Raw genomic sequence first — 57224 nt, forward strand, 5'->3', positions numbered from 1 at the left:
GTAGTAGCGAATAGTTTCGACGTTTATCTCTGCGGCCTTGGCCAGACTGCCGATGGTCATGGATGTGTTTTGAGAACCGGACACGTTGCTTGACTCCGTAGTCGACTACGGAGATAAGCTTGCCACAGTGGTGAATAAAACAACAGGAGGTTTGCCCATGCCTGAATCCAAACCGGGACGCGGTTCGTTGCTTGCCGGGGGTGTCGCAGCCTTGCTGGCCTCTGCCTGTTGCCTGGTACCGTTGGTGTTGGTGGTGCTGGGGTTTTCCGGCGCCTGGATCGGTAATTTAACCGCATTGGAACCCTATCGTCCCTGGTTTCTGGGCGCTGCCCTGGTGGCCATGGTGTTGGCCTGGCGCCAGATATACCGGCCCACCAGGGCTTGTGAACCCGGCGATGTGTGCGCTGCACCCAGGGTGCATGGCGTTTACAAAGCCGCCTTCTGGTTCGTAGCGTTACTGATCGCCATCGCTGCGGTGTTCCCCTATGTCCTACCCCTGTTTTACTGAGAGGTCCGCAACATGAAAAAGTCCTTACTTGTAAGTTCACTGTTTGCCCTGTTCAGTCTACCCCTCTGGGGCGCGGAGCAGACCGTCACGCTGGATGTGCCCGGTATGACCTGCGCCGCCTGCCCGATCACCGTAATGACTGCGCTCAAGCGGGTTGACGGTGTCAGGCAGGTCGATGTCAGCTTCGAGCAGCGCGAAGCCAGGGTCACCTTCGAGGACACGCAAACCTCCGTTACAGAGTTGACGGAGGCCACGGCCAATGCCGGTTATCCATCTACCCTCAAACAAAGCTCGGCAGATCAGAAGTAATGAGATTGTAGGGTAATTTTCGGATAGGAAACCGTCATGAGTGAAGCGCAAGCGATTCACATTGCTGTCATCGGTACCGGCGGTGCCGCCATGGCCGCGGCACTGAAAGCGACGGAACGCGGCGCCCGGGTAACCGTGATCGAGCGAGCCACCCTTGGTGGCACCTGCGTGAATACCGGTTGCGTGCCATCCAAGACGATGATCCGAGCGGCGAAGATCGCGCACTTGCGACGCCAAAGTCCCTTTGACGAGGGCATTGATGTCTGGGCGCCAACTGTGGATCGTGGCAAATTGCTGGAACAACAGCAGGGATTGGTGGAAGCACTGCGCGAGGCCAAGTATGCCAGTATTCTACGTGACAACCCGGCCATTACCCTGATCCAGGGAACAGCGCAATTCGTGACGGCCAATGCGCTCGACGTCACCACCACGGAGGGCGAAGTGCGGCGGATCAAATTTGATCGGGCATTTATCGGCACGGGTGCGCGGCCGGCGATCCCACCCATTGCGGGGTTGGCCGATACGCCGTACCTGACTTCCACCTCCGCCTTGTCGCTATCCATCATCCCAGAGCGCCTGCTGGTGATCGGGGGATCAGCGGTGGCATTGGAGCTTGCCCAGGCCTTTGCGCGGCTGGGCAGTCATGTAACCATCCTGGCGCGTAGCCGGTTGCTATCCCGTGACGATCCGGCTGTAGGCGATGTTATTCGGAAGGCCTTTGAGCAGGAAGGCATTCGGGTATTGCTGCGGACCCAGGCCAGCCGGGTCGATTACGCCGATGGAGAGTTCATACTGGATACCAATGCCGGGGAATTGCGAGCAGAGCAGTTGTTGATCGCCACCGGACGCACACCCAATACCGAACGGTTGGGTCTGGAACAGATTGGCGTGAAGACAGTGCGTGGCGCGATTCAGGTGGATGGGCGAATGCAAACCAACGTGCCAGGCATCTATGCGGCGGGCGATTGCACCGATCACCCCCAGTTCGTCTATGTGGCCGCCGCCGGGGGCAGCCGGGCCGGGGTCAACATGAGCGGCGGCGACGCTCTGCTTGACCTCAGCGCCATGCCGGCGGTGATTTTTACCGATCCACAGGTGGCGACCGTTGGCTTGACGGAAGAACAGGCGACCACGCAGGGGTTGCAGGTCGATACTCGCGTGCTCAGTTTGGACAGCGTGCCGCGCGCCTTGGTGAATTTCGACACCCAAGGCTTTATCAAAATGGTGGCCGAACAGGATTCAGGCCGCTTGCTGGGAGTGCAGGCAGTTGCCGCCGAGGCTGGAGAACTGATCCAGACGGCAGTAATGGTGATGCGGGCCAATATGACCGTGCAGGAAATGGCTGAAGAGCTGTTTCCCTACCTGACCATGGTGGAAGGGCTCAAGCTCTGCGCCCAGACTTTTACCACGGATGTGACTCAATTGTCCTGTTGCGCCGGGTAAGGCTGCGTTCCCGGCTCAGTCGGCATTCCTGATCAGGCGCGGCAGCCAGCGCAGATATGCGACCATGCCGAACAACTCGACCAGGGATTGGAAGACGATGACAACGATGGCGGCACGCCAGGGCTCCGGCAGTGACAGCGCCAGCGGCAGCATGACGAAGGAGTTGCGGGTACCAAAGCTGAAGGTGAGGGTGCGGCCGATAGTGGGCGTGAACCCGAATAGCTCACTGAGCCCCTTGCCGATGGTAGCGGCGGCAACCAGATAAAGTACAAAAACCACAAGCGCCGACCACAGCAGGGCGCCATTGTCGATCACCAGGCTGACCTGGGAGCCGGCAATCAGAAACACCACCAGTGCCAGCAACGGCACGGGCAGCCACCCAAGCCAGTCCACCAGTGTTTGCGCGCGCGGGTGCTTTTCCGTCAACCGTTCGGTAATCCAGGCCAGGATCAGCGGGGTGACAATCAATCCGAAGAATGCCGGCAGCAAGTGGCTGCCAACCGCCAGTTCAATGGCGATATTGCCCATGAAGAGCCAGATATAAATGGGTAGCAAAATGAGCTGGACCAGCAGAAGGATCGGCGCGGCCGCTATGGCCCTGGCACCGTCCCCACCACCGAGATGGGTAAAACTGATAAACCAGTCCGTACAGGGCACCAGCAGTACCAGCAGTACGCCGAGACGAATAGCGGGATCATCCGGTAACAGCCACAACAGAAGACCAACGACCACCGGTATCAGGATAAAATTGCCCGTCAGCAAAGCGGCCAGAAAGCGGCGATCACGAAATGCCGACCTGAGATGTATCAGTGGTACCTGAGTGAAAGTAGTGTACAGGAGAACACCCAGGGCCGGCCAAAGCAGCGCTTCCCAATGACGAGTCTGCTCTGGTGACATCCAGCCGATGGCCATGCCGGCCAGGATGGCAACCAGATAAAACCAGACCTGATATTGTTCTAGGCTGTTACGCATTTGGCTTCTTCCACGATGATACCCGGACTCGGCACCTGTTTGTGTGGGCCGGATAGTACCATGGGAGTCCTGTGAGTCACGGTGTTGTCAGCCAACGTGTCTGTGGGAGTTCCTTCCAACCCCAGCAAAGTACTACTGCATACGCTGAGATATGCCCCAAGTTACCGGCCGATTTCTTAGGGAAAATCTGGGGCAATTTGATCGCCAAACTATGCCATTTCAGGCCATATTGCGTAGTACGGTGTAGGCTTCCTACGATGGTGATAATAAAAGAAAATACGTATTTTTAGCCGTTTGGCGTTCAGTCTGTCCCCACTCTTGGAGAATGGTCATTAGGGTTCCGCCTTATTTGATTTCAGCCTGGTGATAATCTGGCGTCGATTTGCCACCAGTTCGGCTGCTTCCCGCACCGGATCGTCCTCGACATGAACGTATCGCATGAACATGGTCACGGTTTTGTGGGCAGTCAACGCCATACCCACTTTGATCGGGACACCTGAATTGGCAATGTCGGTGGCAGCGCGATGCCGTATGCCATGTGTGCCAACAAGGGGGATGCCGGCCCTTTTCAGTATGCGGCGCCAGGCGCCATAGTAGGCATTTTGGGTCAACGGCTTGTTGGGATCTTCCAGAGCAGGGCAGACGTACGGCGATTTGCTGTGGATTGCGGCATCAGAGAGCAGTTCGTAGGCTTCCGAGCTGATAGGTTTGGACATGTCACCGGTTTTGCTGTCGGGCCAGACGACTCGGCGACCGACCAGGTCTACCCACTCCCATTGTAGCGCCAGGATTTCTGACATCCTGGCGGCAAAGGCAAACTGGAGTCGGATGCCGAGAATTGGGGAAGGATGCTCAAGCTCCTCTTTTTCCGCTTTATCCAGCTGCCTGAATAGCTGGATCATCTCCTTGTCGGTAAGCAGTCGGGTTTTGCCTTTCTCGGGGAACTTGGTCACGTGTCGGCAAGGATTGGTGCCATCCGGGCGGTACCCCCAAAGTTCAGCCAGGTTGAACATTTTGCGAACACAAGCCAGTATCCGGTTAGCCTGGGTGGGTGTTTTTTCCAGGCGCTTCATGAGCGCCAAAATATCTGCCCGTTCCACCTCGTGGACTTTCAGGGTGCCCATAGAGGGGAGAAGATATTTATCGATATGGTACTGGTTTTTCTTTTGGGTAAGTGGTTTGTTGTGCGGTATACAGTGATCTTCCATAAAACGTTTGCATAGATCCTTAACTGTCGGGGCTTGCCGATCCCTGGCTTTTTGGCCTGAAGGGTCATTGCCCCGGCGTACATCCGCCAGCAAATCCTGAGCGAGGGTGCGGGCCTGTTCGACAGTCAGCTCGCCAAACAGGCCAAGTGACGGCTTGCGTCGCTTGCCACTGTTTGTGCGATACTGGAGCATGAAAACCTTGCGTCCAGTTGGGGTGACTTTGCAGAAAAATCCGGGGACGAGGGTATCCCTCAATTCAATGTCGGTCTCTCCCGGTTGGGCACTGGCAACGATGGTTTTTGTGAGCTTTACTCGCGGCATTTCTGGACTCCTGAAACCTCCGGTTCCAGGTCTTATCCAAGGAGCAAATAGGAGCCTCGGGAGAGCGAACCAGAGCGATTAGCATCAAACTCCGGCATATGATCCCTTTTTTTAAGTCTTTGAAAAACCAGCTGAATCGCGCCGTATACAAGCAGGGAGTACCCCGGAGTGGAAGCCAGACTACCGCTTAAAATCTCCCGACTATTGCAGTCGTGCCGGTTCGATTCCGGCCTCGGGCACCAATAAAATCAATGAGTTATCGTATTTTTCCTCTTTGTGCGAACTGTCGGCATTTTTCGATAGTAGACGCATAGTAGACGGCTCTGGTTTTTCCTTTGCACCTATCAAGCTGGAGGCTCTGTATGTCTCCTGAATTTGGTATGCCTCCTGAACTGGAACTCCCGCTGGCGGAGAACGTGTTCTTCGTAAAATCTCGCGTCTTGGCTAAATTGCTAAACGTGCCAACCGCCAAGCTCCGTTCATGGGAAAAGAGCACGGATATCCTCAAACGATCTCGCAACCCTCGTCGGGCATGCTACACCAGAGGATCGGCACTTGAGCTTATTCGTTATTACAGGATGTCCGTCGAAAGCGGAGAGCCCTTGCCGAAGGTTTGGCGCCGAGAGAATGGGGTTCCTTTGCGTAGAACGTCTGCCAAGCCTAAGCCCAAGCCGGAAACTGGAACGGCACCGTTAGGGTCCACAGGGGCCCTGAGTGCTCGGAAAATCTCCGAGATTGCAGGTGTGAGTAGATGTACAGCTAGGCGGTATAGGAGGCGTAATAGCGCTCCACAGGCAGTTGTTAAGCTACTGAGCTTGTATATGCGTGGGCGTGTCCTACCCGAAAGTTGGAGTCACACCTTCATAAATGCCAGCGGAAATCTTGAGTTCTATGGAGTGGGTGAGGTCAACGAGAACGATGCCATTAATTTTGCCTGGCATGAAGATCTGTTGCGACAGCAAGTTTGTGCCCTTGAGCACGATCTGGCTGCGGCCAAAAAGCGTATCGCCGTGCTTGAGCAGGAGCTGATCGATACCCGTGAAGGCGTTGGAGGCCCGAATTCGGCCAATGAAAGGGAATTTTTTGGGAGGACAGGACTATGAGCGCCATGACATTGCGGCAGATCAGAGAAGAACTGGAGGTAGTGACTGACGCCTGTCGACGCCTGGAGAACTTGGCTGCGCAGAGCGAAGGGCATTCAACGGATGTGGCAATCATACTCCGCCCGCTGAATGAACAATTCCGTAAGCTGCTGGACGCCATCCAGCCGTACATTGATGCTCAGATGGAAAAAGTCCGGCAAGGTAAGATTTTTGGGCCTTCGACTAAGGGTAAGTCGGTGTACTCGATTCATCGCTATCTTGAGATTGGCATTGAAGCACTGGAAGGCATACAGGCTACGGCGGCAGAGGCCGATGTGAAGGCGAAGCCGGTCAGTTTTCCAATGGTAACGGCAATACTTCACATTGAAGGGGCGCTGTTTGACCTGGATGAACTGATTGAAATTGAGTCAAAGCGCAAAGGAGGCGGGCTGGTCGGCCCGCTGGGTGTGGTCAGTTGATGATGTATTAAGCGGGGGTTGCGGCGTCGTTAAGGTCGTGGAACTGCTTTATCGACACCGAGCCCTCGGGGAACTTGGCTTGAATCTCCAGCTCTCCGCCCATGGCCTGAATGGCTTCGCGTAGCGTTGACACATACATGTCAGTACGGCGCTCCATTTTGGAAATGGCCGCTTGGTTGACATGCATTCGCTCTGCAAGTTGAGCCTGAGACAGTTTGCGTGCCTGCCGAAGCTCCGACAGCGGCATTTCAGCCAGTAGCATGTCGGCTTTGGCTTTAGCTGCCGCCTGAGACTCTGGCGACATCTTGTCCCGCAGGTTTTTAAATGATTTCGCCATGGTTCATTCCCTCCACTCAACGACTGGATTCATTGGCAATTTCCAGCAGGTGCTGGTCATACAGGCTATCTGCAACTGGTATGTACTCGTCGTAGAATCGCTTGTTACCTGTTTTATCACCGCCGATCAGCAAAATTGCCACCCGGCGCGGGTCGAATGCGTAAAAGACCCGATACGGTCGCCCCTGGTGTTGCACCCTCAGTTCCCGCATATGACTATGCTTGGAACCGTTGATGCCTGAGCTGTAGGGGTGGGGTAATTGTGGTCCCCGCTTTTCCAACAACTCGACATAGGCGGCGATGTCCTCCTGCTCAGCAGTGGTGAGTGATTCCCACCACAGGCCAAATTCATCCGTATATTCGACTTCGCATTCCATTGATGGAATATAACCTCCGTGGAATAAATGTCAAGCGGCGATAATACCGACAGCAAGGGCCGGTATTATCGATCAGTAGCTAGAGTCAGGCGATTTCCGCATCAAGTAATGCGGTCTCATCTTCTTCTTGATCAAGCTCCTTCAGGCCCAACGCCCCAGCAATCAGGGAGCCGGTGTACTGGCCAGTGGTTTCCATGTCGTGATACGGCATCGTATTGCAGATGGCAACCACATCCTGGCCCCGAAGTTGGCGAACAATACCGTCCTGCTGAGCTGTCAGGCAGAGCAGTTTGAAGGCGAGTTTTAGTGCCTTCTCTTTGGCGACACTTTGGAAAATGGAGCCGCGAGGCACCTCTGATGCGGCCAGCTCCTCAATTTGCAGTTGATTGTCATAGTAGGCATCCAGCAGTTGCTCCACCTGGCTGTCGTCCAGTGCCGCAGAAATCTGGAAGCCATCGCGCATTCGGATGCCGATCGATTGCTGTTCGGCGGGCACCGAGTCGCCGGCCTCCGGGCTCCAGCCGTGTTCGCGGTAGTAGCTGTTGAGCGCTGTCAGCCAGCGATCTTCAAGAATTCGCTTGCCACTCTCAAATTGCGAGAGATAAGCGCGGCTGATGCCGGTGTCTTTGGCGACACGGGATTGTGAAAGGTTGACAGCCGCGCGTGCTGCAACCGCCTGAGTATTGCTCAGAATAGTCATCGTTCTTTCCTCGTTTAGGTTTTAAGTCCACCAGCCGCCGTGATTGGTGCTGGCTTCGATCTGATCCGGGAGACTCCCGGCCTCAAATGCTTCATTGCCTCGTACTCGTCTCGCTCGGCGTACAGTTATTGACACAAGTCCAAGGGGGCGGGCTTCGCTCCGCCAAATTCAAAGCGCAGGGCTGCGCCCCGCGCGGAACAATCATCCACTCGGTAAAACGAGTGCGAATAGCAATTTCACGGGCGGCCTGGCGAAGCGCCACGCCAACGATATGGGTAATGTCTTCACCGTATTGCCCCGGTTTTTCTTTGATAAACAACAAGGCCCGCATGGCTTGCTGATTGCGACTGGCGAAGGGGCCATGCTCGCCACCCATAAGCTCAACGAACTCAGCCCAATGCCCATGGTCGGCGGCACTGCGGAGCTGTTCTGCCAGTGCTTGATCGACGCCATCCAGCGGCTCAGAAAGTTTCCTCAGCTCGCGCCAGACCGTTACGGAGCAGGAGCCAATCTGCTGGAACTGCCGAATACCCCAGAGCGAGGCCCAGGCTCGGATGCGGCCTGCATTTTGGTCCGGTGGGATGCCGCTTTCATCGCCCAGTTCGTCGGTACTGAAACCGTAGCCATCAATATTTTTGGAGATGTACTTGGCGATATAGCCCGTGGCGCTCCCCTTGGTGGGATCAGCATCTACGCGAACAGCCCGGTGTTTGTGTGCTCCATGCTCGTTACCGTCTTCGGTCAGGGCATGTTTTTGGAAAATTTCCCATGCTGGCTCTATGTGTTCCGGGGAGAAAAACAGCACGAAGTGAAAGTGCGGTGTACCGTCATGATGCGGTTCGCAAACGCGAAGCCCGAAGCTTTTTATACCCGCTCGCTTCCACGCCGCCCGGATTCTCGCCCATACGCCGCACAGGTATTGCTGAGCCTCGGCAGGTGTTGAACCGTTGTAATTCGGGTTAACCTGGCCGCTTTGACTTAGAATCGCGTGGTAAGCACTGGGGCAGGTGAGGGTGAGAAACAGGCCTTTAAGATCCATTGCGTTGGCCAGCGCCTCCCAACCGCCGATACGTGTCATCAGCTCATGTCTGCGGTTTACTGGGTTTGAAACACTGGCCTCCACACATTGCTCTAGTGGAACAATGTCGCCATCCTGATTAACCGCATCGAGATTGGCGAGCAGTCCGGCATTACGGGTTTGGGAACAAAGCCAGCGCCGGTGCGCCCAGTCTGAAAGGTAGGGCGCGCGACGGCTGCAAACCGCCCCGGAATCTCGTAGTACTGCCTCGACTTTTCGCCCGCAAACGACCCGCAGCTTCCGTCGCCACCATGTTGGCGTTTGGGCGCGAGCGGCGGCCGCTGCCTGTTTTCCTCTAGCGGTTTCGGGTGAATCACCCTGTTTAACGTCAGCGGGCCACTCAATACCCTGTGCTTCAACCTCAATTTTTGCGGCTTCAATGGCGCCGTCGAAGTCGCCACGTATTGCTCGCTTCGAGTAGGCGCGCTCACATTTCCGGGCAAACTGGTCTGATAGCTGGCGTATATCCTCGTCATCCATTGTTGCCGAGAAGCGGTACTCCGTGACGGCCAGCGCCCTGGAGTATTCCCGAAGCTGGCTGTTGGCGCGCTGATAGCCGGAGTTGCGGCAGGTGCTCAGGTAGGCTGACAGCAGCTCCCGCTCAATGGGGAAATGGCGTCGGATATGCTCCCCCCGAAACAGTCTGCATTCGCGGGTTCCATATTTGTTTACCGCGTCCCAAAGCTTGGAGAACGGGGCGGGAGGGGTTGGGGCTTCGGTAAGCCGGCGCTGGTAGCAGGTCATGGTCGAGTACTCCCCAAAATTTGGAAACTGCTATTTCCAAAAAATGAAGGGGAAGTCGGTGTAACCCATTGTTTTACATGGGGTGTTTTGGGGGGTTCCTCTGGTTTAACATGGTGAGAAACCTTGAGACATTTCCCAAAATTGGGATGGGGAAAACCGCAGCATTGCGGTTTAACACCTTGCTGAATGTCGGCCATTTCGCTAATCTTCCTGTGCTGATTGAAAGCAATACCCAAAAGCCCGCAGAGCTACGCCAATAGCTGCGGGCTTTTTTTATGCTGTAGCGGTTTGCTGACGCTGTGTGTAGTCAGAGGTGGATGAGCAGACGCTTGCCGTTAAATACCGTTCCAGGTCACTTCGACGGTAGCGGACGGTGCGGTGGCCCAACTTGAGGAATGGGATTCTTCCTGTGGTGTGCCGGTCGTTTCTGAGGAAGCCTTCAGAGACGCCCAATACCTGAGCGGCTTCTACTGCGGTGAGGATTTCTGTGTTGGCTGATTCGCTGGTCTTCATCTCAATGTCCCTTCCATGTTCTGGTACGGGCATTCAATCAGCGAGGAGGTTTCAGAGAAATCGGGTTAGCGGCGCTAACCCTAGATGATGTATTTATATCAGGGTTTAGCGACGCTAACCCCTGATAAATTACTAGTTGAATTTCTTTGATCTCGTTTTGAATGGGAATGGTCGATGCTCGCTGAGGCACTTTTCCTCAAGGTGTTCCCGCAGCGTGGCGTAAGTATTCTCTACGATAGAGCGGTGTTTTCTTCTGCCATTCCGCACTTTCGGCCTTAGGGATGATAGTTCTCCGTTACTTTCTTTGAGAATGGACTCGATTTCTTCTTGTCTTAAGAGCCATGGTTTAAACCCGCGATCAATAGCGTCATTAGTACTTCTAAACCCTTTCTCTGGATTTATGTGAGGCTTGCACTCTCCAGAGTCAAAAATCCATATCCAAAACGCTTCGTCGAGCTCCTTGATTCTCTCCGGAGATACCCCTCCGGCATTGGTGCTTTGAAACTTCTTTTTGTAAGCCTCGTTGATTAACTGACTGGCTACTGGCATTGCTCTTAGTTGGCAATAGAGATCTACGATTTGTGCGAGTTGGTCTCCAAGTAATTCGGAAACCTCCTTATAGGTGGATAGCCCACTCTGCGTAGACAAGACTTTAGTCTCTTGCATTTTTAAGCCAAGAATTGACACGAAAATAATGCATGCAAGGGGTATTGCCCCATTAACCCCGGCCGCTGCTGCAAGAAGATCTGTTACGTTATTAGACTGCTTTGATAATTTATCTTTGATTTCGTTGAATAGACTATCTCCGGCTTTCGATTTTAAAAATTCCAGAGAAACTTGGTCAATGCTGGTTGGTGCACCGTAAGATTTCAGCATCTCAACAAATTTCAGCTCACTTTGTTGCCGCGTTCCTGGCTCAAAAATTTCCTTTCCTAGCATAAGTGGCCAGAACATGGTTTGTTCAAATGTCTTCGAAACTTCACCGGATTTGATGCTGGATAACAGCATTTTCGGGAATTCGGTTTCACTCAGTTTTCGGACGGCATACTCCACAATATCCATGAGTACGGATCTGCCGGTAACTGGAAATATTTTGTCGATATCCTCGTCCGAAATTCCATATTTTTCATAAAACTTGTTCATGCCTCTTCCTCTGAGCGATGAGTGTCCTTGCTGTTTTTTAGTATGAATTCCGCGACTTTTTCCATAGGCTGCCTCAGCCGGTTGGTGTCGGCGACTATATAACCAGCAGTGACATCATTGGCGTTTCGGTGGTTAAGCATCTGTTTTAGCGCGTATGCCGGTATGTCTAGGCTCTCCGCGATGGTGATGAATGTTCGTCTCAAATCATGGAGTCTCAGCGGTTTTCCCATGCTCACGGAGACTTGCGTCACGGCATTTCTTGGCTCTTTTAGGGGGCCATCGTGTAATGGGCTGGGGAACACCCACTTACCGCAGTTGAACCTCTTTCTGTGCTTGAGCATGTTGAGCAGGTAGTCGGGCAAGGGAAGGGTATGCGGCTCCCCGTTTTTGGTGTCTGGTATCGAAAATGTACGATCATCAAAGCAAACATGGCTCCACTGGAGATTGGCCGCTTCGGTCTTGCGTAGGCCGGTAAAGAGCAGGAATCTGAGGTAGTCCCGCGTCACATCATATGTCAGCGCCTCTGTGGCAGCGAAAAAGGCAGATAGCTCATGCGGTTTTAGCAGCGTGCGGCGACGCTCAGATGGATACCAAGCGCGACTTTTGCTTAGGCGGTCAACGGGGTTAACGGAAATAATGGGCTGTCCTTTTTCATCCTCGTATTTTGCCATTGAGTGATTAAATATTGCCCGGAGAACACGCATAGCGTTATTCGCACGAGCTGGCGCCCTGGAGCCGATCTCCGAATGGCGCTTCTCTACCATGTCTTTGCTGATGTCTATCAGTCGCTTGGGCTTCCAATCAGCAAAACAACCATCAACACATTTTCTATAGTTCCCGATAGTGCCTGGTTTCAGATCCTTTCGTACGGCTAAGTAATCCTCAAACGCGTCGCTGAAGCTGATGGATTTAGCATGAGCGGCTCGCTTTTCCGTCATAGGGTCTTTGCCTACAGCAATGGTGCCAAGCATCTCTTGGGCTCGGATTCGCGCCTGAGTAGGGGTTAGATGGCCATACCGGCCTATCGACATCCGTTTAACCCGGCCATTGACCCTGCGTTCCACGAAGAATGACTTCGTGCCGCCACTGCCCACGAGCAGGCCAAACCCCAGTAGTGAATCATCGCGGTATATAACTTGAGCGGCTTTCCCGTCTGCCTTTCTGGGTGGAATCGGTAGGCGGTCGATATAGGATTTTGTTAGCTTGGCCAATAGTCTTTGGACTCCGTAATAGACCCGAAATAGACATGGCCTCCGAAAATGCCACTTTTTGAGATGAATATCTCCAAATTCGTCTATTTCAGAAAATAGTAGACGTATAGTAGACAGTTTTTGATGATTTATACATACTATCCTGACGAATGGCGCGTAACAAAAAACGCTAAAAATCTTTTAACATGCTGAAATAAGAGGATTTAATATGGAATGGGTAAGTAATGAGATTTTACATTCGAAATCCTTAAAATCTCCCGACTATTGCAGTCGTGCCGGTTCGATTCCGGCCTCGGGCACCATTGATACCGCTGCTAAAAAGCCTTGTTGCGTCTGTTTGGTACGATGTGACTCATTACGTGTCTGTCGTAACGACGTGTGCGATCACGTCGTCTAATCCTGCGCGATGAGGCAGGTGAGTTTAGTTAGCCTATCCTTTTAGCCCGGCGGTGGTCGACACCCTACGATACTGACGCCACGATGCTGTCGTGCCCTGAAGACTGACTCTACATATCGCTTTAGCATGATCATTACGTTTTACATCCAGTCGATATCAATTCAGTCCCGATTCAGTCTTTGCACTCAATACTGCAAGCCTGTTTCTTTCAGGAGCTTTGCCATGAAATATTCTGTGTTGTCGGCGTCTGCCTTGGTTCTGGCCTTATCCGTTCCCACCGCACAGGCGTCGCCTTATCGCAGTTCGTCACCCAGCATGTATGTGTTTGGCGGCGTGGGAATGTCGGATTTCAGCTGGCAGGAACGAGACGTTCGCTATAGCTTTGGCGACGGCAGCTTGAGTGATGTTGAGGTCGATGAACAGTCGAGTGCCGCGCGGATTGGTTTTGGCTTGCCGGTGGGCGAAAGCCTCGCCTTTGAAATGGGCTATGTAAACCTGGGTGATCTGACTGCGTCTGGGTTTTCTGATGGTAGTCAGGTGCTAAATAACGGTTACAGTGCGGGCCGGGTTGATATAGACGGGAGCCTCGATGCGCTGTTTATCGGTCTGCGGCTGCAGACGCCAGCCAAAGAGCCGATTGGCCTGTACGCAAGAATGGGTATTGCTGCCTGGGAGTTTGATGGACGGGTTGAGGACAGCAGTCGACGCGGTGAGTTTCTGGTCGAGGGCAGTGATCCTTATCTGGGGGCCGGGATGCGTCTGGCGGTCGCTCGCAACGCCGATATTCAGGTGGGATATGACTACTACGTGTTCGACGATGATCGCAGTATCGATATGTCCGCAGATGTCGTCTCGGTGGATTTCGTTCTGCGATTCTAAGCGCGCTTCCGCCGGGAAAGTCTACAGCAGGCGCTTTTTATAGCTCTCAGCGTGCATGTCGATGATTTCCACGCTGAGGCTGTAAACCTCCGGGAGGTGCTCGACCAGCACGGCACGAAGGGTTTCGGCCAGCTGCCGTTTTTGCGGGTCGCTGCGTCCTTCCAGCAGGCGCACACTCAGGTGCACAAACTGCTGGCCGGGGACGGCAAGTTGATACTGTGTGTAGGGCAGAGCGCGTAATTTAAGGTCTTCGGCCCGCACGATGCCGGTGCTTGCCGCAGCGTCGGCGGCGCTCGACATCAATGCGGGCAAGCGGGCCTCCAGTGCCGCAGAGTGTTCAAAAATAAGATGGGGCATGAGGCCTCCGTGACGGTTTAGAACATTTCAAAATATTCTTTCTGCTCCCAGTCCGTCACTTCGCTGAGGAAGCGATCCAGTTCAGCCTGTTTGATCGTGGCGTAATAATTCACGAAGTTGTCGCCAAACTGCTCTCGATAAAAAGCACTTTCCTGAAAGTACAGCAGCGCCTGAAACAGGCTGCGAGGCAGTCGCTGTGCCGTGGAGTTATAGGGTTCCTCAACCGGTGCGGGCAGGGGATAACGCTGGTGAATTCCTGCCAGCCCCGACAATACCTGTGAGGCAATATAGAGATAGGGGTTTGCCGCGGGTTCGCCGACACGGTTTTCGATGCGCGTTGCCGGGTCGCCCATGCCGCCGAGTACCCGCAACATGGCGCCCTTGTTGTCGCGGCCCCATTGAATGCGATCGGGTGCGAGAGTCTGGGGGCGATAACGCTTGTAGGCGTTGATAGTGGGTGCGGCCAGAATGCAGGAGGCGGAGGCGTGCTCAAGGAGACCGGATAAATAGGCCTTGCCGATGTCAGACAGGCAGTCGTCCGGGGTGTCGGGAATAAAGGCATTTTTGCCCGTTTTGCTGTCGATCAGGCTTTGGTGCAAATGCCAGCCGCTGGCAAAGGTGTTGGGAATATGCGGTCGACACATAAAGGTGGCGTGGTAGCCCAGTCGGGCGCAGACCTGCTTGATGGCACTGCGCGCCAGCACCGCACTGTCGGCGGTGGCCAAGCCCCGCTGTGGGCTGAACGTCAGCTCAAGCTGACTGGGACCAAATTCGATTTCCTCTGAGCGCAGCGGCAGTTTCAGTGCCAGCAATGCCCGGCGAATTTCCCGGAATAGAGGTTCCAGCTCGTCGTAGCGAATTTCCGTGAGGTATTGATAACCCCGTTGCAGGGGAACCACCGACGGTGGAGTGCCGGGTTGCGTGCAGTCGTGAGCGGTCAGCGCGGTGTCCACGTTGCGAAACAGGTGGAATTCCATTTCCAGACCGCTCATCAGCTCAAGGCCCTCGCCAGCCAGCTTACTCAGCGCACTGCGCAGACAGCGGCGAGTATCGTATTCCACTGGCTGGCCGTCGGGATAATACAGGTCGCAAAGAATCCAACCGGTATCGGGGGCCCAGGGCAGGCGACGAAATGTGCTGGGGTCGGCCACCATGATCAGGTCGGCAGCGCCGGCCAGCTTCTGGGTACCCATACCCGCGCCCGATTGCCACACTGGCATGGCGGTGCGGTGCGAGGTGTCCTTCAGAATCAGCGTGGAGGTCATGGTGCAGCCATTGACCAGTGTGCTGCCGATGGCATCGCCAATAATGGTTTTGCCACGGGTCAGACCGTGTTGATCGGCAAAAACAAAGCGCAGGACTTCAATATTGTCGGCCTGAATTCGGGCAACGACATCTTCCGCCTGGGCGATCTGGTCGCTGTTCCAGAGTCCGTGCCGGTCTACAAAACTGCCTGAGAGGGGAAGCATAGTGGTGCTCCTCATTCTTGCCAGGGATCGTCAGCCCAGCCGGATTGCTGGCGGCGTTTCAAATCGCGTTCTTTCCAACAGTTCTGCCAGTCGTCGGCGGGGCCAATTTCATCAATGGCAACGGGGCCGCGAATCCGGGTCACATCGCTGCTCATCGGCAGGGCATCCTGGCTGTCGGCCTCGGCGGCGTCCATCGCTTTGAAGAGCATTCGCCGGTAGCGCATGATGCCGATATCTGAGCGCATCAACTGGTGCTTGCTGCGATCGGCGATGGGGCCGGGGGATTCCACCGCCCACTGGTCGTGAACATTGATGTCGTCACCCATGCCGGTATAGGTTTTATCGCGCTGTTCATCAGGGTTGTAGCCCCACTGGTTTTGCGGGCCGTATTTTGGCTTGTAATCGGGTGGGGGGTTCATATCGATACGCTGGGCGCGCATCAGCTCCTTGTTCACCGGTTTGCCAAAACTGATAAACATCGAATACCAATAGCAGGATTCGTCATCGACCGGCACATGCCATTGGGCAATGACCATCTCGTTGCTCATTGGAATGACGATTGCATTCGGAAACAGCAGATTAGTGACCCGTACATGGGTGCTTTCCTCGGAGATTTCCCTGAGGGTTAGCAGACGAATCCCGAAGTCGGTTTCTTCTGCCCGGATTTCGGGGCAGTCAAACTCGCGCAGTACCTTGGTCAGCGGCATGCTGCTGTCGGCAGCTTCGTCGCGGAACTGGCGGCCGTAGGCCTCGTCCAGTGAGTCGTCGGCCAAAAAACGGTGCAAGAACGAGGCGTGAACGGGGTCGATGCCCACTTCCAGCGCCTGCAACCAGTTGCAGTACCACAGACCTTTGTAGGCAAAGACATGGCTGTCGGGGGCGGTGAAACAGTCCAGTGCGGGAAACGCGGGGGGCTCACCGTCGCCCAGATACGCGAAAATCACGCCGTTGCGCTCTTCGCAGGGGTAGGAGGGGTGTTTGACCAGTGTGTGCGTGTTTGAACCGGCGGGTTGTGCCGGTTGCTCAAGGCAGTGACCCTTGCCGTCGAACAGCCAGCCGTGGAAGGGACAGCGCAGGCCATCTGCTTCCAGTCGGCCGTAAGACAGGTCGACACCGCGATGGGGGCAGAAACGCCCGGAGAGCCGGTATTCGCCGTCGGCGGCCTTGAACAGTACCAGTTGCTCGTTCATCAGGGTGACCGCTTTTACGGGGCGTTCGCTGTCGAGTTCTTCGGTGAGCGCCACGGGCTGCCAGTAACTGCGCAGCACCTTACCGGCAGCGGTTTCGGGGCCGGTTTCGGTAAGGCGGATATTCTCTTCGGGAGTCAGCATGTCATTAATCCGAACATAAGTTTGAAATACGAACATTGCCGAGTATAGGGACTGCCGCGCCGCGGCGCAACAAGCAAGTTAGCGCTATCTGCCATATAGGATGTTTCGGGGCTTTGATGTAGTATGCGGACAATTGTTTAAATAGCGCATGAGGGAACAAGCCTTGCCAGCCAATAAAAACGGAGATAACGAAAAGTCCAAGGACTTGGTGGGATCCTTGATTCACGGCCTGGGCGTGATCATGGCCTTTGATGCTGAAGACCCCGAGATGACCCTGTCGCAAGTGGCAGAGAAAACCGGCATGAACCGGGCGGGAGCGCGGCGTTATCTGCTCACCCTGGCGCATTTGGGGTTCATTCATCAGGACGACCGGATTTTTCGCCTGACACCCAAGGTGATGGAGCTCGGTTATTCCTATCTGTCCACTGTGCCGATCAGTTCCATTGCTCAGCCGTACCTCGACACCATTCGCGATATCACCGGTGAAGCGGTTGCTGTCGGCATTATCGACGGTGAGGATGTGGTTCATATTGCCAAGGCCAACTCCAAACGACTGATGGCGCCAACGCTGACGATCGGCAAACGCTTTCCCGTGATTTATGCCTCGGCCGGACGTGCCATGTTGGCGTTGAAACCCGACGCGGAGCGCGACGCGATTCTCGACAAGGCGGACTTTACGCCGCTGACCGACAAAAGCATTACCTCCCGTGAGGAGCTGGACAAAGAACTGGCCAAAATCCGCCGTCAGGGCTATGCACTGGTCGAGCAGGAAATCGAGCTGGGGGCGCGTTCACTGGCGGTCCCGGTCTACAACCAGGCCGGTGAAGTAGTGGCCGGCATCAATACCCTGACCAACGCCGCCATCGTCAGCAAAAAGCAGCTGGTGGATGAGTGCCTGCCAGTGATGTGGGATGCTGCGCAGGAAATCAAACGCGCCCTTGTTTCCTGATGCCATGCGGGCCACTTTCGTGGCCCGTTTCATTGCTGAGGGCTGGAAAGCCCGCCAAGCAACACCTCGATAAAAGCCTCTTGTTTAATTTGCGAACATGTGTTCGTATAAAAAACAATTGTTTTTTGTATTGAGGTTGTCATGAACGTTATTCACACCGAGCTGGCCCCCCAGGCGATTGGTCCTTATTCCCAGGCGATTGCCGTGAACGGCCTGGTTTTCGTCTCTGGGCAGATTCCCCTTGATCCTGCCAGCGGTGAGCTGCGGGAAGCTGATATTCACGTCCAGACAACGCAGGTATTCGAAAACCTGAAGGCGGTACTGGATGCGGCGGGCAGCGATTTTTCCAAGATCGTTAAGCTGTCGATTTTTATGGTGGATCTTGCCGACTTCGCCATCGTGAACAGCATTATGAGTGAGTACTTTACCGAGCCTTATCCGGCGCGTGCCTGTGTACAGGTGGCGGCCCTGCCCAAAGGGGCAATGGTCGAAGTCGAAGCGGTGGCAATTTCCGCATAAGAGGACGGTGGCATGATAGAACTTGCGTTGCTGATGGCCGTGTCGGGGCTCTTTGCGGGTGTGCTGAGTGGTCTGTTTGGCGTAGGGGGTGGCATTATTCTGGTGCCGGTGCTGGACTACGCACTCGGGTTTACCGAACTGAACCCGGTTTACCGTATGCATGTCGCCGTTGCCACATCACTGGCTGTGGTGATGTTTACCACTTTTTCCTCGGCCTATGCCCACTACAAAAAGGGCTCGGCGGACCTGGCGCTGGTCAAGCGATGGGGCCTGTTTATCATGCTTGGCTCCCTGCTGGGGATCGCTGCGGCGACGGTGAGCTCGAGCCAGTTTCTTTCCATCCTGTTTGGTGTGCTAACGCTGTTGGTGGCCCTGAAAATGCTGCTGCCAATGTCGGAGTGGCGCCTTGCCAACGCGGTGCCGACATCGCGCTTGTCTTACCTGATTCCCGCGGCGATTGGCGGCTTTTCAAGCATGATGGGTATTGGTGGTGGAACACTGGGTGTACCGACCTTGAACTTGCTTAACTTCCCCATGCAGCGTGCCGTGGGAACGGCGGCAGGGTTTGGCGTATTGATCAGTATTCCCGGCAGCATCGGTTACATTGTGTCGGGATGGTCTGTTCAGGCGCTGCCGAGCGGCTATCTGGGGTATATCAACTTGATTGGTCTGGCGCTGGTGGCGCCGCTCGCGGTGGTGATGGCGCCCTTTGGCGCGCGTCTGGCACACCGCCTGTCGGCCAGACAGCTGCAACAGTTGTTTGGCGGTTTTTTGTTCCTCGTCGCAGCGAGAATGTTCATCAAGGTGCTGATGTGATGCGTGGCAGCATGCAGGTTGTGGGGCAGGCGCTGGTTGCCTGTGTTTTTGCGGGGGCATTGCTGCTGCTCAGTGAGAGCCTGCAGGCGGGAGAAAAATCGCCATTGAATCGCTTGCGGCCGCTGGATTCCCGTCCTGAACTGGATTCCGGTCAGGCACTCGGGCGAGCCTGTGTACCGGGCGAAACCGTGGTCATGCGCGAGAATGTCGGTAAAGACAGCAGCTACTGGCGAGGGCTTCATCGCGGCCAGTTTGTTGTCTGCACGGGCAATAGCCGAAACGGCGAGTTACTGGTGGCCGACGGCCCCGGCCGCGTCTGGCAGTTGTCGCGTACGCAGGTCAATGCGACGCGCTTTTTTCCGGCTGAGTGGACGGCCTACGATCGGGATTATCTGGTTTGGGCCTACGATAGAAATACGCTGATTTTCCGAGAGAGTCTGGCCAATAGTTTCGAAGGTAACTTCTTTTACCTGCTGCTGGACGACGATGGGGAAGGGCGACTCAACGGGGCCTTGCTGATTGATTCAGGCACGGGCTACGCCAATCTTCGCCCCTACATTGCGCCCCTGATTGGCAGCTCGCCGTTGACGGTCGTCAATACTCACAGTCACTGGGATCACTTCGGTGGCAATCGCGACTTACAGTCGCTGCCCAATGTCCGCTTTTATGGCTATCAACCGGATGGCCGCTATGAGCCGTTTCCCCAATATCCCCGGTACAGCGTCGATGCCCTGTTCGACGGCGAAGAGGAGTCCGTCCACCGTGAGCTAGGCATTGGCAAGCGGCGGGTAACAGCGCTGAAAATTCCCGGCCATACGGGAGACTCGATAGCCCTGTATGACGCCCGCGAACAGTTGCTGTTTACCAGCGATACCGTTTGTCCCTGTCTGCTGTTCATCGAAGACTGGTCGGCCTATTTACAGAGTGCGGCACTGCTCAAGCGCTTTGTGGCGGAGAACCCGGTCAAATGGCTGCTGGGCGGCCATCTTGAAATGTCGCGGCCCAAGGCGGACAACCGCCAGCACGAGTATTTTTATTTCGGCAGCAACAGCCATCGCGATGAGCACGCCTTGCAGCTTCCGCTGTCGTATCTGGCGCTGGCCGAGCGCGAGGTCAAACGGGTGCTTGCCGACGCCGATGATCAGGGGCCGCGTTACGATGCGCGGCGCATTGATAAACCGTTTCACGACGTGCCGATGGTGCCCGTGCCATTCCCCGGCATTCCCTCCTATTACCGGGACGATGCCAATCGTCTTGTCGATATTCTCCGCCAGCGCCACGCCAGCGACGAGCGCTGATACGAGCGTGTGCAATCTGCTGGCATTGTCATGTGGATACGCGTCGAAGTCGTGTTGCTTATTGCGAACATAAGTGCATAATACGAACTTAATCCTTGTTGAAGTGTTCACGCAGTTCCGTGGACCGGGAGAGTATATGAAGTTGTTAGTTGCACTGGGCGGAAACGCGCTACTGAAGCGGGGAGAATTTCCCAGCACATCGTCTCAGCGGGAAAATACGCGTATGGCCGCCCGTGCCTTGGAAAAGATCGCGCGCGAACACCAGTTGATTCTCAGTCATGGTAATGGCCCGCAAGTGGGTCTGCTGGCAATGCAAGCCGAGTGCTACGCGGGAGCAGAGGCCTATCCCTTTGATGTGATGTGTGCCGCGACTGCCGGCATGATTGGCTACATGATCGAGCAGGAGCTGGGCAATCTGCTGGGCTACGACGTGCCCATTGCTACGCTGCTGACCCGGGTGGCCGTGGACCCCGACGATCCCGAGTTCAGTGCGCCTACCAAGTTTGTCGGTACCGCTGTGGATGATGATGAAGCCGAGACGCTGAGCAACGCCCATGGCTGGCAGTTTCGTCGCGACGGCGACAAGCTGCGTCGCGTTGTGCCGTCACCAACACCACAGCGCATCATCTGGCACCGTCCCATTCGCTGGCTGTTGGATAATCACGCGGTTGTGATCTGTGCCGGCGGCGGTGGCATTCCTGTCGTGCATAATACCGAGGATGACAGTTACCGCGGCGTGGAGGCTGTGATTGATAAAGATCGTGCCTCCGGCCTGCTGGCCAGTGAGATTCCTTCCGATATGTTTGTGATTGCCACCGATGTCGATGGCGTTTATCTCGATTACGGCACCGATCGCCAACGGGTGCTGCGGCGCACTACGCCTGCCGAACTGGACGCGCTGAATTTTTCCAGTGGCTCTATGGGGCCGAAAGTGGATGCTGCCTGCCTGTTTGTAAGGCGCACCGGCAAACCGGCGGTGATCGGCTCGCTGGATCATATTGCCGACATCGTGGCCGGAACCAGTGGTACCTGGATCGAGCCCGATGCCGACTGAAGGCTTGCCACTGCGCATTCGTAGCCTCGGTGACCTGGCGCATCGCCAACTGGCCGAGCCAGGCATTCGCCTTCAGGTCGCCGCAGTTTTCGACCGCGTGGTGTATCTCAGTTGCGAGCCGCGCGATGCGGTCGTCGATTTCCCGCACCCGGGAATGGTAGTGCTTAGCCATCCGGATATTCCACCGGGCCCCTTGAATATCACCTTGAATCGCTGGCCGGACTGGTCTGCGCTTGCCGTGCATGATCGGGTGCAGAGCGATTCTCATGCACTGAATTTGTGCGGTCATCAATTGGTGCATGCCGGGCTGCCATTGTGGGGCTCTTGCCCGGATTGGCAGAGCCTGCCGCCCATCGGTGGTCTCGCGGACGCACTGCACGTCGGCGTGTCAGAGTGCGAACACAGCTCGGCGTTTTTGGCGCTGCTTTATGGCAGCGAAACGCTGTCGACGTCCCGGTTGGGGAGAACACTGGACCGGCTGGGTGAGGGGCTGTTCGCCTCAGACGAGCGGCTGGTAAGGCAGGGCGCCGAAGAGCTGGCGGGCTTGGGCAGGGGGCTCACTCCCGCTGGGGATGACTTTCTCTGCGGGCTGATGGTGGCACTGTGGTATCGCGGTCTGGCCGCTCAAACGCCGGTTTGCAACTGGCTGTACTCCTCCGCAGCACCGCGTACTACGCGGTTGTCGGCCGCGTTTCTGAGCTGTGCGTCCGTTGGCGCCCTCAATCAGAGCTGGCTGGACTTTGTTCAGTGGCTGCCCGATTTTAGTGCAGAGCACTTGTCGGGCAAACTCGCACCGCTACTGGCAGTGGGACATAGCTCGGGGGCCGATATGCTGGCGGGCTTTGCCTGGGGGCTAAAGCCCGCGTAAACGTTTATTGGCCGCAGTAGTCGGCAATCGCCGCGTCGACGGCGGCTTGTGCGCAGGCCTCATCAAGGTCGGCGCTGGCGCCTCCCACGCCCACCGCCCCCAGCAGTTTCCCATTAAAGAGAATCGGCAAGGCCCCTCGGGCATAAATCATATTTCCGCCTTCCAGTTCGGCGATGCGCTGCATTACCACGGATTCCGGCGGAATCGCGCCGCTTGGGCAGCGTGTGGCAGCGGCGGTCAGGGCTTTCCCCTGGCTGCCGTAGATGCTGGCCCAGTTGGAACCATCCATGCGGGCGAAGGCGATTAATCGGCCCCCGGCATCGCAGACTGCGATACAGACGGCAATCTCCAGTGATTGTGCTTTAGCGATGGCCGACTCAATAGCGGCGTTAGTGTTCGCGAGATTTAGGCCCATTTCTTGCTCCTGCATAAGTGAATAGGGATGTTTATACATTATGCGAATAAATGTTCATATAGTGAATATTATCTGCTATCGTGTCCCTTTCAAATAGCAATGAGTGGCGGTATGCGCACCTGGCTTCTGACAATCCTGTTTCTCTCGGCAGCCCTGGTAGCCTGTTTTGGTGGTGACGAGCAGCGCGCGGCAAGCGATGCGAACAGCGACAAACTGATTCTTTCGGCTACCAAGCCCGGTTCACGCATGGATCCGCACCTCGATGTGCAGTGGGAAGTGCTGTATGTGCTGTCGGCAGTGTACGACACGCTGATTTATCAGGGCGACGACGGTGACTTTGTTCCCGGTCTGGCACGCCGCTGGACGGTATCGGCCGATGGCCTGCGCTACGAGTTTCAGTTGCGCGACGATGTGAGCTTTCACGACGGCAGCGCGTTTAACGCCGAGGCCGTTAAATTCAATATTGAGCGTATTCAGTCTCTGGGTGCGCGATCGCTAAAAGCCAGCTCCCTGTTGGCATCGGTGCAGTCCGTGGCGGTAATGGATACCTATACGGTGGCCATTACATTGTCCCGCCCCGATGCCTTTTTTCTGTTTAATCTGAGCCTGCCCTATATCGGCATGGTCTCGCCGACTGCAGTGAGAGAGTGGGGCGACGCCTACCATCTTCACCAGTCTGGCACCGGCCCCTTCAAGTTTGTGGAATATCGCCCCGGCAATCGCTATCGACTGCAGCGGAATCCCGACTATCAGTGGGCACCGGAAATTTATCGGCAACACGGCGCCGCGCATTTGCGGGAAATTGAGTGGCGGTTTCTGCCGGAACCCTCCAGTCGCGCACCGGCTTTGGAGGCTGGCGATGTGAATGTCGCCTTTGATCTGGTGCCGACCAACCTCAACCGTATTTTGAATTCGCCGACGCACCGTATCGAAACGGCCTACCTTACCGGGCAGCCTTCCTACTGGTTTATCAATACGCAGCGTGCGCCGACCGATGAGCTGGCGGTGCGCAAGGCAATGCTGTACGCCGCCGATATGGTAGGCGGAACGAAGGCGATTACTCGCGGTATTTCGCCGGTGTCCTACGGGCCGCTGGCGCAAGTGACTCCCGAGTACAGTCACAAGTTGGATACGCTCTATCCCCATAACCCCGATAAAGCGCGAACGCTGCTTGATGACGCGGGCTGGGTGGATCGCGATGGCGATGGTATTCGCGAGAAAGACGGCAAACCGCTGCGAGTGACCATGTCGATGGTGTCCTGGGGGCAGAGCCGTTCGTTCAGTGTGCTGCTGCAATCCCAGTTGCGTGAGGTAGGGATTGACCTGGAATTGGAAATGCTGGACCACGCAGTGCAGATCGCGGCGGGGCGCCGGGGGCTGAAAAATATGTTGTTCACCGGCTCCTCAGGCTATTCCGCGGCGGATTCACTGCGGCCCTTTTTTCATTCGGAGAATGCCGACAATGGCTTCGCATTCTCAAAGTTTAAAGACCCGGAGCTGGACCGCCTGATTGAGGAGGCGGAGGTCACACTCGATAAAGATACGCGCTTGGATCTCTACGAGCGTGTGCAGCTCCGCATTATGGAGCAGGCGCTGATTCTGCCGATCTATGACTACGCCCTGTTGATCGGTGTGGAAAATCGCGTGCAGGGCCTCAGTTGGCACTCGGTGGGCCTGGTGCCCAGTTTCTACGAGATGTATCTGGAGGGGGGGCCATGATCCGCTATCTGCTTACGCGCCTGCTCACTGCCGTGCCAGTCATTCTCGGTGTGGTCAGCCTGACCTTTGTGATGATGTACATGCTGCCGGGTGACCCGGCGTCCACGATGCTTGCCAAGTCTGGTGCCTCGGCGCAGCAGATTGCCGAGTTGCGCGCGGAGCTGGGTCTGGATCGTCCCCTATACGTTCAGTATTTCCAGTACCTGTTCAATGTGCTGACGGGCGACATGGGGGAGTCTATCGCCAGCAACCGGCCTGTGTTCGACATGTTGCTGGAAGTCTTGCCGATGACGCTGGTGTTGGTGCTGCTGGCCATGCTGCTGGCGGTGCCGCTGGGCGCCCTGACCGGTGTTGTGGCGGCGGTGCGCGAAAACACGTGGGTAGATCGATTGCTGGTTGGCCTGAGTGCGGTCGGCGTGTCGATGCCGTCATTCTGGATGGCACTGATGATGATTTTGCTGTTTTCCGTCACGCTCGGCTGGCTGCCGGCGTCGGGGCAGGGCAGCGTGGCACATCTGGTGTTGCCGACGCTGGTGCTGGCTGTCGGCGCGGTGGGTACTATCGCGCGCTCGGCGCGCACCGGCATGATCGATGTGATGAAGCAGGACTACATTCGCACCGCCCGGGCGCAGGGCAAAACCGAGCGCAATATCCTGCTGGTGCACGCCTTGCCCAATGCGCTGATTCCCGTCGTGACCATTATTGGTCTGCAATTTGGCTGGCTGCTGTCGGGCTCCTTCATTGTCGAAACCGTCTTTTCCCGGCAGGGCCTGGGATCAACCTTGATCAACGCCATTATCGACCAGGATTTGCCGCTGGTGCAGGGCGCAGTGTTGATGACCTCGGTGCTCTACGTGCTGATTAATATTCTGGTGGATTTGGCCTATGCCCTGATCGACCCGCGGATTAGGTACAGTTGATATGGCGATTTCCGCAAAGCCGGTTGTTAACCCCGGTCCCATTCGCAAGCTGTGTGGCGGCGTGGGGAATCTGTTTGTTCACCCGGTGGGGCGCTGGGCTTCCACGGTGCTGGTCGTGTTCGCGCTGGTGGCCGTGCTGGCACCACTGATCGCACCCTACGATCCCTTTGCGGTGAATACCGAGGACTCAATGCAATCGCCCAGCCTCGAACACCTGATGGGCACCGATCTGCTGGGGAGAGACATATTCAGTCGCGTGGTTTTCGGCGCTCAGGTATCGATGCTGATTGGTGTGGTGGCACTGCTTATTTCGGTGAGTATCGGCGTTGCCATCGGGCTGTTTGCGGGCTACTACGGCGGCCGAATTGACGAGATAGCCATGCGGCTGATTGACACGCTGATGGCGTTTCCCGGCATTCTGTTGGCGCTGACCGTGGTGGCTTTGCTCGGGCCGGGTATCGAAAACGTGATGATTGCGGTGGGCATTGGCGGCATTGCCAATTTCGCGCGCGTTGTGCGCGGATCGGTGCTGTCGATCAAAGAAGATATATATGTGGATGCGGCGCGCAGCACCGGCGCCAGCGATCTGCGGGTGATCTTTCTGCACATTCTGCCCAATGCCATGCCGCCGGTACTGACTCTGGCGAGCATGTCTTATGGCTGGGCGCTGCTCAGCGCGGCTGGACTGAGCTTTCTTGGCCTGGGCGCCACACCGCCAACCCCGGAGTGGGGCGCGATGCTCGGTGAGGGGCGCGATCTGATGTGGGATGCGCCCTGGACCGTGGTCTTTCCCGGTATCGCCATCCTCTGTGTGGTGCTGGCATCCAACCTGCTGGGCGATGCCCTTCGGGATATTCTCGATCCGAGGCTGAAGTCATGAGTCTGCGGGAATGTTCTCTGCTGGTTCACGCGGGCTTGCTGATTACCGACCCCAGTAGCAGTCCTGGGATTCTCCGTGATGCGGGACTGTGTATCGACAATGGGCAGATTATTGATGTCGGCCCCTACGACTATCTGCGTCAGCGTTATAAGCCCGCGGCGCGGGCGGGTGGCCCAGACGTCGTGGTGATGCCGGGCATGATCAATGCCCACGACCACGGCCGGGCCATCTCCCCGCAGCAACTCGGGATTGCCGATCAATTGCTGGAAATCTGGATTCTGGAATTGCTGTGCATGCCGGGGCTGGATCGCTACACCGAGACCGCCCTGAGCGCCTTGCAGCAACTGCGCCACGGTGTGACCAGCAGCACCAACAGTTACTACCGCCCCGGCGAGTTTCTCAGCGATTTGGACGCCGCGGCGGCCGCCTATCGCGATAGCGGTCTGCGTTGCGGTCTGATTGCCAGTGCGATGGATCAGAGCGTCGTCGAACAGCTGCTTCGCGGCGCCATGCCCTCCATGCCTCGCGATTTGCAACAGCGTTGTGGCGAGATGCTGGCCGCGCGCAGCCGCTTCGATGCCGAGCATTATTTTGAGCAAATGCGCAGCGCCTGTAATCACTACGAGGACAGTCCCCAGTGGCTGATGACGGGGCCAGTGTCCCTGCACTGGTGTTCAGACGAACTGTTGTCATCGATCTGGCAGTTTGCTGAACAGCAGGGGCTGGCGATTCAGGCTCACGCACTGGAGAGCCCCTATCAGCAGTGGTGTGCCGAGCAGCGTTATGGCCGTTCCGTTGTGGCGTATTTGCAGTCATCGGGATTGCTCAACGCGCAACTGTCATTGGCCCACGGTGTGTTCACGACACGCGACGATATGGAGCTGCTTGCCAACGCGGGCAGCTCGATTGTTCACAACGCCAGCTCCAACTTGCGATTGCGCAACGGTATCGCGCCGCTGTGCGAGATGCTCGACGCCGGTGTAAATGTGGCTCTTGGCCTCGACAGCATGGCGCTGAATGACGATGCCGATCTGTTCCAAGAAATGCGCCTGGTGGCGAACCTGCATCGCTCGCCATCGCAGCAACTGGACGCCCGTCAGGTGTTTTCAATGGCAACGATTAACGGCGCCAAGGCACTGGGAAAGTCTGCAGAGCTCGGTTCGTTGGAGTGCGGCAAACAGGCCGATTTTTTGGTGCTGGATGTGAGCCGCCTGCCGGTGCCCCGAGTGGCCTTGGACACCAATATCTTTGCGCAGCTTCTCCACTACGCCGGTGCAGACACCATCCGGCAGGTATACGTCGCAGGAGAATGTGTGATGGACGAGGGGCATCACCGTCGGCTCGACGAAGCTTCTCTGCGCGACGACCTCTATCAGCAGCTCAGCCTGTTTGGTCTGCGCAAGGTGGCGACCAGTCAGGCGTCCTTAGCGGAGATCAAACCCTATCTCGCTGATTATCTGGCGGCCAGACGCGGCGTTTGAGCCGCGCGTTTCTCCGACTTCACTGCGATAACAGGGCGATTATGGCTTGGCGTTTCGATAGTGCGATGTTACCATTTAGAACAATAGTTCAATATGCGAACTAAAGAGATGTGAGGTGAGAATTTGAAACGCTTACGTATAGGTGTGCACTACGAACCCTCCGGAATTGATCCGCATATCGGTTCGGCGGAATTGGCCCTGCAAATGACTAATGGCGTGTTTGATACGCTGGTCAATAAAACGGTGGAGGGCGACTATCTGCCCGGGCTGGCTGAGCGCTACCAGGTTTCTGACGACGAGTGCTGCTACATATTTTTCCTGCGCAGCGATGTGCATTTCCATGACGGCACACCGTTCAACGCGAACGCGGTGAAATTTTCACTGGATCGCGCTCACAACCCGGAAAACCAGTCGCAGCTCGCGGGCAGTTTGCTCGGCAGTTACAAGAGCTGCCGGGTCATTGACGAATTCTGTGTCGAAATTATTCTCGACGAGCCCTACGCGCTGTTGCTTGATGCGCTCAGTCAGGGCTGGTTGGCGCCGGTTTCTCCCGCCGCCGTGGAGAAGCTCGGTAACGCAGGGTTTGCCCGTCATCCGGTGGGCACTGGGCCGTTTATCTTCGATAACTGGAAGGCGGGCGAAAGCCTGACCATTCGGCGCAATCCGGACTATGCCTGGGCACCACCGCTGGTGAATAACCCCGGTGCTGCGTCTGTGGATGAAATCGAGTTTCGCTTTCTGGCAGACAATGCGCTGCGTACTGCCGCCTTGCTGGACGACGTGGTTGACGCGATTTTCTATGTGACGCCGAGTGATTGTGCCCATTTGCGTGAGCACGGCGCGTTCAATGTTGAGACCTGGCCGATTCGCGGTATCCCGGTCAGCATGATGATGAATATTCATCGATCGCCGACCAGTGAGCTGGCGGTGCGCAAGGCGATCAGCCACGCGGTGGATCGCGATGCACTGGTGGAAGAGGTTTTTCATGGCGAATTCGAGCGGGCTTACGGCCCGGTTTCGCAATTCACCCTGGGCTACGAACCGGCAGTAGAAAAGTATTATCCCTTTAACTCCGGCCTTGCCGAAGCCTTGCTCAATGAGGCGGGCTGGCTCTACAAAGAAGATGGTAAACGCTACAAAAACGGTCAGCCATTGAAAGTGCAGTTCTATGCCTTGCCGGTCAATTTCTACCCGCAGTTCGGCAAAATTGTCACCCGAATGCTGGCGGACATCGGGATTGAAGTGGAGGTCGTTCAGCTCGATCCAGTGCCGTGGATTCGCGCGGGTATGGCCGGTGAACACCACCTGATCCCTCAGGGCAAATACGCCAGTTCCTCGCAAATGCTGAGCTTTGTCTATCATTCCCGCCACAGTGGTCCCAATGGCTACGGCTGGACAAAGCGCAGTGCGAATGATGTGCCCCAGTTAGACCCGCTGATTGAGCGCGCCGAGAAGACCTTGGCAACGGCGGATTTTGTGCCGCTGTTCCAGAAAGTCCAGACGCTGGTCATGGAAAACGCTCTGGCTGTGCCCCTGCACTGCAATACCAATATTGTGGCTACCAAGAAATCCATCAGCGGTATTCGCTTTGATGCCATTGGTGCCTACCCGCTGTTTCACGATACCCGCATCGGCGACAGCGAGGGTGAGGAGGTGGCCGTATGAGCAGCCGCTTGTTGATCCGTCCCCGGGAGTACCACGATTCGGTGCGACTGATGCAGGTATCGGAACGCGTACGCCGCGAGAGCGGGGCGCGTGAGGCCATCTTGATGATGGCAACCGACAACAACAAAAAGATTCTTGCTGCGGCAGGCATTCAGGACGAAGCGCTGGGCACCGCCCGTGCCGACGATCTGGTGATTGCCGTTGTGGCCGATGGTGAGGAACAGGCGGCCGCAGCGCTGGCGCTGGCGGCCGAGCTGCTCAACGCCCGCAGTCAGTCGGCGGCGGGAAGTTATCGTCCTCGCACTCTGGAAGCTGCCCTGGCTGCAGACCGCCAAAGCAATATTGCGCTGATTTCCGTGCCCGGTGATTACGCGGCGGCGGAGGCGCGTCGGGCGCTGAACAATGGCCTTAACGTAATGCTGTTCAGCGATAACGTCAGCGTTGAAGAGGAATTGTCGCTGAAGCAGCAGGCCACAGAACAGGGCCTGTTGCTGATGGGCCCGGATTGCGGCACCGCAATTATTAACGGCGTCGGTCTCGGCTTTGCCAATGCGGTAGCGCGCGGACCGGTCGGTATTGTCGGTGCTTCGGGTACCGGTGTGCAGGAAATCAGCGTATTGCTGGATCGCATGGGCGTGGGTATTTCCCAGGCCATTGGTACCGGCGGTCGCGACCTGAAAGCCGAGATTGGCGGCCTGACTATGCTGATGGCTATGGATATGTTGGCGGCCGATCCGCATACCCGCCTGATTGTACTTACCTCCAAGCCACCGGCAGCGGTGGTGACCGAGAAAATTCTGGCCAGAGCGGCGGAGTTGGACAAGCCCGTGGTGGTTAATTTCCTGGGTGCCGAGGCGCCCGAGGACGGCCCGGTCAATGTACAGTTTACGGCCTCGCTGGAAGACACCGCGATCGCGGCGGCCCGCCACTGCGCGTCAGAGCGTTCTCTGCCGTTGCTGAGTGCCGAGAATATTCGCGCCTTTGCCAAGGCGGAAGCGGCGAAGTTAGCTCCCGGACAGCGCTATGTTCGCGGTCTGTACGCCGGGGGCACTCTTTGCTACGAGGCGCTGCTGATGCTGTCGCCCGTGTTGGGCGAGGTCTATTCGAACCTTGCCAGTGATCCCGCCTGTCAACTGCCCGAGCTGATGAGCAGTGTTCAACACAGCGTGGTGGATTTGGGCGACGACGCCTACACCCAGGGGCGCGCTCACCCGATGATCGATCCTACGCTGCGTATGCAGCGTATTGCCCGCGAAGCCGACGACCCGGAGGCCGCCGTGCTGTTGCTCGACCTGGTGCTGGGCTTCGGCGCCCACGACAATCCCGCCGCCGAGTTGGTGGAGGCGATTACCGTGGCCCGGGCTAAAGCCGCCGAGGCGGGGCGTTACCTGCCTGTGATCGTCAATCTCTGTGGCACCGATGCCGACAGTCAGCAATGCAGCGAACAGCTATCACTGCTGCGCGACGCCGAGATTACTGTTGCCTGGAGCAACGCAGAAGCGGTGCGCATGACGCTGGCACTGCTGGGAGAAATTCATGGCTGATAACACGACACCAAGGCTGTTTTTACAGGACATTCACGTCATCAACATCGGTCTGGATCTGTTTTCCGACACGCTTCAGGCCCAGCAGGTTGCCGTGACTCAGTTGCAGTGGGAGCCCCCTGCGCAGGGGGACCCGGAGCTGATGGATATGTTGAATGATCTGCTTTAAGTACCGGTAAAAAATGTACCGGAAAGAAAGTACCGGTAAAACAGCTCAAGCGCGAGCGCACCGCGCCGGGAAATAAGCAGAAGACGAATAGCGATCAAGAGGTAGTCATGACTGATCTCAAACAGAAAATTGAAGCCGCCAACCAAAAGACGATGGAGATTATTCTCTCCGGCAGTCCGATGTTGGTAGATGTCGCACCGGCACGCGAAGTGGTGCCGGGGATGACCGACAATATGATTCTGCATTCAGCCCCGGCCATTGCCTGGGAAGACATGTGTGGCCCGCACAAAGTGGGCGTGATTGGCGCCGCTCTGTGGGAAGGGCTGGCGAGTTCGCCGGAAGATGCCGACAGCAAAATTCGCCGCGGCGAAATTCTGGTCGAGCCCTGTCACCATCACGACAGCGTGGGTGCCGGAGCCGGGATTACCTCCGCGTCCACACCGATGCTGGTGGTTGAGAATACCACCTACGGAAACCGCGCTTACAGCTGTATTTCCGAGGGCGGCGGCCTGCGTCTGCTGAAGTGGGGGGCCTATGATGAGGATATCGCCAAGCACTTGAGCTGGCAGGCAGAGGTGCTTGGCCCAGTGCTGCAAAAGGCCGTGCGTGCTTCTGGTGGCATTGATGTAAAAAGCATTGTGTCCCGCGCCGTACAGATGGGCGATGAGTGTCACAATCGCACCGTTGCTTCGACGGGGTTGTTCCTCAAAGAGCTCTACGGTCCGCTGGTAGATATTGACGGTGTTTCCGACAAAGACCTGCTGGACTCGATCCGCTTTATGGTCGAGGCCGATCAGTTCTTCCTCCACGGCATTATGGCCGCCGCCAAGGCCATTCTGCTCCCGGCCAAAGGCTTGTCTCACAGCACCATCGTGACCGCAATGGCTCGCAACGGCGTGGAATTCGGGATTCAGGTAGCCGGTCTGGGCGACCGCTGGTTCCGCGCTCCGGCGAATCCGGTCAATGGTCTGTACTTCCGTTCCGAATGGAGTGACAAGGACGCGGCGCCGGATCTGGGCGACAGCGCCATTACCGAAACCGTGGGCTTGGGTGGCTTTATTCAACCCGCTGCGCCGACGGTGCAGCAATACGTGCAGGGCAGCCTGCAGCAGGCGATTGCCAACACCCAAGAGATGACGCAGATCTGTGCGGCCAGCAACAACGATGTGCGCATTCCCGCCATGGACTTTGCTGCGGCCCCCGTCGGCATTGATATTCGCAAAGTAGTGCAGACCGGCATTGCTCCGCTGATCGATACCGCCATCACACACAAAGAGGGCGGTTTGATCGGCGCCGGCGAAGTGCGCGCGCCGATCGCTTGTTTCGAGCAGGCGTTGAAGGCCTTTGCTGCCGAATACATGCAGTGAGGGGTGCGTGGTGAATCTTCCTGAACGCATACACGAGGCAAATCTGAATGCGCTGGACGCCATGCGTCAGGCGAATCCGGTCTGGGTGGATGTGCGCCCGGCGTTGGAGGTTTTACCGGGCATGAGCAAAAACACCGTGCTGCATGCCGGACCGCCCATTGCCTGGGAAGACATGTGTGGCCCGCAGAAAATGGGCGTGCAGCAGGCACTGATTTACGAAGGGCTGGCCGACGATGAAGAGGCCGCTGCGGCAATGATTCGCGCCGGGGAAGTGGTGCTGGCGCCCTGTCATGAATACCAGGCCGTCGGCGGCATGGCCGGTATCACCAGCGCTTCCAGCCCCATGGTGGTGGTGCGCAACGAGCAACACGGCAACTACGCGTACTCCCAGTTGTTCCAGGGGCCGGCTGGCGGTTTGCAGGACCGCGACGCCTACAATGTCGAGGCGCGCAAACAGTGGCGCTGGCTGGATTCGGTGCTGGGGCCAACACTGGCGGCGGCGGTGAAAGAAGTGGGTGGCCTGCCGGTAAAGCCGATTATTGCCCGTGCACTGGAAATGGGCGACGAGTGCCACAACCGCAACAGTGCAGGCAGTTCGCTGATTCTCAATGCGCTGGTCGAGGCCATGTTCAAAACCTGTCGCGACCGCGAAACACTGCGCCAGAGCATTGCTTACTTGAGCTGGGCCGATCAGTTTTCGCTGTGTGTGTCGATGGCGGCCGCCAAGGCCACTACTGACGCGGCCAAGAATATTCCCTACAGCACCGTCGTGACCACAATGGCCCGCAATGGCGTGGACTTTGGGATCAAGGTCAGCGGCCTTGGCGAACAGTGGTTTACCGGCCCTGCCCAGCGCGTGGAAGGCCTGTATTTCTCCTCAGACTGGGGCGATGACGACGCTGTGCCGGATATGGGCGACAGCGCCATTATGGAAACCTACGGTATTGGCGGTCATGTTCAGGCTGCGGCACCGGCGTTGCAGCAGTTTGTTTCCGGGTCTTTCAGCCGCGCGGTTGCGCTGACCCGCGAAATGGGTCAGATCACGGTTGGCACGATGGATGAATACCGTATTCCGAACATGGATTTTGCAACGGCGCCCATCGCCACGGATATCCGCAAAGTCGTGCAGACCGGGGTGACGCCGGTTATTGATACCGCCATCGCCCACAAGAAGGGCGGGGTGATCGGCGCCGGGCAAACCCGCGCACCGCAGCAATGTTTCAGCGAAGCCCTGCGGGCCTTCGCTGCTAAATACCGAACACCGGGAGCCGCCTGATCCGGAGCCAACATGAGTGCACTGATCGACATTCGCCATCTGACCACGGTATACGAGACCCGCGCAGGCGTGGTCAAAGCCGTAGACGATATTTCCTTTGCCGTGGCGCGGGGTGAAACCCTCGCGCTGGTGGGGGAGAGTGGCTCGGGCAAGAGCAACGCGGTGCTGTCGATTCTCGGCTTGATCCAGTCGCCGGGAAAAATCAGTCAGGGCGAGATTCTGTTTGACGGTGACGACCTGTTGAGTCTCAGCGAAGAAGACTTCCGCCGCCTTCGTGGTAACCGTATTTCCATGGTTTTTCAGGACCCGATGACGGCGCTGAACCCGCTGTTGAGTCTCGGTCGTCAACTCCGGGATATCGTGATGCAACACCTGGGCATGAACCGCGCGCAGGCGCAGCAGCGCGCAATTGAACTGATGACCAAGGTCGGCATTCCCGACCCCGAGTCCCGGCTGAGCGACTACCCGCACCAACTGTCCGGCGGGATGCGTCAGCGGGTGATGATTGCCATGGCGCTGGCTTGCGAGCCCGACCTGCTGATTGCCGATGAGCCCACCACGGCGCTGGATGTCACGATTCAGGCGCAGATTGTGGCACTGATCAAAGAGATCCAGCAGGAATTCAATATGGGCGTGATCTGGATTACCCACGATCTTGGCCTGGTGGCGACGATGGCTGACCGGGTGATGGTGATGTACGCCGGTCGCATTATTGAAACCGCGGACGTACAGGCACTTTATGCCTCACCGCGCCATCCCTATACCCGCGCATTGCTGGATTCAATGCCGAGAGTCGATCAGGCTCCAGACGGCCCGCTGCGCGCAATACCGGGAATGACACCGGATCGGACACTGGATACCGGCGCCTGCCGTTTTGCCGATCGCTGCGCCTTCGCCGACGAGCACTGCCGAACAGAAGAGCCGACGCTGGTGGCTGACGATAGTCGCCAACACGCCGTGAGTTGCTGGAAGTGGGAAACACTGCCTGCCTCCGCCGCACAGGAGGCATCGCAATGACCGCGCCGCTGATTACGGTTGATGATGTTGCCGTCCATTTCCCGGTTGAAGCCGGCGGACTGCGCCGACAGGTGCTGGGAACGGTGAAAGCCCTGGACGGCATTACCTTTACCATCAAGCGGGGCGAAACCCTTGGCTTGGTCGGCGAGTCCGGCTGTGGCAAGTCGACAGTAGGTCGGGTGATTATGAATTTGCTGGCGCCCTCTGAAGGTCGCGTCAGTTTCGATGGTGAAGACCTTACGCGGCTGAAATCACGTCAGCGCAGAGAGCTTCGCAAGCGCATGCAAATGGTCTATCAAGATCCCTATGCCTCGCTGAATCCGCGAATGACTGTCGGCCAGATCGTCGGTGATCCGCTGGCTATTCACGGTTTGTATCGTGGCCGCAAAAAACTCGAGCGTATTCAATACCTGCTGGATATCGTCGGCTTGGGTGCAGACTGTATTGACCGCTATCCCCATCAGTTTTCCGGTGGACAGCGTCAGCGGGTGGGGATTGCCCGAGCGCTGGCCGTCGACCCGGAGTTCATTGTGCTGGATGAGTCCATTGCTGCACTGGACGTCTCTATTCAGGCGCAGATCATCAATCTGCTGCAAAAGTTGCAGGCAGAGCTGGGCCTGACCTATCTGTTTATTTCTCACGACCTGTCCGTGGTTCGTCATATTTCTGACCGGGTCGCGGTGATGTACTTGGGTAAAATTGTTGAGATTGGCAGCAGCGAACAGATTTATCAGAACCCCATGCATCCCTATACCCAGGCGCTGTTGGCCTCTGTGCCGGTTCCCGATCCGGTACTGGCGTCCGCACGCGGCGCAGCACCGTTAAAAGGGGAGTTGCCCAGCCGCCTCAATCCTCCGCAGGGTTGTCGCTTCTCCGACCGTTGCCCCAAGGCCACGTCGCTGTGTCGTGAGCAGGAGCCGTTCACCACGGTTCGCGAACCCGGTCATATGCTGGCTTGCCACCACGCCTGAGCCGCCGCTTACAACCGTTCTGTCTCTTTCCAAGTCTTTGTTTCTGAAGGCCTATTCCGCTTTGCGCACCAAAATTGCATAGCCGTGTATATACGCGCCTTAACACCGCTGTGACATTGCAGATTCATCGCCAAAAAAATCCCGCCAATGCTTGCCAAGCGAACATTTGTACGTATAATGAAACTATGGTTCGCGATAAGAACATTTGTTATCGCAAGCGCCTCCCAGATTCTGGCGAGAAACATCCTTCCGGCGATACGGAGTTCACATGTCTTATTCCATGCTCATCGACGGCTGCCTGGTTCAATCTGAATCCTGCTATCCCGTAGTCAACCCTGCCACTGAAGAACTGATTGCTCAGGCGCCAGACTGCAGTAAAGAGCAGTTAGATGCGGCGGTAACCGCGGCAAAAGCCGCGCAAGCCGAGTGGGCTGTCGATGAAGAAAAGCGCAGAGCGGTATTAGTGGCCTGTGCCGATGCACTGCGTGCCAACGCCGAGTCATTGGCGGCGATCCTCACCGCAGAGCAGGGCAAACCGCTGGCAAAAGCTCAAAACGAAATTATGGGGGCGGCCGCCTGGTTGAGTTACAGCAGTACGCTGGAATCGCCGGTAGACATTATTAAAGATGACGACGCATCGCGCGTTGAAATTCACCGCCGCCCGCTGGGTGTCGTAGCCGGCATTGTGCCGTGGAATTACCCGGTAATGACCACGATGTGGAAGCTGGCACCGGCGCTGATGGCGGGCAACACCGTGGTGCTCAAATCGTCGCCGTACACGCCGCTGGCAACACTCAAGGTAGCCGAACTGTTCAAAGACATTATTCCGCCGGGGGTTGCCAACTTCCTCAGTGGCGGCGATGACCTGGGTAAGTGGATGAGTGCGCATCCGGGGGTCGCCAAAGTCAGCTTCACCGGATCAACCCGTGCTGGCAAAAATGTGGCCGCGTCGGCAAGCAATGATCTCAAACGTCTTTTACTGGAGCTCGGCGGCAACGATGCCGCCATTGTTCTGCCGGGCGTAGACCCGAAAACCGTGGCGCAGAAGCTGTACACCGCGGCCTTCGAAAACTGCGGTCAGGTCTGCGTTGCCATCAAGCGCATCTATATACACAAAGAAATTTACCCGGCGGTGGTTGCGGAGCTGAAGGCCTGCGTTGAATCCGCCGTTGTGGGCAATGGAACCGACCCGGAGGTGACCGTTGGACCGCTGAACAATGCCGCACAACTGGCGCGGGTGATGGAGTTGGCGGACGACGCCAAAGCCGATGGCGGGCAGTTTATTGCCGGCGGCGAGCGAATTGGCGACAAGGGCTACTTCTATGCGCCGACGCTGGTCACCGGCCTGCCGCGCCACAGCCGGCTGGTCGTGGAGGAGCAGTTTGGGCCGATTGTGCCACTGCTGGAGTTCAGTGATATCGATGAACTGATTGCTCACCTTAATCAAAGCAAATTTGGCCTGGCGGGCTCGGTATGGTCGCCCGATGTGGCCGAGGCAACGGCAATCGCTGCACGCCTCGAAACCGGCACGGTGTGGATTAACCAGCACCTGGCCATGATTCCTCAGGCACCGGTATCCGGCCGCAAATGGTCGGGGGTCGGTGTGGAGAACGGGCAGCTTGGCTTTGAAAGTTACAGCGAGCTGCAAACCCTGTCGATTGCGAAAAGCTGATGTAGTACGGAGAGAAACGATGAAAATTTACGATATTACCCTCGATATAGAACCCGGCATGCTGTATTGGCACGAGGGCAAAACCCCGGAAGTGATGGATGTAACCACCATCAAAGATGGCGCTCCGTCTAACGTTACCCGCTGGTTGATCGGTTCACATACTGGCACCCATATCGATGCTCCTCGCCACTTTATTGATGACGGCGCAACGGTAGAACAGTTGCCCATTGAGATGTTTGTCGGGCGCACCCGGGTGATGGACCTGATTCACATTGGTGATCGTGCGATTACAGCTGACGATATCAAGGCGATCGGTCTGGACGGTGTGACCCGCGTGCTGTTCAAAACCACCAACTCTGCAAAGCGCATGATCAAGAAAGAATTCTCGGATGACTGGGTGGGTATTGCTCCCTGCGCTGCCCAGTATCTGGTGGATAACGGCGTGCAGTTTGTCGGTATCGACTACGTGACCATCGAGGCGCCAGAGCACTCCGTAGAGTGGCCGACACACCACATTCTGTGCGGCAACAACGTGATTATTCTCGAGGGCGCCAAAGTAGGTGAGATTCCCGACGGTGAGTACTTCATGTGCTGCCTGCCCATGCGCCTTAAGGGATCGGAAGGGGCGGCGACCCGCACCATTCTTATCGACGGCATCACTGAGGGCTGATCGATGGCAGGGGTGATCTCCACACCGCACACGCTGGCAACCGAAGCCGGTATGCAGATGTTCCGCGCTGGCGGCAATGCCGTCGATGCGGCGCTGGCGGCGGCGGCCGTGCTGACGGTGGTTTACCCTCACCAGTGCGCCTTGGGTGGTGATGCCTTTGCGCTGGTCGAGTCGGCGAGTGGAGACGTCACCGCTTACAACGGCTCTGGCGCGGCGCCCGCCGGGCTCGACGCCGACCTGCTTCGTGCCCGTTACGATGGCATTCCCGATGCGGGGCCGCTGTCGATCTCGGTGCCCGGTCTGGTCGCGGCCTGGCACAGCCTGTCGTCCTCGCAGGGAACACTGCCGTGGGCCGAATTACTGGCTCCGGCGATTGCGCTGGCCGACGACGGCGTGGCGGTATCGCGCTCGTTGGCGGCGGGCATTTTATACCGTCAGGGCGCGATGAACCGTGCCTTGCGCGAGTTGTTACTACCGGGTGATCGACCCTTGGCGGAAGGCGAATGCTTTGCCCAGCCCGCGTTGGCCGACACCCTGAGAATCCTGGCTGAGGAGGGCGCGGACAGTTTTTATCGGGGTTCGCTGAGTCAGCGCATTGTGCGCGGGCTGAACGCCGAAGGCTGCCCGATCAGCAGTGAAGATCTCGCATCGCATCAGACCGCGCTCGACGACGCGCTGTCGCTGCACTATGACGGTGTTGAATTTCTCTGCTGTCCGCCTAACTCCCAGGGCTTTGTTTTGCTCGAAGCCCTGGCGTCGCTGGACGCACTCGGCCTGTCACTGGATGCCCGCGGTGAAGGTGCCCGGCATCTGCTGCAGGCGCTGTTGATGGCGGCCGATGATCGAGAAGCCTTGTTGGGAGATCCAAAGCGTAATCCGATTGATATGGCCGCGCTGTTTGATCGCACGGCACTGGCAAACCGACTCAGCCACGCGATTCAGACCGGGCAGGCACCTGCGGTGAATAATCCGGTGGCTCACGGCGATACCGTTGCCGTTTGTGCGATGGATGACAGCGGCGTGTCGATTTCGCTGATTCAAAGTGTGTTTCAGACCTTTGGCTCAGCTGTCCTCGAGCCCGAGACCGGCATTATTTTTCACAATCGCGCGCGGGGATTCTCGCTCGACCCTGAGGCCCCCAACTTTCTGCGCGCGGGCTGTCGTCCCGCTCACAGCTTGATGCCGTTGCTGTTGCGCCGCGAAGGCCGCGTCTTCGCCTCGCTGGGCACCATGGGTGGCAAAGCCCAGCCTCAGATTCTTGCCCAGTTGCTGCCGGGTGTGATGGCGGGCACGGCCTCGCTGGAGGCTGTGCTGGCAACGCCGCGCTGGGTATTCGGCGCCCGGGATATTGATTTTCCTGGCCCTACGGTGGCCATCGAAGCCGATGCGCCCGCCGAACTGGATCAACATTTGAAAATACATGGCCTGGATGTGGCTCGCGTGCCTGCCTGTTCCGAAAGCGTGGGCCATGCCCAGGCGGTCCGCCGCCGCGCGGACGGAGAACTGGAAGGCGCCGCTGACCCACGCTCGGATGGCAATGCCGGCGTCTGTGCCGACTGAGACATCGCCGCTGCCGCTGATAATTTCGTGAGGTATTCGTGAACAAGGAATTACTGCAAGCCACACAGGATCGGATTAACCGTATGCCGCGCGTCCGTCTCGGTCAGTTTCCCACCCCATTGATGGAAGCGCCGCGTTTGAGTGAAGCACTGGGCGGGCCGCGCATTCTGTTCAAACGGGATGACCTGAGTAATGTCGGTCTGGGTGGCAATAAGGCCCGCAAGCTCGAATATGTGATTGGGCGGGCCGTGGCCGATGGCGCCGATACGCTGGTGATCTGCGGTGGTTTTCAATCCAATCTCGCGCGGATTGCTGCGGCGATGGGGTCGCAACTGGGGCTGCAGGTAGAGCTGATTCTTGGCGGCGTGCCCGGCGAGCCCAGACATCCCGTAGGCAATTTGCTGCTCGACCACCTCTATGGCGCCAATGTGCGCTTTGTCGAAACCCTGCCGCGATGGGAATTCGGCGACACGCTTGCCAATGTTGAGCAGGAGCTGATTGCCGAAGGCCGTAAACCCTTTGTCGTACCGCTGGGTGCCTCCAGTCCGGAGGGCATGGCCAGCTATGTGGAGGCCAGTCGCGAGCTGTATCAGCAGCTTGAGTGCAGCGGTGTCGCGGCGAATTACCTCTACGTGGGGGTGGGTTCTGGCGGGACGTTCTCTGGTTTGGCGCTGGCCCATGCCAATCTCGAACTGCCGTATGCACTGCGCGGTATCAGCGTCAGCCGCGCCAGCGAACACTACCGAAACAAGCTGCCTGCCGATATGGGCGAAGCGGCGCTTCAGCTTGGCCTGAGCCAGGTACCTGCGGGCGACAGTCTCGACATTGACGATCGTTTTATCGGCGGAGGCTACGGCGAGACCTCCGACGGCAGCAATGAGGCCATCGCGCTGGTGGCAAAAACCGAAGGTGTACTGCTGGACCCGGTGTACTCGGGCAAATGCATGCACGGATTGATTCAGCACATTAGGGAAGGGCGCATAGCGGCCGATGACACCGTGGTGTTTCTGCACACCGGTGGCTGGCCTGCGCTGTTTTCTTACGAGGCCGAAACGCTAGGCGTGAGTACCGAGGCGCAGTGTCTGCCCCCGGTCCATGTTGTGAACGAGTAAGGCTGTAATTGGCAGCGCGTGGCGCAGAGGCGCGAATCGGGCTGCCGCATTCAATGAATGGAGATACGCATGACTGACAAACTTCCTCTCGAACAAGAGGCTCTGGATCGCATCTGGTTCCACGTCACGGCTCCGGCGGCACTGCGCGCCAAGGGCGGGATGACCGTCTTTGAAAAAGGCGAGGGTTGCTATCTCACCGACATCCACGGTCAGGAGTATGTTGACGCGCTGTCTGGCGGCGCCTTTGTGACCAACATTGGTCACGGCCGCAGTGAAGTGGCGCAGGCGATGGCCGAACAGGCCGCCAAGCTGGCCTATGTTACGCCGTACAACTTTGCCGCCGAGCCCACCATTCGCCTTGCGGAAAAGCTTAAAGACATCACACCCGGTGACTTGCACCGCGCGTTTTTTACCTCTGGCGGCACCGAGTCGGTAGAGACCGCGATCAAGATTGCCAAGCAGTATCACTGGCTGAAGGGGGAGCAAAAGCGGACGAAAGTCATCAGCCGTCGCGGTTCTTACCACGGTTCCAGCTTCTTCGCGATGAGCATTTCCGGCGCCAGCCACGACTTTAACAGCAAAATTTTCTCGCCGATGGTGCCGGGCTGCGTGCAGGTGCCACACCACAATATCTACCGCCACGACCCGAACATGAGCGAGGAAGCCTACGCGCAGTTTTGTATTGATGCGGTAGAGCAGACCATTCTCCATGAGGGACCGGAAACCGTCGCGGCGATTATCGCCGAGCCGATTCCTGCCTCGGCGTCGATTTATCTGCCGCCCGACACCTACTTCAAACAGTTGCGTCAGATTGCCAACAAGTACGGTGTGGTACTGATTATCGACGAAGTGATTAACGGTTTCGGTCGTACCGGCAAAATGTTCGCCTCGGAACATTGGGACATCGAACCCGACATTATGACCATGGCCAAGGGGCTGACCAGCGGCTACGCGCCAATGGGTGCGGTGATGGTCAGCGAAAGAATTACCTCGGTCTTTGATTCCGCCAAGGGCCGCGAGTCTGGTCTGAACCATGTGATCAGCTTTGGTGGTCATGCGGCGTCGGCCGCAGCGGCGCTGAAGAATATCGAAATCATGGAAACCGAGGGGATGGTCGAAAACTCCGCCGCAATGGGTGACTACTTGCTGGAAGGCCTGAACGAGCTGCGTAAATACAAGATTGTCGGCGATGTTCGCGGTAAAGGTCTGCTGACAGCGGTTGAGCTTGTTCAGGATAAAGAAACCCGCGCGATGTTCCCGCCCGAAGCACAGATGATGGCGAAGATGACCAACCAGCTCCGCGAACACGGCGTCTTGGCGCGTACCTATCAGGTGGTGGAGTTTGGTCCGCCGCTGTGCGCCACCAAGAAGGAAATCGAGAAAATTGTTGAGGCAACGGAAAAGTCCATTGCCTGGTTCAGCAAAGAGGTGGGTATCGAATAATGGCAGAAAAACAGGCAGTAATTATTGGCGCTGGCGTGATCGGCTGCGCGGTGGGTCTGCAACTCAGCCGCAAGGGATACAGCGTGACGCTGGTCGATAAAAATCCCGAAGTGGGCTACGGCTCTACCAGCAATTCCTGTGCAGTGGTGCGCTTCTCTTATTCCAGTCTGGCGACAACGGCGCTGGCTTACGAGGGCTATCATTACTGGAAGGATTGGGCGAATTTTCTCGGTGTGGAAGACGAGCGCGGTTTGGCGAAATACCACGAGTGTGGCCACCTGATGATCAAATCGTCGCCGGACGATCGCCCTCATGTGGCGCAGTTCTACAAGCAATTGAATATTCCCTTCGAAGAGTGGGACAACGCGTATATTCACGAGCGTCTGCCGCTGTTCAATCTGAAACTCTGCGGCCCGGTTGTGGCGGTGGAAGACCCGGATTTCTGGGAAGTGCCGGAAAACGACGGCGAAGTGGCTGGCGGCGTGTTCGCACCCAACGCCGGTTATATTGGCGATCCACAATTGGCGACGCACAATCTGCGTCGCGCCATTGAGGCCAATGGTGGTCAGTTCATGCTCGGCCAACGCGTGGTTGGCATTGACCGCCAGAGTGGCCGGGTGTCGGCAGTACGTCTGGAAAGCGGCGAAATATTGACGGCCGACGTGGTGATCAATGCCTCCGGTCCCTATTCAGGCAAGATCAATGAAATGGCCGGTGTCACCAGTGATATGGCCGTGAAAACCAAGGCGCTGCGCCGCGAAGTTCACCACCTGCCCAGCCCGAAAAGTTTCGATTTTGAGCATCAGGGGGTGATGACGTCGGATGACGATCTTTACCTGTACTACCGTCCCGAGACCGGCAATAAGGTCACGGTTGGTTCCGGTGATCCGCCTTGTGATTCCCAGGTCTGGGTGGACGATCCGGATAATTTCAATCGTGAATTTACCGAGAGTCAGTGGACGGCACAGGTCTACCGCGCGGCTCGCCGGATTCCTGAATTGCCCATTCCCAGCCAGGCTTCCGGTGTGGTGGATCTCTACGATGTCTCCGATGACTGGATTCCCATTTATGATCGCTCAGAATTGCCGGGCTTTTACATGGCGGTGGGCACCAGCGGACACCAGTTTAAAAACGCCGGTGTAGTGGGCGATCTGATGGCAGAATTGGTGGATGCCTGTGAAAAAGGCTACGACCATGATGCGATGCCGCTCACTTATCAATGTCGTTATACCGGCAATGAGATCAATCTTGGCATGTTCTCGCGCCGCCGCGAGATCAACCGGGAAAGCAGTTTTTCTGTTCGCGGCTAGTATCGCGAAACGCTGCAGGTAACGCCGTATTTTTCCAGGGCCTCGGGTTTCCCCAGGCCCTTTTTTTTGCCAAAAAATCAGGCTGTAAATTCGACGTTTGCAGACCGAAATAGCGCCACTTAAGTTCGCTGTTAAGTTCATATTATTTCGATGAAAAACGCAGGAAATTGCCCGGTAAAAACCGCCTTTATTTAGTGCCGCCGCACTCAATGTGTGCGCTTTTCACCGCCATTTTTACGTGAAAAACCGCGATGATGCGCCGCAATGGAAAGCGCCCTTGTTCTGTATGTTTTTTGTCGTCGGGAATAGATGAGAATTCCTAATGATATTTATCAGCTTTTCCAATGTATGTAACGGCATGACTGAAGGGTGATGGATTTGTGCTCGCCAGGTCAGTGTTGTCGCTGTTGACAAGGTTCCAGTTATTTCTCCTTTTTCGTTGTAATTTATTGTAATTATTGAAAATTAATTATCTCTTATGATTTTTTTCTGCAGGCTCAGCAAATACACAGTACGCGGCGACCGTTTGGAAACGGCGTGCTTTTTTCCCGTCTGAAAATTGCTCCGAAAACTTCATTGTATTGGCCTGTTGTTTGCAATGTGAACTGGTGACCGCTATGCGTACTAAGGCTGTCCCGGTCTGACCACCTCGGTGGTGATCTCTTGGAGAAGGGCGGCCGTCTTATAGGCGACAAGAAAGAGGGGAGATATTCATGTCTCAAACAACCAGAAAACGGTTCCGTAAAAATGTACTGGCTGGCTGCATTTCAGCGGCTGCCATACAAGGTGCAGTGAGCAGTGCGGCCTTTGCTCAGGAATCTCAGGAGCGGGTCGTTGAAGAGGTGGTTGTCATTTCCGCCCAACGTAAAGATGCGGACATCATGGACGTGCCCATTTCTGTAACTAACTATACCTCGGAGCAAATGGATATCCAGGGTATTCGTCAAATCGAAGATATCAGCCGCTTGACACCGAGTCTGGTGTTTACTCGACAAGCCGGTTCGTCGGGCTCCAACTCGACCGATATTAACATTCGCGGTATTTCCTCGAATGTGGGTTCTGCCACCACGGCTATCTATATAGACGATACGCCTATCCAGATCCGTAACATCGGCTATTGGGGTGGCAACCCCTATCCGCGCATCTTCGATCTGGAACGGGTGGAAGTGCTGCGCGGTCCGCAGGGCACGCAGTTTGGTGCCAGTGCCATGGGTGGTGCGGTGCGCTTTATTACCCCGCAACCGGAGTTCGGCGATCCGAGTTTGTATGCTCGCGCGCAGGTTTCTTTCACGGATCATGGTGATGAAAGCTATGAGGCGGGTATCGCAGGCGGTATGCAACTCAGCGATACCGTAGCCGTGCGAGGCAGCATCTACCACAACCAGATCGGCGGCTATATCGATCAGGTGGAGGCGGTGAATGAGAACCGTGGTGGCCGGGTACTGAAGAAGGACATCAACTCCGAAGAGGTGACGGCGATCAAACTGGCCGCGACCTGGCGGGCCAGTGATGCGCTGACGATTACGCCATCATTGTATTACCAGAAGGTAGAAGGTGACTCCCGTGACGAATACTGGGAGAACTACACCGATTCGACGGACAATGACTATCGCACGGGAGTTCAGTCGCTGGAGCCCATGGCGGACAAGTTCCTGCTGCCGTCGTTGATGGTGCAGTACGACTTTGAAACCTTTGAGCTGATCTCGAATACCTCGTACTTCGATCGCGAGCAGGACGATACGATCAACTATCTGCGTTATCAGTCCTTCCTGCGTTCGGGCGACACCTTTGGCGATTACTCCAATAAGGTGGAAAACAACTCCGATACGGTGATGAATAACTCTCAGAAGAACTTTGTGCAGGAAATTCGTCTGCAGTCGTATAACGACGACAGCATGTTCGACTGGGCAGCGGGCTTTTATTACTCCAAAACCGAACAGACTCAGGAGCAGGCCTTCGGCTCGGGTCGTACACCGGGAAGCGACTTCCCCTCGTGGAATGGTTCGGGCTTTGATTACTACCCTCAGGTCGATGGCAAGTACAGCCTGTACCAGGAGCTGGAGGTTGAAGATGAGCAAACAGCGGTGTTTGCAAGCGTGGACTGGAAAGCCAGTGCAGCGCTGGTATTTACCGCAGCGGCACGTCTCAGCCAGAACAAGTTTGATTACTGGGATATGAAAGACGGTCCGCTGAACAGCGGTACTCGCAGCGTGGTGACCGCCGATCAGAAAGAAACCGCGTTTACGCCGAAGGTTGGCGTGACCTGGACGCCGGACGATGAAAACATGTTCTATAGCACCTTGAGCAAGGGCTACCGCCCCGGTGGTGCGCAGCCTAACGTGAACACGGAGTTCTGTGGCGCGGATCTGGCTGCACTGGGTCTGAGTGGTGCACCGTCGGCCTATGACGAGGACTCTCTGTGGGCCTATGAAGTCGGTAGTAAGAACGACCTGTTCAACGGCGCGCTGAAAATGGACCTTAACCTCTATTACATTGAGTGGTCCGATATTCAGCAAGAGGTGGATCTGCCCACCTGTAGTCTGTCGTTTATCGGTAACCTCAGTGATGTCACCGGTAAAGGTGTGGATGCCTCCTTCTCGTTCTCGCCACTGGCGAGTCTGGAAATGGGCTTCGCTGTCGGCTACAACGACACGACCTATGACGACGACGTCTATGCCGGTAACGGCGTACTGCTGAAGTCAGCCGGTCAGCGTCTGAGCGGTCCTCGCTGGTCCGGTAATGCCTTCCTGCAGTACGAGATGATGGTCATGGAGTACGAAGGTTACTTCCGTATGGACTATGACTTCACTCGCGACAATCTCGCAGCCGGTGGCCGTTCTGGCACCTTTGGCTACGACCCCGACCTCGATGCCTTGCCGGGAACAAACTTCCTGTCGATGCGTGTAGGTGCTCGTCTGAACGGTGCGGATGTCTCCCTGTTTGTCGACAACGTCACCAATTCCGACGACAAGTTGGCCAGAGGACACGATGGTTCCGGTGCCGGTCTCTACTATGTTGAGTCATACCGTCCCATGACTCTGGGGATCACCGCCACCTATCGTTACTGATCAACACTGATAGTCTCCACCCTGTTGAGTCGGTGATGCCTGCTTCCGCTTGTTCATGTGCGGGAGCAGGCCCGGCTCCTTTTTGCGTTTAAGGCCAGAGGAGGTTTGTCTATGGTCTACCGAATTCTCAGTTCAGCGGCGGCGGTCGTTCTGCTTGCCGGCTGCAGCCTCACCGCCACTCGACCCGCAGCGGATTCGACTGCTGTCGAGGCGTGTAAAACCCTTAACTATCGCTATGCGCAGGCGCGCGACAGCGGCAACGCCGATGCCTACGGCGACTTGTTTGCCGAGAACGCGGTGTTCTATATGGGCAAAAAGCCCTATGAGGGTCGCGATGCAATCATCACCCGACTGCGAGAGGGGCAGGATTCTGCCAACTTCGCCCGCCTGCTGATTGACAATATGTACATCGAAAAAGACGGCGATGACTCGGCCACCGGTGTGGTGTATTTCTCGATGTACTACAGCGATGCTGATCCGGATGCGCCGCGTCCTATCGAAACATTCCGCCTGTTCATGGGCGAATATCACGACCGTTATACCCTGGCTGAGGAGGGCTGTAAGCTCGCCGAACGCAAGACGGTTCCACTGTTTATGGGTCGTTTTGCGAAGTAGCGACCCGAGGAGGACTCCATGCGCCTGATTATTCTGACTTGCCTGATGTTCAGCGGTCTGCTGCTGGCTGGCTGCGAGAAGCACATATCGGCGGATATGATTTTCTACAACGGCAAGGTCGTCACGGTTGACGATGACTTTACGATTGCCGAAGCCATCGCTGTAAAAGACGGCAAGGTCCTGGCAACCGGCAGCACCGAGCAAGTGATGAAAGCCAAATCTGAGGTCACCAAGCTGGTTGATCTCGATGGCAAGACGCTGTTACCGGGTTTGATCGACAGTCATCAACATACGCTCTCTGCGGCGGTTTCTGAGTTCCGCTATCCGATTCCGGTCATGAAAACGGTGGCCGACGTGCTGGCCTTTGTGAAAGAGCGCGCGGCACAAACCCCGGAAGGCGGATGGGTGTGGGTGCGCACCACTTATCCAACCCGGTTGCGTGACCACCGCTTGCCCACCGGCGACGAACTGACGGCGGCGGCACCGGAGCACAAGGTGGTCTTTGCGCCGTTCACCATCTCGCCCTTTGCGGTGCTGAGCAAATCTGCACTGGCGGCCGCGGGCATCGATAAGGCGTTTGCTGCCGAGCATCCCGACGACATTATTGTCGATGAAGAGGGAGAGCCAACCGGTAAAATCCGGCATCACACCCGCTATATCGAGGATATTGGTACGCCCGACCACACCCAAACGCTGGACGAGCGCACGGCGATGTACCGCAAAATGAGCGGCATCTATAACAGTGTGGGCTTAACCACCGTTGCCGATCGCAATACCTTCCCCGATGTGTTGGCCTTCTATCAGTCGGTGGCGGATCGCGGCCTGGCAACCACTCGCATTGGTCTGTTTCACGCCTTGAGTACGGGCAAGGATGTGAAGGACGAAGACATTAAGGCCGAAATCCATCGCATTGCGGCGCTTCCTGTCGTGAACAGCCATGACCCGATGGTCCAGGTTGTCGGCATCAAGACCTTTTTCGACGGCGGTATTCTCAGCGGCAGTGCCTTGTTCAACGAGCCCTGGGGGAAAAGCCATGTGCACGGTATTACCGATCCGCATTACCACGGCAAATCCTTCATATCGCCGGAACGGCTGCGCATGATGATGGCGGAAACCATATCAGCCGGTATGCAGTTTACCTCGCATGCGGTGGGCGACGGTGCGGTGCTGGAAGTGGTGAAGGCCTACAATGATGTCAACAAAACCGTGCCGGTGAAGGGCAGTCGCTCGTCGGTGACCCACGGCAACTTCACCACACCCTGGGCCATCGACAAAATGGCTGAGCTGGGCATCGTGGCGGATATTCAGCCAGCGTGGTTCTATCTCGATTCCTTCGCCTTGCTCAAGCAGTTCGGTGATGAGCGCCTGCGTTACTTCCAGCCCCTCAAGACCTACTTTGACAAGGGGATCGTCGTTGCCGGTGGTTCTGACCACTGGTCGCTGGAAGACCCGAATAACGCGGTTAACCCCTTTAACCCGTTTCTGGCGATGTGGATCAGTCACAGCCGCAAGGCACGCTGGGTAGAGAAGCCAGTGCATCCTGAACAAGCCATCACCCGGCAGCAGGCCTTGCGCATGTATACGATTAATGCCGCATTTGCACTGAACTGGGACGACATCGTGGGCAGTCTTGAGGCGGGAAAATACGCCGATATGGTGATTATCGATCGCGATATTCTCAGCTGCGACATCGACGACATCAAAGATACCAAGGTGTTGGAAACCTATCTGGCGGGTAAGCGCGTTTACGCGCGTTGAATTTCTGTTTGCGATGACAAGCCGGGCACATTGCCCGGCTTTTTTATGCCTGTGCAGACAAGGTATTGGCTGCTTGTTCTGATGCTTGCCAAGAGTCAGGGACGCGAGAGCACTGTGGTTCAATAGTGCAGGGACTCAAGAGTACCGGGATTCAAGATTGCCGAGATTAAAGAGTACGGAGGTTCAAGAGTACCGAGTCTAATGACAAACGGTGCAGACTTGCGTTTGCGCCAGTCGTTCGCGGTGGGTGAGTGCGGCACGCTTGGGAAAGGCGTCGCTGTGACAGCTATCGCAGCTCAATTCGCGACTGAGCACCACATCGTGCACCGATTCAAAGTGCCAGTATCCATTTTGGGGGCTTTTCAGGCGGGCTTTCATGGTGGCGGCGTCGTAAGGGCTGTTCGCGGGGCGCTGAACCGTGATCTGCGGAGGTATCGCGCCAGTGCGAGTATCACCGAGTTCCTTGAGAATGCTCGCCGCGGCGAGTCGGCCAGTCATGACCGACGGCCCCAGATACAAGCCATTGATCCGGTATTTGCTGCCATTCATTCCCATGGAGCCGGTCAGCTCACCCGCCGCGTACAGACCCGGAATACGCTGACCCTGTGTAGACAGCACGTGAGCGCCCTTGTCGATGACCACTCCGCCCATCGACTCGGCATTGCTGGGGTGAATGCGGATGGCGTAAAAGGGCGGCTCAGTAATGGGTTTAAGCGGCACCGCCGGCATGGTCACATTACCGGAGAAGCTGGCCGGGAAACGGCCGAAATCCCGGTCATTTCCCTCTGCCAACAGCGTATTGAAACGGGCAATACTGGCACTGAGTGTTGTCGCGGGCATGCCGGTTTTATCTGCCAGCTCGCTCAGGCTTGCGGCTTTGGCGACGAGCTTGGGGTTGTTGATGAGTTCACGCTCGTAGCGGGAGCGGTCATACCGGTATTTGATGGTGCGGGGTTTGAGCGTGCTTCTCACGCGATCATCGAATACCAGCCAGAAGCGGGCCTCCGGCAGGGTGGTCATGACGTCGAGAATGGCTTTGTTCGACGACAGCGGGTTAATAAAACGCTGGCCTTCATCATTGAGCCAGAGACCCCGCGGACCACTCAAGGTAATGCCGTGACCGCTGTCAGGGGCGGCGGGGTCCGGTATCCCAACCGGGTAAAACCAATGACGGTTCAGATGTTGCTGGGCGGCGCCCAGACTGGCCGCCATATCGTGGCCCAGCCCCTGTGCGAAATGACTGCCGCCCGCCAGCAGGGCGGCGTCGTCAGGAAAGTGGGCAGGCCAGTGCTCGCGAATTCGCGCCAGACTGCCCGCCATGCCCCCAGTTGCCAGTACGATATGCGCTGCGTGATAGTCGCCTGCGGCACCGCTGCGCAGATTGCGGGTTTTCACGCCAATGGCTCGACCGCCATCACTGAGGATATCAGTGACCTGTGTATTGAAGTAAAAATGGAGGTTCGGGAAAGACAGGGCTTTGCGGTAAATCGGTAAGACGATATCCCGGGCCTCGCCATCGGGGTAGTGGAAGCGGGGGAGTGAGCGGTTGGTATCGTCGGCGACAAGATTATCGAAGACCACCCCCAGCTCTGTCAGCCAGTCGTAGACCATCGCGCTGGAATGATCCGCGTAAAAGCGCAACCACTCGGGGTTACCGTCTTCTGAATATGCCAGCCAGTCTTTGAGTGCCTGCTCCGTGCTGTCCTGAATACCTGCGGCGCGCTGCTTTTCGGTGTTCACCATGGCGATGCCGCTGGCAAGAATGGCGTGGCCGCTGCCCTGGGAATTCATATCGAAGACGGCGACTTGGGCGCCTTGCGCCGCCAGGTCAACGGCCGCTGACAGACCCGCGATGCCCGCGCCGACGATGATGACATCGACGGCGTCTTGATGGCCGTCATCGACAGGCATGGCGGTGGCCGCATTGAGGAGGAGGGTGGCGATGAGCGTGGCGAGCAGGCGTCTAGTCATAATATCTCGTCATAACAACAGGGAAGTTCGCATTTTAAACAGTTGTTCGATAATACGCCTGCGTGAATGCAGGCGCAATGACGACGCTGGGTGGGTATAGACTCGTGGGTAGAGACCCGCGGATAGAGACCTGCGGATAAAGCCCCGCCGGGAGAGCCCTGCGGGGAGGCGGCCAGCTAGCGGAGGCTTACTGAAGCAGTGACGTGGCAGCAGTAAAAGGCAGGTCGTGTGCCTGAGATACCGCCTCGCAAGTGAGCTTGCCTTTGCAGATATTCAGGCCCGCCTGCAGATGTGGGTCGTCTTTTAATGCCTGTTGCCAGCCCTTGTCAGCCAGTGCAAGTACATGGGGCAGGGTCGCGTTGTTGAGCGCCAGCGTAGAGGTTCTGGCCACCGCGCCGGGCATATTGGCTACGCAGTAGTGCACCACATCATCAACCCGGTACGTGGGCTTATCGTGCGTCGTGGGCACGGACGTCTCAAAGCAGCCGCCCTGGTCAATGGCAACATCCACCAGTACCGAACCGCGTTTCATATCCTTGACCATCTCAGCGGTGATCAAGCGCGGCGCATTGGCGCCGGGAACCAGCACTGCACCAATAATTAAATCTGCTGACAGAACGGCATCCTCAAGCGCATCGGCGGTGGAATAGAGGGTCTTTACCCGACCATTGAACTGCTCGTCGAGTTGTTTCAGGCGTCCCAGTGAGGTGTCCAGAATGGTGACATCGGCACCCAGGCCAGCCGCCATGCGGGCGGCATTGCTGCCGACAACGCCGCCGCCAATAACGCAGACTTTCGCGGGTGCTACACCGGGCACCCCGCCCAATAGCAGGCCGCGACCGCCGTGGGCCATTTCCATGGCGCTGGCCCCCGCCTGAATCGCCAGCCGTCCCGCGACTTCTGACATCGGAGCCAGCAGGGGGAGTCCGCCGCGACTGTCGGTAACGGTTTCGTAGGCGATGGCGATGGCGCCGGAGTCGAGCAGTGCCTGGGTTTGCGGCAAGTCCGGGGCCAGGTGGAGGTAGGTAAAGAGGATTTGCCCCGGACGCAGCATGGCAAATTCCGACGGCTGGGGCTCTTTGACTTTGACGATCATCTCGGCCTGTGCGAAGACCGCCGCGGCGTCGTCTACGATGCTGGCTCCGGCGCTGACATAGGCCGCGTCGTCAAAACCGATTTCCAGCGCCGCATTCTGCTGAACCAGCACACGGTGGCCGTGCTTGCAAAGTTCTCTGACGGATGCGGGCGTCAGGCCGACGCGGTATTCGTGGTTTTTAATTTCTTTGGGGAGGCCGATGATCATAGTGATTTCCTGCTGCGTTAAATAATGTTAACAAATGTTCGGAATTCACTGTAAACTGAGTCGTGGGGCAGTCGCTTGCAAAATCCCTCGCTTGTCAGGGCAATTTTGCAATCATTCCGCCATGACTTACTTATAGCTGCAAGAATCTGCGAATGCGAAATCTGGATAGAATAGATCGGGCTATTTTGGCGGTGCTGCAAGTGCAGGGCCGCATTGCCAATGTCGAGCTGGCCGAGCGTGTCGGGCTTTCGGAGTCGGCTTGCCTGCGGCGTGTGAAGCAGCTCGATGAGCTGGGCGTAATCAGCCACTACGCGGCGCATGTAAACGCGGAGTCTGTCGGGCTCTCTGGCACGGTATTTGTGAATGTGTCGCTGGCCGATCAGCGAGAAGAAAGTCTTCGCGGCTTCGAGGCGGCGATTCAGTCGGTTCCCGAGGTCATGGAGTGCTATTTAATGAGCGGCGAAGTGGATTATATGCTGAGAGTGGTTGTGGCGGGGACCTCCGACTTCGAGCGTATTCATAATCAGCTCACCCGCCTGCCGGGCGTGGCGCGCGTGCAGTCGAGCTTTGCCCTGCGTCCGATTCTCAAGCGGACGTCACTGCCGCTGCGCTGAATACCATCGGCTCGACCTTTTTATGAACAAGCCGTAATGCGCATATTGGCGAGCTTTAGCCATAATGGCTGGCTTTGTCGGTACAATCCGGGCACGACGTCAGACTTTGGGAGGGGATATGGCGCAACTGAGTTTCACGCTCAATGGTGAGCCGCAGCAGTTGGAAGTGGATGGGCAAATGCCGCTGTTATGGCTGCTGCGGGATACCCTGGCAATGACCGGCACCAAGTTCGGTTGCGGCATGGGCCTGTGCGGCGCTTGCACGGTGCATCTCAATGGTACGCCGATCCGCAGTTGCAGCGTTCCCGCTATGGCGGCGCAAGGTCAATCCATTACGACTATTGAAGGCTTGAGTGGCAACGAAGGTCAGTTGCACCCGGTTCAAGAGGCCTGGATTGCGCTGAGTGTGCCTCAGTGCGGGTACTGCCAGTCAGGGCAGATCATGTCTGCGGTGGCCTTGTTGGAGAGTAACCCGCAACCCAGCGATGCGGAGATCGATGCGGCCATGGCCGGCAATATTTGCCGCTGCGGCACCTATCCCAAAATTCGCGCGGCGATTCATCAGGCGGCCGGTGCAGTGCAGCAATTTGATCCTGCTCAGGCTAACGGGGAGGCCGTGTGATGTCAGTCAGTCGCAGAAACTTTATCAAAGGCAGCGCGCTGCTTGGCGGCTCATTGGTCGTGGGCGTCTCACTCACGGGCTGTGGCCCGACGCCGCTGCCTCATGCCGCCGCAGGTGACCTGCAACCCAATGCCTTTATTCAGCTGACGCCCCAAGGCGATTTCATTATGCAGCTGCACAAAGTGGAAATGGGGCAGGGCACGCATACCGGGCTGGCAACGCTGGTGGCGGAAGAGCTGAATATGCCGCCGGAAATGCTGCGCATTGAGCATGCGCAATTCCACCCGGATTTTATCGATCCGGATTTTTACGTCATGTTGACCGGAGGCAGCTCCTCGGTCCGCACCAGCTTTACGCCATTGCGTGAAGCGGCGGCGATGCTGTCGCAGTTGCTGCGACAGGCGGCTGCAGAACAGCAGGGCGTAGGCATCGAGCAGGTACAGTTGCGCGATGGCAGTCTGTATGTCGGCGACAAGCAAATTGCGCCCGGCAGTCTGGTTGAGATGGCTCGTCAGCTCCCGCAGCCAGAAACGCTTGAGCTGAAACCGGCGACAGAATTCCGTTTTATTGGCAAGCAGAACACACGTCTGGATGCCCACAGCAAGTCCACTGGCACCGCAACTTTCGGCATCGATGCGCAATATCCCGGCGCACTCAGTGCTGTATTACTGCGTTGCCCGCATTTCGGTGGCAGTCTGAAGGGGTTTGATGCCAGCGCCGCCGAGGGCAGTCCCGGCCTTGTTCAGGTTTTGGAGGTTGATGGCGCTGTCGCGGTGCTGGCTGATAACTATTGGCATGCCCGCCAGGCTGCCAACAAGATTCAGCTGGACTGGGACAAAGGCCCGCTGGCGGGTGTCAGCAGTGACGCGTTGCGCGCGCAACGCCATGAGCTGGCAAAAACCGAAGAGGGCAAGGTGGTTGAGGAGCTGGGCGAGGCCTCTGCCGCGACCGGGGAGCGTTTCGAGGTGATATACGATGTGCCGTACCTGGCGCATGCCACGATGGAGCCCATGAATGCCTTGGCTGTGCCCACTGAGAACGGTCTGGAAATCTGGTCGGGGATGCAGGGGGTGCAGCTCGCGGTGGATGCCGTTGCGCGCGCGACCGGGCTGGAAAAATCGCAAATTCAGGTGCACAACCATTTTCTGGGCGGCGGCTTTGGTCGGCGGATTCAGAACGACTATGTGGTGGAGGCCGCACGAATTGCCCAGCTCAGTGGCAAGCCCGTGCGTCTGATCTGGAGCCGTGAAGACGATACGCGGCACGACTATTACCGCCCGAATTCCTCGGCGCTGATGGCGGCGACGGTTGATGGTGATACCGTCAGCAGCCTGCAGATAAAGGCCGTTGCGCCGAGCATTTTCGGGCAGTTTCTGCCGCTGATGACTCGCAGTCTGTTGCCTGCGTGGCTTCCCGGTGGCGTGCACGAAACCATCGGCGATATGGCGGCAGGCTCTGACCCGGCGGCTACCGAGGGCCTGATTCACTCGCCCTATCAATTTCCCTATAAGCGCAGCAATTATGTGATGCAGGAGCTTACGGCTCCGTTGGGGTACTGGCGCTCGGTAGGGCACTCTCAAAATGCCTTCTTCATCGAAGGCTTTATCGACGAACTGGCGCACCGCACAGGCCGCAATCCCCTGGATTTCCGTTTGGCAAACATGGACAAGGCGTCCCGCCACTACCGTGTTCTCAGTGAAGTCGCTAAGCGCGCTGACTGGGGCAATCCGCCCGCGGGTCAATTCCAGGGATTGGCGGTGCATGAGTCCTTTGGCTCAGTGGTTGCCGAGGTCGTCACGGTCTCGGTGGACGGAGGTCAACTCAAGGTTCACAAGGTTGTCTGTGCAGTGGACTGCGGCATGGTGGTGAATCCCGAGATCGTCGTGGCGCAAATGGAAAGTGGCATTATTTTCGGTCTGACCGCGGCGCTTAAAGGCGAAATTACCCTGCAGGATGGCGCTGTTCAGCAAAGCAACTTCCACGATTACGGCATGCTTAGGATGCCCGAAACGCCCGAGATCGAGGTCCACTTGCTGGCCAGTACCAATCCGCCCAGCGGCGTCGGTGAGCCGGGTACACCGCCCATCGCACCGGCACTGGCTAATGCAATTTTTGCGGCTACCGGCCAGCGTCTGCGTCAGCTCCCGCTGCGCTTGAGCTGAGAAAAGCTGCTATGCTCCATCGCTGTTATGCACAGTGGTGGAGCATAGTCAGCTACTGTGTCTGTTGATCTTCCAATAATAATGCGGCAGCGGTGGGCCGTAGCCTATGACTCAAGCATCCACACAAGACCCGATTCGTTACCCCTTTGCCAACGCGCCTGAAAAAGGCGAGTGGATTGCCGTTGCACCCGGTGTGTACTGGTTGCAGATGGCGCTGCCCATGGCCTTGGATCACATCAACCTCTATGTCCTCGAAGACGATAACGGCTGGTATATCGTCGATACGGGCATGAAATGGGGAGATACTCAGGAGCGCTGGCGGCTGCTGTTTGACAATCAGATGGCTGGCAAGCCCTTGCTCGGGGTCATTTGTACCCATATGCATCCCGATCACATCGGGCAGGCGGGCTGGCTGTGCCGGGAGTTCCGGGTGTCGCTGTATATGAGCTTTGGCGAGTATGTGAGCTCGAGAATGTTCAGCAGCATGGGCGAAGGTGATCTCGAGTGGACCACGGCCCAGTATTTTCAGCGCTCGGGCATCCCGTCTGAAGCCATTGAAAAAATGCGCGCCAAATTCAAAGGTTTTGGCAATATCGTTGAGCCCATGCCCAAAGCCTATCAGCGTCTGAAAGACGGGCAAGTGCTCAATATTGGCGGGCGGCGCTGGCAGGTGATGACCGGCAGCGGGCATTCGCCTGAACATGTCAGCCTGTTTTGCGCCGATGACAAGCTGCTGTTGTCCGGTGACCAGATTATTCCCCGTATTACCTCGAACGTCAGCGTGATGCCCGCTGAGCCGGACGCCAACCCTCTGGCGGACTGGTTCGCTGCGCTCAGCCGCTTCCGCGAGGCACTGCCCGCCGATACCCTGGTAATGCCTGCCCACAATGCGCCGTTCTATGGCGTGCACTACCGGCTGGAGTATCTGGTCGATCACCACAAAGGGCATTTGGCCGCTGTGGAAAAGGCCTGTGAAACCCCGAAAACGGCCGTGGAGCTGTTCAGTGTGCTGTTTGCCCGGGAAATTGAAATGAACCAGTTGACGCTGGCACTGGGTGAGTCGGTGGCCCACTTGCACTACCTGTATTATCAGGGGCGCTTGAAGCGCGAGCTGGACGAGCAGGGCGCCTATCGCTATAGCAGCCTCGACCCCGACGGCAGCCCCTATGCGCGCTGTCCCCATGAGCCCGATGACGGCCCGCTGGAGGTTTGACGATGTCGGACTGTGTTTTTTGTCGGATCATCGCGGGCGAGCTGCCCTGTCATGAAATTTATCGAGATGAGTCGCTGATTTGCTTTCTCGACATTGCCCCGGCATCACCGGGCCATACTTTGATTGTCCCACTGGCCCATCACGACGACATTTTCAGTATGAGCGAGCAGGCGCTGGCCGCCGTTGCTGAATTTTCCCGCCGCTTTGCTCCGCTGCTGAAACAGCACTGCGATGCTGACGGCATGGGGGTGTATCAGTTTAACGGCGCCGAAGCGGGCCAGACCGTTTTTCACTATCACATGCATCTGGTGCCTGCCTACGCGGGGCGGCCCGCCAAGGCTCACGG

Annotated in this window: 53 protein-coding genes and 1 pseudogene (2 of these 54 only partly in view); 38 read left to right on the forward strand and 16 right to left on the reverse strand. The window is 57.1% G+C overall.

Features of this window, described 5'->3' with window-relative positions:
• Positions 1–84, reverse strand: partial view of a mercury resistance transcriptional regulator MerR gene (gene merR / locus G411_RS0115970; protein WP_022960219.1) — the start only. 345 nt of this gene lie to the left of the window's left edge; the window shows 84 of its 429 coding nt (coding positions 1–84); its start codon is at positions 82–84; its stop codon lies off the left edge, out of view.
• 73 nt (positions 85–157) lie between these two features.
• On the opposite strand from merR, the gene merT reads away from it, so the two are divergent.
• The 3 genes from merT to merA are packed head-to-tail and all read left to right on the forward strand — an operon-like array spanning position 158 to position 2260.
• Positions 158–508, forward strand: a complete 351-nt coding sequence (merT, locus tag G411_RS0115975; RefSeq protein WP_022960220.1) for a mercuric ion transporter MerT — start codon at positions 158–160, stop codon at positions 506–508.
• Positions 509–520: 12 nt separating this feature from the next.
• A complete protein-coding gene (merP, locus tag G411_RS0115980) occupies positions 521–817 on the forward strand; it encodes a mercury resistance system periplasmic binding protein MerP (RefSeq protein WP_022960221.1) in 297 nt (98 codons plus the stop codon).
• 36 nt (positions 818–853) lie between these two features.
• Entirely contained in the window at positions 854–2260 is a 1407-nt protein-coding gene (gene merA / locus G411_RS0115985; RefSeq protein WP_022960222.1) for a mercury(II) reductase, read from the forward strand.
• Positions 2261–2275: 15 nt separating this feature from the next.
• Here merA and G411_RS0115990 read toward each other — a convergent pair whose 3' ends face one another.
• The gene (locus tag G411_RS0115990; RefSeq protein ID WP_022960223.1) at positions 2276–3232 is read right to left on the reverse strand and encodes an arsenic resistance protein; all 957 of its coding nucleotides are present in this window, start codon (positions 3230–3232) and stop codon (positions 2276–2278) included.
• A 302-nt stretch (positions 3233–3534) separates the two neighbouring features.
• On the opposite strand from G411_RS0115990, the pseudogene G411_RS22590 reads away from it, so the two are divergent.
• Positions 3535–3585 (forward strand): annotated as a pseudogene (locus G411_RS22590) (hypothetical protein); the annotation flags it as partial.
• On the opposite strand, the gene G411_RS0115995 reads toward G411_RS22590, so the two are convergent.
• Positions 3565–4761 (reverse strand): tyrosine-type recombinase/integrase, encoded by a 1197-nt coding sequence (locus tag G411_RS0115995; RefSeq protein WP_022960224.1) that lies wholly within the window; start codon positions 4759–4761, stop codon positions 3565–3567. The pseudogene G411_RS22590 and the gene G411_RS0115995 overlap by 21 nt on opposite strands.
• An 896-nt stretch (positions 4762–5657) precedes the next feature.
• On the opposite strand from G411_RS0115995, the gene G411_RS22185 reads away from it, so the two are divergent.
• Together G411_RS22185 and G411_RS0116010 are read left to right on the forward strand one after the other, a co-directional pair.
• A complete protein-coding gene (locus G411_RS22185; protein WP_157581364.1) occupies positions 5658–5864 on the forward strand; it encodes a hypothetical protein in 207 nt (68 codons plus the stop codon).
• The gene (locus G411_RS0116010) at positions 5861–6322 is read left to right on the forward strand and encodes a hypothetical protein (protein ID WP_022960227.1); all 462 of its coding nucleotides are present in this window, start codon (positions 5861–5863) and stop codon (positions 6320–6322) included. Before G411_RS22185 ends, G411_RS0116010 begins: the two co-directional genes overlap by 4 nt.
• Before the next feature lie 7 nt (positions 6323–6329).
• Here the strand turns inward: G411_RS0116010 and G411_RS0116015 are convergent, their stop codons facing one another.
• From G411_RS0116015 to G411_RS0116045, 7 genes are all read right to left on the reverse strand, one after another.
• Positions 6330–6659, reverse strand: a complete 330-nt coding sequence (locus tag G411_RS0116015; protein WP_022960228.1) for an XRE family transcriptional regulator — start codon at positions 6657–6659, stop codon at positions 6330–6332.
• Between the two features lie 16 nt (positions 6660–6675).
• Positions 6676–7035 (reverse strand): type II toxin-antitoxin system RelE/ParE family toxin, encoded by a 360-nt coding sequence (locus G411_RS0116020; RefSeq protein WP_028968522.1) that lies wholly within the window; start codon positions 7033–7035, stop codon positions 6676–6678.
• A gap of 85 nt (positions 7036–7120) precedes the next feature.
• Positions 7121–7735: a helix-turn-helix domain-containing protein gene (locus G411_RS0116025; protein ID WP_022960229.1), complete on the reverse strand. Its 615-nt coding sequence runs from the start codon at positions 7733–7735 to the stop codon at positions 7121–7123.
• A gap of 91 nt (positions 7736–7826) precedes the next feature.
• Positions 7827–9557 (reverse strand): replication endonuclease, encoded by a 1731-nt coding sequence (locus G411_RS20860; RefSeq protein WP_022960230.1) that lies wholly within the window; start codon positions 9555–9557, stop codon positions 7827–7829.
• A 273-nt stretch (positions 9558–9830) separates the two neighbouring features.
• Complete coding sequence (locus G411_RS22595; protein ID WP_425423269.1) at positions 9831–10103, reverse strand: helix-turn-helix domain-containing protein; 273 nt, start codon at positions 10101–10103, stop codon at positions 9831–9833.
• Between the two features lie 99 nt (positions 10104–10202).
• The gene (locus tag G411_RS0116040; RefSeq protein WP_022960232.1) at positions 10203–11213 is read right to left on the reverse strand and encodes a hypothetical protein; all 1011 of its coding nucleotides are present in this window, start codon (positions 11211–11213) and stop codon (positions 10203–10205) included.
• Positions 11210–12424, reverse strand: coding sequence for a tyrosine-type recombinase/integrase (locus tag G411_RS0116045; RefSeq protein ID WP_022960233.1), 1215 nt, complete (start codon positions 12422–12424; stop codon positions 11210–11212). Before G411_RS0116045 ends, G411_RS0116040 begins: the two co-directional genes overlap by 4 nt.
• A gap of 619 nt (positions 12425–13043) precedes the next feature.
• Here G411_RS0116045 and G411_RS0116050 point away from each other — a divergent pair.
• On the forward strand, positions 13044–13700 hold the full coding sequence (locus G411_RS0116050; protein ID WP_022960234.1) for an outer membrane beta-barrel protein: 657 nt from the start codon (positions 13044–13046) through the stop codon (positions 13698–13700).
• A 21-nt stretch (positions 13701–13721) separates the two neighbouring features.
• Here G411_RS0116050 and G411_RS0116055 read toward each other — a convergent pair whose 3' ends face one another.
• From G411_RS0116055 to G411_RS0116065, 3 genes are read right to left on the reverse strand one after another with little or no spacing between them, the layout of a single operon-like run.
• Complete coding sequence (locus G411_RS0116055) at positions 13722–14057, reverse strand: 5-carboxymethyl-2-hydroxymuconate Delta-isomerase (RefSeq protein WP_022960235.1); 336 nt, start codon at positions 14055–14057, stop codon at positions 13722–13724.
• A gap of 17 nt (positions 14058–14074) precedes the next feature.
• A complete protein-coding gene (locus G411_RS0116060; protein ID WP_022960236.1) occupies positions 14075–15526 on the reverse strand; it encodes a glutamine synthetase family protein in 1452 nt (483 codons plus the stop codon).
• A gap of 11 nt (positions 15527–15537) precedes the next feature.
• Positions 15538–16857: an aromatic ring-hydroxylating oxygenase subunit alpha gene (locus G411_RS0116065; RefSeq protein ID WP_028968523.1), complete on the reverse strand. Its 1320-nt coding sequence runs from the start codon at positions 16855–16857 to the stop codon at positions 15538–15540.
• Positions 16858–17020: 163 nt separating this feature from the next.
• Here G411_RS0116065 and G411_RS0116070 point away from each other — a divergent pair, with 163 nt between their 5' ends.
• From G411_RS0116070 to G411_RS21645, 6 genes are all read left to right on the forward strand, one after another.
• Complete coding sequence (locus G411_RS0116070) at positions 17021–17806, forward strand: IclR family transcriptional regulator domain-containing protein (protein ID WP_022960238.1); 786 nt, start codon at positions 17021–17023, stop codon at positions 17804–17806.
• A 141-nt stretch (positions 17807–17947) separates the two neighbouring features.
• The gene (locus G411_RS0116075) at positions 17948–18325 is read left to right on the forward strand and encodes a RidA family protein (RefSeq protein ID WP_037509698.1); all 378 of its coding nucleotides are present in this window, start codon (positions 17948–17950) and stop codon (positions 18323–18325) included.
• A gap of 12 nt (positions 18326–18337) precedes the next feature.
• Complete coding sequence (locus G411_RS0116080; RefSeq protein WP_028968525.1) at positions 18338–19141, forward strand: sulfite exporter TauE/SafE family protein; 804 nt, start codon at positions 18338–18340, stop codon at positions 19139–19141.
• Entirely contained in the window at positions 19141–20439 is a 1299-nt protein-coding gene (locus G411_RS0116085; RefSeq protein WP_022960239.1) for an MBL fold metallo-hydrolase, read from the forward strand. The genes G411_RS0116080 and G411_RS0116085 overlap by 1 nt, the downstream gene beginning before the upstream one ends.
• Before the next feature lie 136 nt (positions 20440–20575).
• The gene (locus G411_RS0116090) at positions 20576–21493 is read left to right on the forward strand and encodes a carbamate kinase (protein WP_022960240.1); all 918 of its coding nucleotides are present in this window, start codon (positions 20576–20578) and stop codon (positions 21491–21493) included.
• Positions 21483–22361, forward strand: a complete 879-nt coding sequence (locus tag G411_RS21645; RefSeq protein WP_022960241.1) for an oxamate carbamoyltransferase subunit AllH family protein — start codon at positions 21483–21485, stop codon at positions 22359–22361. The genes G411_RS0116090 and G411_RS21645 overlap by 11 nt, the downstream gene beginning before the upstream one ends.
• 4 nt (positions 22362–22365) lie before the next feature.
• Here G411_RS21645 and G411_RS0116100 read toward each other — a convergent pair whose 3' ends face one another.
• Positions 22366–22776: a GlcG/HbpS family heme-binding protein gene (locus tag G411_RS0116100; RefSeq protein WP_028968526.1), complete on the reverse strand. Its 411-nt coding sequence runs from the start codon at positions 22774–22776 to the stop codon at positions 22366–22368.
• Between the two features lie 111 nt (positions 22777–22887).
• On the opposite strand from G411_RS0116100, the gene G411_RS0116105 reads away from it, so the two are divergent.
• The 20 genes from G411_RS0116105 to G411_RS0116200 all read left to right on the forward strand — a co-directional run bounded on the left by G411_RS0116105 (position 22888) and on the right by G411_RS0116200 (position 48993).
• A complete protein-coding gene (locus G411_RS0116105) occupies positions 22888–24495 on the forward strand; it encodes an ABC transporter substrate-binding protein (protein ID WP_022960243.1) in 1608 nt (535 codons plus the stop codon).
• The gene (locus G411_RS0116110; protein ID WP_022960244.1) at positions 24492–25415 is read left to right on the forward strand and encodes an ABC transporter permease; all 924 of its coding nucleotides are present in this window, start codon (positions 24492–24494) and stop codon (positions 25413–25415) included. Before G411_RS0116105 ends, G411_RS0116110 begins: the two co-directional genes overlap by 4 nt.
• 1 nt (position 25416) lies before the next feature.
• Complete coding sequence (locus G411_RS0116115; RefSeq protein WP_022960245.1) at positions 25417–26295, forward strand: ABC transporter permease; 879 nt, start codon at positions 25417–25419, stop codon at positions 26293–26295.
• Entirely contained in the window at positions 26292–27776 is a 1485-nt protein-coding gene (locus G411_RS0116120; protein ID WP_022960246.1) for an amidohydrolase family protein, read from the forward strand. The genes G411_RS0116115 and G411_RS0116120 overlap by 4 nt, the downstream gene beginning before the upstream one ends.
• A 123-nt stretch (positions 27777–27899) precedes the next feature.
• The gene (locus G411_RS0116125; RefSeq protein ID WP_211218362.1) at positions 27900–29441 is read left to right on the forward strand and encodes an ABC transporter substrate-binding protein; all 1542 of its coding nucleotides are present in this window, start codon (positions 27900–27902) and stop codon (positions 29439–29441) included.
• Positions 29438–30985 carry an acyl-CoA synthetase FdrA gene (gene fdrA / locus G411_RS0116130; RefSeq protein ID WP_028968529.1) on the forward strand — a complete coding sequence of 516 codons (1548 nt, stop codon included), beginning with the start codon at positions 29438–29440 and terminating at the stop codon, positions 30983–30985. The genes G411_RS0116125 and fdrA overlap by 4 nt, the downstream gene beginning before the upstream one ends.
• On the forward strand, positions 30978–31154 hold the full coding sequence (locus tag G411_RS22190; protein WP_157581366.1) for a hypothetical protein: 177 nt from the start codon (positions 30978–30980) through the stop codon (positions 31152–31154). The genes fdrA and G411_RS22190 overlap by 8 nt, the downstream gene beginning before the upstream one ends.
• A 107-nt stretch (positions 31155–31261) precedes the next feature.
• On the forward strand, positions 31262–32521 hold the full coding sequence (locus G411_RS0116140) for a YlbE family protein (protein WP_028968530.1): 1260 nt from the start codon (positions 31262–31264) through the stop codon (positions 32519–32521).
• Between the two features lie 10 nt (positions 32522–32531).
• A complete protein-coding gene (locus tag G411_RS0116145) occupies positions 32532–33797 on the forward strand; it encodes a YlbE family protein (protein ID WP_211218363.1) in 1266 nt (421 codons plus the stop codon).
• A gap of 12 nt (positions 33798–33809) precedes the next feature.
• Positions 33810–34814, forward strand: coding sequence for an ABC transporter ATP-binding protein (locus G411_RS0116150; RefSeq protein ID WP_022960248.1), 1005 nt, complete (start codon positions 33810–33812; stop codon positions 34812–34814).
• Positions 34811–35785: an ABC transporter ATP-binding protein gene (locus G411_RS0116155; protein ID WP_022960249.1), complete on the forward strand. Its 975-nt coding sequence runs from the start codon at positions 34811–34813 to the stop codon at positions 35783–35785. The genes G411_RS0116150 and G411_RS0116155 overlap by 4 nt, the downstream gene beginning before the upstream one ends.
• Before the next feature lie 268 nt (positions 35786–36053).
• Complete coding sequence (locus G411_RS0116160; RefSeq protein ID WP_022960251.1) at positions 36054–37457, forward strand: aldehyde dehydrogenase family protein; 1404 nt, start codon at positions 36054–36056, stop codon at positions 37455–37457.
• Positions 37458–37476: 19 nt separating this feature from the next.
• Positions 37477–38127: a cyclase family protein gene (locus G411_RS0116165; RefSeq protein ID WP_022960252.1), complete on the forward strand. Its 651-nt coding sequence runs from the start codon at positions 37477–37479 to the stop codon at positions 38125–38127.
• A gap of 3 nt (positions 38128–38130) precedes the next feature.
• Positions 38131–39687, forward strand: coding sequence for a gamma-glutamyltransferase family protein (locus tag G411_RS0116170; protein ID WP_022960253.1), 1557 nt, complete (start codon positions 38131–38133; stop codon positions 39685–39687).
• Positions 39688–39725: 38 nt separating this feature from the next.
• Positions 39726–40799: a 1-aminocyclopropane-1-carboxylate deaminase/D-cysteine desulfhydrase gene (locus G411_RS20875; RefSeq protein WP_157581368.1), complete on the forward strand. Its 1074-nt coding sequence runs from the start codon at positions 39726–39728 to the stop codon at positions 40797–40799.
• 69 nt (positions 40800–40868) lie between these two features.
• On the forward strand, positions 40869–42242 hold the full coding sequence (locus G411_RS0116180; RefSeq protein WP_022960255.1) for an aminotransferase family protein: 1374 nt from the start codon (positions 40869–40871) through the stop codon (positions 42240–42242).
• The gene (locus G411_RS0116185; RefSeq protein ID WP_022960256.1) at positions 42242–43552 is read left to right on the forward strand and encodes an NAD(P)/FAD-dependent oxidoreductase; all 1311 of its coding nucleotides are present in this window, start codon (positions 42242–42244) and stop codon (positions 43550–43552) included. Before G411_RS0116180 ends, G411_RS0116185 begins: the two co-directional genes overlap by 1 nt.
• A 713-nt stretch (positions 43553–44265) precedes the next feature.
• The gene (locus tag G411_RS0116190) at positions 44266–46620 is read left to right on the forward strand and encodes a TonB-dependent receptor (protein WP_022960257.1); all 2355 of its coding nucleotides are present in this window, start codon (positions 44266–44268) and stop codon (positions 46618–46620) included.
• A gap of 111 nt (positions 46621–46731) precedes the next feature.
• Positions 46732–47235, forward strand: coding sequence for a nuclear transport factor 2 family protein (locus tag G411_RS0116195; protein ID WP_022960258.1), 504 nt, complete (start codon positions 46732–46734; stop codon positions 47233–47235).
• An 18-nt stretch (positions 47236–47253) separates the two neighbouring features.
• Positions 47254–48993, forward strand: coding sequence for an amidohydrolase (locus G411_RS0116200; protein ID WP_022960259.1), 1740 nt, complete (start codon positions 47254–47256; stop codon positions 48991–48993).
• 198 nt (positions 48994–49191) lie between these two features.
• Here the strand turns inward: G411_RS0116200 and G411_RS0116205 are convergent, their stop codons facing one another.
• On the reverse strand, positions 49192–50964 hold the full coding sequence (locus G411_RS0116205) for an FAD-dependent oxidoreductase (protein ID WP_028968534.1): 1773 nt from the start codon (positions 50962–50964) through the stop codon (positions 49192–49194).
• A 187-nt stretch (positions 50965–51151) separates the two neighbouring features.
• Positions 51152–52267: an alanine dehydrogenase gene (gene ald / locus G411_RS0116210; RefSeq protein ID WP_022960261.1), complete on the reverse strand. Its 1116-nt coding sequence runs from the start codon at positions 52265–52267 to the stop codon at positions 51152–51154.
• A gap of 152 nt (positions 52268–52419) precedes the next feature.
• On the opposite strand from ald, the gene G411_RS0116215 reads away from it, so the two are divergent.
• The 5 genes from G411_RS0116215 to G411_RS0116235 all read left to right on the forward strand — a co-directional run.
• Positions 52420–52881: an Lrp/AsnC family transcriptional regulator gene (locus tag G411_RS0116215; RefSeq protein ID WP_022960262.1), complete on the forward strand. Its 462-nt coding sequence runs from the start codon at positions 52420–52422 to the stop codon at positions 52879–52881.
• Between the two features lie 118 nt (positions 52882–52999).
• Positions 53000–53503, forward strand: a complete 504-nt coding sequence (locus G411_RS20880) for a (2Fe-2S)-binding protein (RefSeq protein WP_022960263.1) — start codon at positions 53000–53002, stop codon at positions 53501–53503.
• Positions 53503–55665 carry a xanthine dehydrogenase family protein molybdopterin-binding subunit gene (locus G411_RS0116225; RefSeq protein WP_022960264.1) on the forward strand — a complete coding sequence of 721 codons (2163 nt, stop codon included), beginning with the start codon at positions 53503–53505 and terminating at the stop codon, positions 55663–55665. The genes G411_RS20880 and G411_RS0116225 overlap by 1 nt, the downstream gene beginning before the upstream one ends.
• 106 nt (positions 55666–55771) lie before the next feature.
• Positions 55772–56878, forward strand: coding sequence for an MBL fold metallo-hydrolase (locus tag G411_RS20885; protein ID WP_022960265.1), 1107 nt, complete (start codon positions 55772–55774; stop codon positions 56876–56878).
• Between the two features lie 2 nt (positions 56879–56880).
• Positions 56881–57224, forward strand: partial view of an HIT family protein gene (locus G411_RS0116235; protein WP_022960266.1) — the 5' portion only. 76 nt of this gene lie beyond the right edge of the window; the window shows 344 of its 420 coding nt (coding positions 1–344); its start codon is at positions 56881–56883; the stop codon falls past the right edge of the window.

The sequence above is a fragment of the Spongiibacter tropicus DSM 19543 genome (assembly GCF_000420325.1).
In the GTDB taxonomy this organism is placed as follows: domain Bacteria; phylum Pseudomonadota; class Gammaproteobacteria; order Pseudomonadales; family Spongiibacteraceae; genus Spongiibacter; species Spongiibacter tropicus.

Bases quoted from the DNA above. Each gene is read 5' to 3' on its own strand.
- merT (WP_022960220.1), top strand. From the start codon at position 158: ATGCCTGAATCCAAACCGGGACGCGGTTCGTTGCTTGCCGGGGGTGTC.
- merP (WP_022960221.1), top strand. From the start codon at position 521: ATGAAAAAGTCCTTACTTGTAAGTTCACTGTTTGCCCTGTTCAGTCTA.
- merA (WP_022960222.1), top strand. From the start codon at position 854: ATGAGTGAAGCGCAAGCGATTCACATTGCTGTCATCGGTACCGGCGGT.
- G411_RS0115990 (WP_022960223.1), bottom strand. From the start codon at position 3,232: ATGCGTAACAGCCTAGAACAATATCAGGTCTGGTTTTATCTGGTTGCC.
- G411_RS0115995 (WP_022960224.1), bottom strand. From the start codon at position 4,761: ATGCCGCGAGTAAAGCTCACAAAAACCATCGTTGCCAGTGCCCAACCG.
- G411_RS0116010 (WP_022960227.1), top strand. From the start codon at position 5,861: ATGAGCGCCATGACATTGCGGCAGATCAGAGAAGAACTGGAGGTAGTG.
- G411_RS0116015 (WP_022960228.1), bottom strand. From the start codon at position 6,659: ATGGCGAAATCATTTAAAAACCTGCGGGACAAGATGTCGCCAGAGTCT.
- G411_RS0116020 (WP_028968522.1), bottom strand. From the start codon at position 7,035: ATGGAATGCGAAGTCGAATATACGGATGAATTTGGCCTGTGGTGGGAA.
- G411_RS0116025 (WP_022960229.1), bottom strand. From the start codon at position 7,735: ATGACTATTCTGAGCAATACTCAGGCGGTTGCAGCACGCGCGGCTGTC.
- G411_RS20860 (WP_022960230.1), bottom strand. From the start codon at position 9,557: ATGACCTGCTACCAGCGCCGGCTTACCGAAGCCCCAACCCCTCCCGCC.
- G411_RS22595 (WP_425423269.1), bottom strand. From the start codon at position 10,103: ATGCCCGTACCAGAACATGGAAGGGACATTGAGATGAAGACCAGCGAA.
- G411_RS0116040 (WP_022960232.1), bottom strand. From the start codon at position 11,213: ATGAACAAGTTTTATGAAAAATATGGAATTTCGGACGAGGATATCGAC.
- G411_RS0116050 (WP_022960234.1), top strand. From the start codon at position 13,044: ATGAAATATTCTGTGTTGTCGGCGTCTGCCTTGGTTCTGGCCTTATCC.
- G411_RS0116055 (WP_022960235.1), bottom strand. From the start codon at position 14,057: ATGCCCCATCTTATTTTTGAACACTCTGCGGCACTGGAGGCCCGCTTG.
- G411_RS0116060 (WP_022960236.1), bottom strand. From the start codon at position 15,526: ATGCTTCCCCTCTCAGGCAGTTTTGTAGACCGGCACGGACTCTGGAAC.
- G411_RS0116065 (WP_028968523.1), bottom strand. From the start codon at position 16,857: ATGCTGACTCCCGAAGAGAATATCCGCCTTACCGAAACCGGCCCCGAA.
- G411_RS0116075 (WP_037509698.1), top strand. From the start codon at position 17,948: ATGAACGTTATTCACACCGAGCTGGCCCCCCAGGCGATTGGTCCTTAT.
- G411_RS0116080 (WP_028968525.1), top strand. From the start codon at position 18,338: ATGATAGAACTTGCGTTGCTGATGGCCGTGTCGGGGCTCTTTGCGGGT.
- G411_RS0116085 (WP_022960239.1), top strand. From the start codon at position 19,141: ATGCGTGGCAGCATGCAGGTTGTGGGGCAGGCGCTGGTTGCCTGTGTT.
- G411_RS0116090 (WP_022960240.1), top strand. From the start codon at position 20,576: ATGAAGTTGTTAGTTGCACTGGGCGGAAACGCGCTACTGAAGCGGGGA.
- G411_RS21645 (WP_022960241.1), top strand. From the start codon at position 21,483: ATGCCGACTGAAGGCTTGCCACTGCGCATTCGTAGCCTCGGTGACCTG.
- G411_RS0116100 (WP_028968526.1), bottom strand. From the start codon at position 22,776: ATGGGCCTAAATCTCGCGAACACTAACGCCGCTATTGAGTCGGCCATC.
- G411_RS0116105 (WP_022960243.1), top strand. From the start codon at position 22,888: ATGCGCACCTGGCTTCTGACAATCCTGTTTCTCTCGGCAGCCCTGGTA.
- G411_RS0116110 (WP_022960244.1), top strand. From the start codon at position 24,492: ATGATCCGCTATCTGCTTACGCGCCTGCTCACTGCCGTGCCAGTCATT.
- G411_RS0116115 (WP_022960245.1), top strand. From the start codon at position 25,417: ATGGCGATTTCCGCAAAGCCGGTTGTTAACCCCGGTCCCATTCGCAAG.
- G411_RS0116120 (WP_022960246.1), top strand. From the start codon at position 26,292: ATGAGTCTGCGGGAATGTTCTCTGCTGGTTCACGCGGGCTTGCTGATT.
- fdrA (WP_028968529.1), top strand. From the start codon at position 29,438: ATGAGCAGCCGCTTGTTGATCCGTCCCCGGGAGTACCACGATTCGGTG.
- G411_RS22190 (WP_157581366.1), top strand. From the start codon at position 30,978: ATGGCTGATAACACGACACCAAGGCTGTTTTTACAGGACATTCACGTC.
- G411_RS0116140 (WP_028968530.1), top strand. From the start codon at position 31,262: ATGACTGATCTCAAACAGAAAATTGAAGCCGCCAACCAAAAGACGATG.
- G411_RS0116150 (WP_022960248.1), top strand. From the start codon at position 33,810: ATGAGTGCACTGATCGACATTCGCCATCTGACCACGGTATACGAGACC.
- G411_RS0116155 (WP_022960249.1), top strand. From the start codon at position 34,811: ATGACCGCGCCGCTGATTACGGTTGATGATGTTGCCGTCCATTTCCCG.
- G411_RS0116160 (WP_022960251.1), top strand. From the start codon at position 36,054: ATGTCTTATTCCATGCTCATCGACGGCTGCCTGGTTCAATCTGAATCC.
- G411_RS0116165 (WP_022960252.1), top strand. From the start codon at position 37,477: ATGAAAATTTACGATATTACCCTCGATATAGAACCCGGCATGCTGTAT.
- G411_RS0116170 (WP_022960253.1), top strand. From the start codon at position 38,131: ATGGCAGGGGTGATCTCCACACCGCACACGCTGGCAACCGAAGCCGGT.
- G411_RS0116180 (WP_022960255.1), top strand. From the start codon at position 40,869: ATGACTGACAAACTTCCTCTCGAACAAGAGGCTCTGGATCGCATCTGG.
- G411_RS0116185 (WP_022960256.1), top strand. From the start codon at position 42,242: ATGGCAGAAAAACAGGCAGTAATTATTGGCGCTGGCGTGATCGGCTGC.
- G411_RS0116190 (WP_022960257.1), top strand. From the start codon at position 44,266: ATGTCTCAAACAACCAGAAAACGGTTCCGTAAAAATGTACTGGCTGGC.
- G411_RS0116195 (WP_022960258.1), top strand. From the start codon at position 46,732: ATGGTCTACCGAATTCTCAGTTCAGCGGCGGCGGTCGTTCTGCTTGCC.
- G411_RS0116200 (WP_022960259.1), top strand. From the start codon at position 47,254: ATGCGCCTGATTATTCTGACTTGCCTGATGTTCAGCGGTCTGCTGCTG.
- G411_RS0116205 (WP_028968534.1), bottom strand. From the start codon at position 50,964: ATGACTAGACGCCTGCTCGCCACGCTCATCGCCACCCTCCTCCTCAAT.
- ald (WP_022960261.1), bottom strand. From the start codon at position 52,267: ATGATCATCGGCCTCCCCAAAGAAATTAAAAACCACGAATACCGCGTC.
- G411_RS0116215 (WP_022960262.1), top strand. From the start codon at position 52,420: ATGCGAAATCTGGATAGAATAGATCGGGCTATTTTGGCGGTGCTGCAA.
- G411_RS20880 (WP_022960263.1), top strand. From the start codon at position 53,000: ATGGCGCAACTGAGTTTCACGCTCAATGGTGAGCCGCAGCAGTTGGAA.
- G411_RS0116225 (WP_022960264.1), top strand. From the start codon at position 53,503: ATGTCAGTCAGTCGCAGAAACTTTATCAAAGGCAGCGCGCTGCTTGGC.
- G411_RS20885 (WP_022960265.1), top strand. From the start codon at position 55,772: ATGACTCAAGCATCCACACAAGACCCGATTCGTTACCCCTTTGCCAAC.